Annotated in this window: 50 protein-coding genes, 1 tRNA gene and 1 pseudogene (1 of these 52 running past the window's edge); 23 read left to right on the top strand and 29 right to left on the bottom strand. The window is 60.6% G+C overall.

Translation table 11 applies throughout. From position 1 onward, the window contains the following. The 4 genes from LAN70_17220 to LAN70_17205 form a co-directional block, all read right to left on the bottom strand. A protein-coding gene (locus tag LAN70_17220; protein ID MBZ5512890.1) for an Ldh family oxidoreductase crosses the window boundary here: on the bottom strand, positions 1-994 show its 5' portion. The gene continues 53 nt to the left of window position 1, outside the view; 994 of the gene's 1,047 nt are visible here — the first part of the coding sequence; the start codon lies at positions 992-994; the stop codon falls past the left edge of the window. 413 nt (positions 995-1,407) lie between these two features. Then, complete coding sequence (locus tag LAN70_17215; GenBank protein MBZ5512889.1) at positions 1,408-2,511, bottom strand: PmoA family protein; 1,104 nt, start codon at positions 2,509-2,511, stop codon at positions 1,408-1,410. 48 nt (positions 2,512-2,559) lie between these two features. Beyond that, the gene (locus tag LAN70_17210; GenBank protein MBZ5512888.1) at positions 2,560-4,086 is read right to left on the bottom strand and encodes a heavy metal sensor histidine kinase; all 1,527 of its coding nucleotides are present in this window, start codon (positions 4,084-4,086) and stop codon (positions 2,560-2,562) included. Then, positions 4,064-4,738: a heavy metal response regulator transcription factor gene (locus LAN70_17205; protein MBZ5512887.1), complete on the bottom strand. Its 675-nt coding sequence runs from the start codon at positions 4,736-4,738 to the stop codon at positions 4,064-4,066. Before LAN70_17205 ends, LAN70_17210 begins: the two co-directional genes overlap by 23 nt. A gap of 534 nt (positions 4,739-5,272) precedes the next feature. On the opposite strand from LAN70_17205, the gene LAN70_17200 reads away from it, so the two are divergent. Further along, positions 5,273-6,994 (top strand): putative porin, encoded by a 1,722-nt coding sequence (locus LAN70_17200; protein ID MBZ5512886.1) that lies wholly within the window; start codon positions 5,273-5,275, stop codon positions 6,992-6,994. Positions 6,995-7,102: 108 nt separating this feature from the next. On the opposite strand, the gene LAN70_17195 is transcribed toward LAN70_17200, so the two are convergent. From LAN70_17195 to LAN70_17185, 3 genes are all read right to left on the bottom strand, one after another. After that, positions 7,103-8,476: a hypothetical protein gene (locus tag LAN70_17195; GenBank protein ID MBZ5512885.1), complete on the bottom strand. Its 1,374-nt coding sequence runs from the start codon at positions 8,474-8,476 to the stop codon at positions 7,103-7,105. 207 nt (positions 8,477-8,683) lie between these two features. Then, on the bottom strand, positions 8,684-11,617 hold the full coding sequence (locus LAN70_17190; protein MBZ5512884.1) for a TonB-dependent receptor: 2,934 nt from the start codon (positions 11,615-11,617) through the stop codon (positions 8,684-8,686). A gap of 116 nt (positions 11,618-11,733) precedes the next feature. Then, positions 11,734-12,120, bottom strand: a complete 387-nt coding sequence (locus LAN70_17185; GenBank protein ID MBZ5512883.1) for a PepSY domain-containing protein — start codon at positions 12,118-12,120, stop codon at positions 11,734-11,736. Positions 12,121-12,620: 500 nt separating this feature from the next. On the opposite strand from LAN70_17185, the gene LAN70_17180 reads away from it, so the two are divergent. The 12 genes from LAN70_17180 (at position 12,621) to LAN70_17125 (ending at position 25,522) form a co-directional block, all read left to right on the top strand. Next, positions 12,621-13,184, top strand: a complete 564-nt coding sequence (locus tag LAN70_17180) for an RNA polymerase sigma factor (GenBank protein MBZ5512882.1) — start codon at positions 12,621-12,623, stop codon at positions 13,182-13,184. Beyond that, entirely contained in the window at positions 13,181-13,552 is a 372-nt protein-coding gene (locus LAN70_17175; GenBank protein ID MBZ5512881.1) for a hypothetical protein, read from the top strand. The genes LAN70_17180 and LAN70_17175 overlap by 4 nt, the downstream gene beginning before the upstream one ends. Continuing rightward, positions 13,549-14,604 (top strand): zinc ribbon domain-containing protein, encoded by a 1,056-nt coding sequence (locus tag LAN70_17170; GenBank protein ID MBZ5512880.1) that lies wholly within the window; start codon positions 13,549-13,551, stop codon positions 14,602-14,604. Before LAN70_17175 ends, LAN70_17170 begins: the two co-directional genes overlap by 4 nt. Positions 14,605-14,803: 199 nt before the next feature. Beyond that, positions 14,804-15,295: a hypothetical protein gene (locus tag LAN70_17165; protein MBZ5512879.1), complete on the top strand. Its 492-nt coding sequence runs from the start codon at positions 14,804-14,806 to the stop codon at positions 15,293-15,295. Between the two features lie 231 nt (positions 15,296-15,526). Continuing rightward, complete coding sequence (locus LAN70_17160) at positions 15,527-16,525, top strand: YncE family protein (GenBank protein ID MBZ5512878.1); 999 nt, start codon at positions 15,527-15,529, stop codon at positions 16,523-16,525. Between the two features lie 472 nt (positions 16,526-16,997). Next, the gene (locus tag LAN70_17155) at positions 16,998-18,416 is read left to right on the top strand and encodes a TolC family protein (protein MBZ5512877.1); all 1,419 of its coding nucleotides are present in this window, start codon (positions 16,998-17,000) and stop codon (positions 18,414-18,416) included. Between the two features lies 1 nt (position 18,417). Next, positions 18,418-19,458 (top strand): hypothetical protein, encoded by a 1,041-nt coding sequence (locus tag LAN70_17150; GenBank protein MBZ5512876.1) that lies wholly within the window; start codon positions 18,418-18,420, stop codon positions 19,456-19,458. 13 nt (positions 19,459-19,471) lie between these two features. Continuing rightward, positions 19,472-22,567, top strand: coding sequence for an efflux RND transporter permease subunit (locus LAN70_17145; protein ID MBZ5512875.1), 3,096 nt, complete (start codon positions 19,472-19,474; stop codon positions 22,565-22,567). Positions 22,568-22,657: 90 nt separating this feature from the next. Further along, positions 22,658-23,977, top strand: a complete 1,320-nt coding sequence (locus LAN70_17140) for an MFS transporter (GenBank protein MBZ5512874.1) — start codon at positions 22,658-22,660, stop codon at positions 23,975-23,977. 309 nt (positions 23,978-24,286) lie between these two features. Further along, positions 24,287-24,958, top strand: coding sequence for a hypothetical protein (locus LAN70_17135; GenBank protein MBZ5512873.1), 672 nt, complete (start codon positions 24,287-24,289; stop codon positions 24,956-24,958). Then, positions 24,858-25,163, top strand: a complete 306-nt coding sequence (locus tag LAN70_17130) for a transposase (protein MBZ5512872.1) — start codon at positions 24,858-24,860, stop codon at positions 25,161-25,163. Before LAN70_17135 ends, LAN70_17130 begins: the two co-directional genes overlap by 101 nt. 14 nt (positions 25,164-25,177) lie before the next feature. Further along, a complete protein-coding gene (locus tag LAN70_17125; protein ID MBZ5512871.1) occupies positions 25,178-25,522 on the top strand; it encodes a type IV toxin-antitoxin system AbiEi family antitoxin in 345 nt (114 codons plus the stop codon). Here LAN70_17125 and LAN70_17120 read toward each other — a convergent pair. Beyond that, positions 25,519-25,716, bottom strand: coding sequence for an RHS repeat protein (locus tag LAN70_17120; protein ID MBZ5512870.1), 198 nt, complete (start codon positions 25,714-25,716; stop codon positions 25,519-25,521). The two genes, LAN70_17125 and LAN70_17120, sit on opposite strands and share 4 nt — an antisense overlap. Before the next feature lie 479 nt (positions 25,717-26,195). Here LAN70_17120 and LAN70_17115 point away from each other — a divergent pair, with 479 nt between their 5' ends. Then, positions 26,196-26,702, top strand: a complete 507-nt coding sequence (locus tag LAN70_17115) for a hypothetical protein (protein MBZ5512869.1) — start codon at positions 26,196-26,198, stop codon at positions 26,700-26,702. A 516-nt stretch (positions 26,703-27,218) separates the two neighbouring features. Here LAN70_17115 and LAN70_17110 read toward each other — a convergent pair. From LAN70_17110 to fabZ, 5 genes are all read right to left on the bottom strand, one after another. Continuing rightward, positions 27,219-27,425, bottom strand: a complete 207-nt coding sequence (locus tag LAN70_17110) for a hypothetical protein (GenBank protein MBZ5512868.1) — start codon at positions 27,423-27,425, stop codon at positions 27,219-27,221. Beyond that, on the bottom strand, positions 27,409-28,287 hold the full coding sequence (locus tag LAN70_17105; protein MBZ5512867.1) for a transposase: 879 nt from the start codon (positions 28,285-28,287) through the stop codon (positions 27,409-27,411). The genes LAN70_17110 and LAN70_17105 overlap by 17 nt, the downstream gene beginning before the upstream one ends. Positions 28,288-28,537: 250 nt before the next feature. Continuing rightward, a tRNA-Pro gene (locus tag LAN70_17100) sits at positions 28,538-28,614 on the bottom strand. Between the two features lie 241 nt (positions 28,615-28,855). After that, positions 28,856-29,629 (bottom strand): acyl-ACP--UDP-N-acetylglucosamine O-acyltransferase, encoded by a 774-nt coding sequence (lpxA, locus tag LAN70_17095; GenBank protein ID MBZ5512866.1) that lies wholly within the window; start codon positions 29,627-29,629, stop codon positions 28,856-28,858. Positions 29,630-29,726: 97 nt separating this feature from the next. Then, the gene (fabZ, locus tag LAN70_17090; GenBank protein ID MBZ5512865.1) at positions 29,727-30,236 is read right to left on the bottom strand and encodes a 3-hydroxyacyl-ACP dehydratase FabZ; all 510 of its coding nucleotides are present in this window, start codon (positions 30,234-30,236) and stop codon (positions 29,727-29,729) included. A gap of 97 nt (positions 30,237-30,333) precedes the next feature. On the opposite strand from fabZ, the gene LAN70_17085 reads away from it, so the two are divergent. After that, positions 30,334-31,428: a M20 family metallopeptidase gene (locus LAN70_17085; protein ID MBZ5512864.1), complete on the top strand. Its 1,095-nt coding sequence runs from the start codon at positions 30,334-30,336 to the stop codon at positions 31,426-31,428. Positions 31,429-31,539: 111 nt separating this feature from the next. On the opposite strand, the gene LAN70_17080 is transcribed toward LAN70_17085, so the two are convergent. The 3 genes from LAN70_17080 to LAN70_17070 are packed head-to-tail and all read right to left on the bottom strand — an operon-like array spanning position 31,540 to position 33,885. Beyond that, positions 31,540-32,343, bottom strand: a complete 804-nt coding sequence (locus tag LAN70_17080; protein MBZ5512863.1) for an ABC transporter permease — start codon at positions 32,341-32,343, stop codon at positions 31,540-31,542. Between the two features lie 2 nt (positions 32,344-32,345). Further along, complete coding sequence (locus LAN70_17075) at positions 32,346-33,089, bottom strand: ABC transporter ATP-binding protein (protein MBZ5512862.1); 744 nt, start codon at positions 33,087-33,089, stop codon at positions 32,346-32,348. A gap of 7 nt (positions 33,090-33,096) precedes the next feature. Beyond that, positions 33,097-33,885: an RNA methyltransferase gene (locus tag LAN70_17070; protein MBZ5512861.1), complete on the bottom strand. Its 789-nt coding sequence runs from the start codon at positions 33,883-33,885 to the stop codon at positions 33,097-33,099. 262 nt (positions 33,886-34,147) lie between these two features. Here LAN70_17070 and LAN70_17065 point away from each other — a divergent pair, with 262 nt between their 5' ends. Together LAN70_17065 and tatA are read left to right on the top strand one after the other, a co-directional pair. Then, positions 34,148-35,863 carry a TonB family protein gene (locus LAN70_17065; GenBank protein ID MBZ5512860.1) on the top strand — a complete coding sequence of 572 codons (1,716 nt, stop codon included), beginning with the start codon at positions 34,148-34,150 and terminating at the stop codon, positions 35,861-35,863. Between the two features lie 161 nt (positions 35,864-36,024). Continuing rightward, positions 36,025-36,189: a twin-arginine translocase TatA/TatE family subunit gene (tatA, locus tag LAN70_17060; GenBank protein ID MBZ5512859.1), complete on the top strand. Its 165-nt coding sequence runs from the start codon at positions 36,025-36,027 to the stop codon at positions 36,187-36,189. A 158-nt stretch (positions 36,190-36,347) separates the two neighbouring features. Here the strand turns inward: tatA and LAN70_17055 are convergent, their stop codons facing one another. After that, positions 36,348-36,911, bottom strand: a complete 564-nt coding sequence (locus LAN70_17055; protein MBZ5512858.1) for a Maf family protein — start codon at positions 36,909-36,911, stop codon at positions 36,348-36,350. A gap of 45 nt (positions 36,912-36,956) precedes the next feature. Here LAN70_17055 and LAN70_17050 point away from each other — a divergent pair. Together LAN70_17050 and LAN70_17045 are read left to right on the top strand one after the other, a co-directional pair. After that, positions 36,957-37,205 (top strand): annotated as a pseudogene (locus tag LAN70_17050) (hypothetical protein). An 11-nt stretch (positions 37,206-37,216) separates the two neighbouring features. Continuing rightward, positions 37,217-37,777 (top strand): Zn-ribbon domain-containing OB-fold protein, encoded by a 561-nt coding sequence (locus LAN70_17045; GenBank protein MBZ5512857.1) that lies wholly within the window; start codon positions 37,217-37,219, stop codon positions 37,775-37,777. A gap of 60 nt (positions 37,778-37,837) precedes the next feature. Here LAN70_17045 and LAN70_17040 read toward each other — a convergent pair whose 3' ends face one another. Continuing rightward, a complete protein-coding gene (locus LAN70_17040) occupies positions 37,838-39,313 on the bottom strand; it encodes an amidohydrolase family protein (GenBank protein MBZ5512856.1) in 1,476 nt (491 codons plus the stop codon). 342 nt (positions 39,314-39,655) lie between these two features. On the opposite strand from LAN70_17040, the gene lepA reads away from it, so the two are divergent. After that, positions 39,656-41,464, top strand: a complete 1,809-nt coding sequence (gene lepA, locus LAN70_17035) for a translation elongation factor 4 (protein MBZ5512855.1) — start codon at positions 39,656-39,658, stop codon at positions 41,462-41,464. A gap of 471 nt (positions 41,465-41,935) precedes the next feature. On the opposite strand, the gene LAN70_17030 is transcribed toward lepA, so the two are convergent. The 11 genes from LAN70_17030 to rplM all read right to left on the bottom strand — a co-directional run bounded on the left by LAN70_17030 (position 41,936) and on the right by rplM (position 55,046). Then, entirely contained in the window at positions 41,936-42,598 is a 663-nt protein-coding gene (locus tag LAN70_17030) for an OmpH family outer membrane protein (GenBank protein ID MBZ5512854.1), read from the bottom strand. A 241-nt stretch (positions 42,599-42,839) separates the two neighbouring features. Next, complete coding sequence (gene bamA, locus LAN70_17025; protein ID MBZ5512853.1) at positions 42,840-45,626, bottom strand: outer membrane protein assembly factor BamA; 2,787 nt, start codon at positions 45,624-45,626, stop codon at positions 42,840-42,842. Positions 45,627-45,925: 299 nt separating this feature from the next. Continuing rightward, the gene (locus tag LAN70_17020; GenBank protein MBZ5512852.1) at positions 45,926-48,097 is read right to left on the bottom strand and encodes a molybdopterin-dependent oxidoreductase; all 2,172 of its coding nucleotides are present in this window, start codon (positions 48,095-48,097) and stop codon (positions 45,926-45,928) included. 86 nt (positions 48,098-48,183) lie between these two features. Next, entirely contained in the window at positions 48,184-48,381 is a 198-nt protein-coding gene (locus LAN70_17015) for a hypothetical protein (GenBank protein ID MBZ5512851.1), read from the bottom strand. Positions 48,382-48,556: 175 nt separating this feature from the next. Continuing rightward, positions 48,557-49,144, bottom strand: coding sequence for a ribosome recycling factor (gene frr, locus LAN70_17010; GenBank protein ID MBZ5512850.1), 588 nt, complete (start codon positions 49,142-49,144; stop codon positions 48,557-48,559). A gap of 151 nt (positions 49,145-49,295) precedes the next feature. Continuing rightward, entirely contained in the window at positions 49,296-51,008 is a 1,713-nt protein-coding gene (locus tag LAN70_17005; protein ID MBZ5512849.1) for an alpha-amylase, read from the bottom strand. Positions 51,009-51,175: 167 nt separating this feature from the next. Continuing rightward, positions 51,176-51,892: a UMP kinase gene (gene pyrH, locus LAN70_17000; GenBank protein MBZ5512848.1), complete on the bottom strand. Its 717-nt coding sequence runs from the start codon at positions 51,890-51,892 to the stop codon at positions 51,176-51,178. Between the two features lie 220 nt (positions 51,893-52,112). Next, positions 52,113-52,781, bottom strand: a complete 669-nt coding sequence (tsf, locus tag LAN70_16995) for a translation elongation factor Ts (GenBank protein ID MBZ5512847.1) — start codon at positions 52,779-52,781, stop codon at positions 52,113-52,115. 111 nt (positions 52,782-52,892) lie between these two features. Next, on the bottom strand, positions 52,893-53,789 hold the full coding sequence (rpsB, locus tag LAN70_16990; protein ID MBZ5512846.1) for a 30S ribosomal protein S2: 897 nt from the start codon (positions 53,787-53,789) through the stop codon (positions 52,893-52,895). A gap of 297 nt (positions 53,790-54,086) precedes the next feature. After that, positions 54,087-54,482: a 30S ribosomal protein S9 gene (rpsI, locus tag LAN70_16985; GenBank protein MBZ5512845.1), complete on the bottom strand. Its 396-nt coding sequence runs from the start codon at positions 54,480-54,482 to the stop codon at positions 54,087-54,089. Between the two features lie 123 nt (positions 54,483-54,605). Further along, on the bottom strand, positions 54,606-55,046 hold the full coding sequence (rplM, locus tag LAN70_16980; GenBank protein ID MBZ5512844.1) for a 50S ribosomal protein L13: 441 nt from the start codon (positions 55,044-55,046) through the stop codon (positions 54,606-54,608). Positions 55,047-55,581: 535 nt separating this feature from the next. Here rplM and LAN70_16975 point away from each other — a divergent pair. The 3 genes from LAN70_16975 to LAN70_16965 form a co-directional block, all read left to right on the top strand. Then, positions 55,582-56,685 (top strand): ABC transporter permease, encoded by a 1,104-nt coding sequence (locus tag LAN70_16975; GenBank protein MBZ5512843.1) that lies wholly within the window; start codon positions 55,582-55,584, stop codon positions 56,683-56,685. A gap of 122 nt (positions 56,686-56,807) precedes the next feature. Next, complete coding sequence (locus LAN70_16970) at positions 56,808-57,167, top strand: four helix bundle protein (protein MBZ5512842.1); 360 nt, start codon at positions 56,808-56,810, stop codon at positions 57,165-57,167. Between the two features lie 27 nt (positions 57,168-57,194). Further along, positions 57,195-57,671: hypothetical protein (locus LAN70_16965; protein ID MBZ5512841.1), on the top strand; the 477-nt coding region annotated here is incomplete at its 3' end.

The following is a 57,671-nucleotide window of genomic DNA, read 5'->3' as shown; positions in this document are numbered from 1 at the left end:
CCAAGGCGGAGGAAAGCGGGATGCCGCGCGCCCGGCGTTCTTTTTCTATCTCCACCTCGATTTCTCCCGGCACGTAGATTCGTTCGACACCCGCGACCCGCGGACAGGAGTGCATCTGGTCAATCAGCCCATCCACGTGGCTGCGGAACTCAGCTTCCGGCAGGAAGTGGTCCACACGGAGTGCCGCGCAAGTGTGCGCGGTCCCGGTCGGAATGCCTACGTCGCCATACATCTTGCCGACCAGCATCCCGAAATTGCCGCCCATCAGTACCCCACTCAGGATGTCCATGAGCAGGCTGAGCCCATACCCCTTGTACCCGGCCATCGGCTGGATCAGGCCGCGCGCGGCCGCCGCCGGGTCGTCGGTGGGGACGCCATTTTCGTCGAGCGCCCAGGTGAGAGGAATCTTCTTGCCTTCCTGCTGCGCCACATAGATCTTGCCCTTGGCCACGGCGCCTGTGGCCATGTCCAACACGAGTGGCGGATGATGGCCGGCGGGCACGGCGACGGCGAACGGATTGTTGCCCACGCGGGCTTGACGGCCTCCACTCGGGGCCATGATCGGCGTGCCGTTGCTCAAGGTCAGGCCGATCATGCCGTGTTCAAGGGCCATCATGGCGAAGTAGGCGGCGGCGCCAAAGTGGTTGCTGTTGCGCACGCCGCCCACGGCCAAGCCGGAGTCGCGCGCCTTGGCGATTACCCGGCGCATGGCTTCGGCAGTGGCTACCTGGCCCACGCCATCTCCGCCATCGAGCAGCACATGGACAGCGCTCTCGCTCAGCACACGGGGGCGGGCACGGGGGTCAGTGCCGCGGGCGCGCATGCGATCCGCGTAGATCTTCATGCGCATCACCCCGTGGGAGTCGACGCCGCGCAAGCTGGCGAAGACGAGGTTGTCCGCGGTCAACGCGGCGTCCTCGGATGGCATCCCCAACTTGACGAAGCAGGCGCTGCAGAAACGAAGTAGAACATCGTGCGATGCGGTCCCTTGCATGATCAGGTCTCCAGTCTCTCTCTCAGCAGAAGTCCGCGGGAGAATACACGCTCACGAAGCGCTGCTCCCCTTCGGCCACTAGCCGGGCCGCTTCGGAAATGCCGGCCGCGATCTCCCGGGGCGTGCGGAGGATGCTGTGCTGGTCGTCGAGGAGCAAACCGCCGGGCCCTGACTGTCCAGTCGCCCATGCGCACCGGCGTGCCGAATTCCACCACGTGCATGCAGACGTGCGAGACACAGGGCCCGGCGGCGAAATAGTGGAAGCCGATAGTGCGCACACCGTCCACGTCGCGCACACAGCCATTGCACGGCTGCAGCCACAGGCCCTGCAACGCAACCGGAAAAGCCGGCGCCCCAGCAGTAACATGGAGCGCTGGCAAACGGGCAACCCGGTCAATGCTTCGTCCCCTCGCCTACTTCTGAGTTCTCCACTGGTTGAAGCAGTCGTACACCCTCTGGTCCACCAATGGCCGGTAGGTAAGATCCAGCAGCTTCTCCATGTCAGAAAGGAGGTCACCGGCTGCCGGCCCCTCTGCCGGATGGATCAGAATTCGGTACTTCAAATTGAGCTTTTCCCCGCGCTTGAGCGTCAATGTCCAATCGTCCCGATAAACCTTGTTGTCCGAGGAGGCGTACTCCTGGAAAACCTTGCCTCCAAAAGGACCCACATTAATCTGTGCGAAGTCCCTGATGTGCCAGCGATTGGGGTAGTTCCGGTTGGAAGGATGGTCGAACACTGCCACACCGATCTTCTCGCCTTGCACATCGCCAACCCAATCGACCCACGGTGCGCGTTGTCCGCGAGCGCCTGCCTCGTTGATGCCACCGATCGCGTTGACCAGCCGCCCATCGTAGTGCGTGTCGAAGGGCAGGCCCAGGCGAATCCCCAGGATGGCATCTTTGTCATCCAGGAATGTAACGTCCTCATTGGCCGCTTCCAATTGGAGGTCAATGTCGAACATCCGGCTGTCAGCCGGCTTGGTGTAGAAAGTCATCGTTCGCCGCTCGATAATCCACAACTGTCCCTGCTTGCTGAACCAGTGTGCCACCATCGAGAGCGTCCCATGATCGGCGCCATCGGCGGTGTTGACCTCTTGGAGCACGATGTTGCCCTTGATACGCTTCCTATAAAAAGGGGCGGGATCGTTTTCCCAGAAATCCTGCACGCCACCGGAGGGAGCGCTCAGCTTTTCGACACCAACGATCACTCCACGCAGGTGGGGACGGTCGACGGAATCCCCAGGTAGCGGATCGTGGGGAAATCCACGCGTGACAGCCTTTCCCGAGGCACTGATCAGTGGATGTAGATATGGCTTGCCCACGTCCTTTCCGTAATGAAGGGTCGTGAACGGCTTTCCGTTGATCTGGACGTCGACCCGATCAGGCTTGCGCTCGAAGTGCACCTGCGCGACCAGCGGAGCTGAAAGGAACGTCAGAAGAAATAGCAGCGTTGTCCAGGACCTCATGGACCTGAACGACGAAACAGGATGGTGAGCTGCTGCGATGTTGGTTTTCATGACGACGAACTGTACAGCGGACCGGTTTGCAAAACCCCGTCGCCGACATTACTTTTTCGTCATGTTAGGGATCGGGACAACCCGCCCATGATCCATCATGTCGCTGGGGCCGGCGCGGCGCGATTCTCGATCCTGAGGTCGGGCTGACATGGGGAATGTGAGTGTGACTCTAGTGCCCTTGCCCACTTCACTCTCGATCGCGGTTTGGCCTCCATGGAGCGTAACGATTCCTTTGACGATTGCCAACCCCAGACCCATGTTACCAGGCTGCGAGGAACGAGACCGGTCGGCTCGATAGAAGCGGTCAAACACTCGCGGCAAATCCTGAGTGGGAATGCCGGTGCCAGTGTCGCATACCTCGATCCGAGCATGGCCGTCGTCCACTTGCGCCGCCAGCGTTATGCTGCCGCCGGGCGGGGTATGGGTGAGGGAATTCGCGACGAGGTTTGCGATCGCCCCTCGTAGGAGGCCCCGGTCAACGGCGACCACGACGTCGCCACCTGCGGCGGTGGAAAGCGCAACTCCCGCTTCGGAGGCGGCATTCGCATAGTATTCGCGCACGGCGGCAAGTTCCTCGGTGAGGTTTACTTGTTCTCGCTCCAGCTGCGTTCCTGGATTTTCGGCTCGGGCCAGAAACAACAATCTCCCAATGAGATCTGATAGCCGAACCGTCTCTTCAAGACATGACGTCAACGCCTCCTTGTATTCGTCGATCGATCGGGCTCGGCTCAGGGTAACTTCGGCTTCACCGCGCAGGTTGTGGATGGGCGTGCGAAGTTCATGCGCGATGTCGGCGGAAAACTGAGAGATCCTGCGGAAGGAATCTTCGAGACGGTCGAGCATGGCATTGAAGGTATCGGCCAGGGTGCCCAACTCGACAGGATACCCAGCGGCTTCGATGCGCGCAGAGAGGGTCGCGGACCCGATGTGTCGCGCCGTATCACTGATCTCGCGCACCGGTTGAAGACCACGTCGTGCCAGGAAATATGCGACCAGAGGGCAAGCGATGACCGTGATCGCCAGCATCATCAGCAGCCCCCGCCGATAGTTCGCCAGAAGCAACTTGTGATGCTCTCTGTCCCTGGCCGCTTGCACTAACCAGGTCTTCTCTCCGGATCCTCCCACCGAGGCCCGTGCCGCGAGCGCTCGATAGGATGTGCCTTCGAGTGACTGGACGTCAGTAACATGGCTGGGCTGGGAGTCTACCGGGACAACAAGTGTGAAAGCCCGAGGTGGGAGCAAAGCATCCATTCCCTCCGTGGTCAGGCTTGGCTGTCCGTGTTCGTCCAGCAACCGCACGTAGACCTGTACATCATCGCGGCGGTGGATTGGCGAATTCAAGTCCACTTCTTGTCTTAACTCGAGGATCGCTTGCGGCCGGTCACGCAAGATGGCTCGCAAGACCTGGACCCTTTCGATCAGCACCCGGTCCTCTCTTTGGGTGAGGTAGGCAGCGAGCCACCAGTAGAGGCTCCCCATCGTGAACACGGCGAGAAGCAAGGAAGCCACCGTGTACCAGGTGGTCAGACGCGTGGCCAGGGACCACGAGCGGCTACTGACCTTCTTCGAGGACATACCCTACGCCTCGCACGGTGCGGATCAACTTGCTCTCGAACGGGTCGTCTACCTTGGCGCGAAGGCGGCGCATGTGCACCTCGACTACGTTGGTGTGACTGTCGAAATTCATGTCCCAAACTTGCCCGGCAATGAGCGTCCGGGTCAGTACTTCCCCTTTGCGGCGCGCCAGGAGTGACAACAGCGCGAACTCCTTCGGCGTTAGATCGAGACGTTTGCCGGCACGCGTGGCTCGGTGTCGGGAAGAGTCTATTTCGAGATCGCCAATGCGCAGCGTTTCGGGTTGACGGACGGGACTGCGGCGCAACAGGGTTCGCACGCGCTCCAGCAGCTCGGCAAACGCAAACGGTTTTACCAGGTAATCATCCGCTCCCTCATGCAATCCTCTGACTCGGTCCTCGACGGCATCACGCGCCGTCAGGAACAAGACGGGAGTTTCTTTGCCGCTGCGGCGCAACTCGGCAAGCACCGACCACCCGTCTTTGCCAGGGAGCATGATGTCGAGGACAATCAGATCGTAATCGCTGGCTCGGGCAAACTCGAGGCCAGCCGTGCCGTCTTCGGCGACGTCCACGACAAAACCGCTCTCGGTGAGGCCTTTCCGGACATAAGCGGCCGTCTTGTTCTCATCCTCTACTACCAAGATTCTCACGAAGCTATTATTCCTTTCTCGCCAAGCACTATTTTGTGCTTCGAATCCTGCCCCGCGCAAGGCCTTCTCTCTTGGCGAAATTGATGGCCACTTCGTTATGGGAATCTCCAGGGCAAAACTTGCTTTCAAGTCCTGCCCGAAATCCCCAGTCGCCGAATTGTTCCGGCCAGAGGACCGAATGCCAATTTCGGTCTGTGGCACGACCGCATAATGCGGATTTGTGTGTGCCATTGTAAAGCTGCCGGACGCTCGAATTCTCCACATGACAGAATCGTAATCCACGCGCAAGCTTCTTTTCCGCGTTCGTGTCGTAAGCTACGGAAACTCTGAATGAGATCTCGGATTTTCACCGATGTTCAGGCTCGAGAGATGGGTATGCGCCGGGAAACTTTCACATCGTGAACTCATTCCGAGTTCATTCGTCTTTACCGAATAAGGGGCTGAGATGCCTTTCGTTGTGCGGTGCATCGCCGCCTCAAGAGGCATCGACAGCGTGCGACTCTGTACAACCAGACCGCGAACGTCGGAGGCACCATGAAACGAGCAAAACACCTGCTGCTCCTGTTGCTTTTGCTACCGATCAGCCTGGCTGCGACTGAGAATCCGGCCGATCCGCAAGCGACGCCGCCGAAAAAACCCGCGCGGCGCTTGTCCACTGCTTCGTCACGAACGAAAAGCGCGCCGGTTACGATTACGGCCGAACAACTCAAGGTTCTCCAGGACGCCTTAGCCGCCCAGGACCAAAGAATTCAACACCTCGAACAGCAACTTCAGCAGCGCGATCAGGCGTGGCAGCAGGTCCAATCGCAGCTGCAAAGGACCGAGGCGACCGCCACGGAGGCGGAGACCAAGCTCTCGGAAGTCCGGTCCTCATCGAGCCTGCAGCAGGAAAGTTACAGGAAGCTGCAGGGCGATATCGCCGACTTCAAAAATAATGTGACTGCCCTCACCGCCAACGCGAAGGAGGAGCAAAAGCGCGCGGCTTTGCTGCAGAACCTGCTTGGCAGGGCACGCCTGTTTGGCGACCTCCGCGTGCAGAATGTGGACTACTTCCTTGCCGGCCAGAATCCGCGAGTGCGGGAGCGCATCCGCGTCCACTTCGGAATGGAAGGCCAACTGGGCCAGGATTTCACTGCCGGCGTATCCATCGCCACCGGCAAGCTCACCGACGCGACCAGTGGCAACTCCGATCTGTCCCCTTTCTTTGAGCGGAAAACGGTGGGCTGGCATCTTGGGTATCTTACTTACAATCCCCAGGACCATAAGTGGCTCACTCTTACCGGCGGCAAATTCGCCTTCAATTGGCAGAAAACATCTCAGACCTTCGACAACGACATCAGCCCCGAAGGCTTCAGTGAAAAGTTTTCCTTCGATCTCAAGGACAAATACCTAAAGAACGTGACCTTCAACGGTATCCAGTTGTTCTTCTACGAAAATTCCGCCGTCAGCTTCGGCACTAGCGGGGTCGACTCATACGCCACCGGCGGACAAGTGCTGCTCAAGCTGCAGCCGCATAAGCGCTGGACCATTACTCCCTCCTACATGGCACTGAATTGGCACAACCAGGGCATCCTGCTGAACGCGCCGGCGTATTCCGGCGCAGAACCGGTTAGCGGCACAACCAGCATCGTCTGCAACCCGGTAACGGCGCTCAACACCAACCCTAGCTGCTCATTTGCCACCGTGCCGTACGCCCCCAGCGGGATGACAAATGCCTACAAAGTGGTCAGCGTCGCCGCCAACGGCAATGTGACACGAGCCTTTTTGTCGAAGTTCTTGTATAGCGACCTGATCCTGGACAACACCATTGACACGGGCCTGAAACGCTGGCCGTGGCGGGTGATGCTGGAATACGAGGACAACATCCGCGCCGCCAGCAACAACTCTCATATTTATCAGGTGGAGACAAGCTTCGGCCAGACGAAGAACCAGAACGATGTCCAGATCGGGTACACGTTCTTGCGCCAGGAGCAGGATTCCGCACTCGCGGCCTTCGTGGAAGACGACCAGCGCCTTCCGACAAACATTCTCGAGCACTCGTTGTATGCGCGGTGGGTGGTGCGGCCCAAGGTCTTGCTGAACTACAGGCTGTATGTCGGCCGTGTTCTCAACAGCTCCCTCTTTGCCCCGGTTGCAATGCCCGGCAGCGCCAAGACCGACGCATTGCAGCCCGGATTACTTGCACCGGGAGTGGCTCCGGGCCAATTGGACCACTACCGCAAGCGGATGCAGTTTGACGTTATTTACACCTTCTAGGCACTGGCTGCTGAGCCTGGGCTTCGGTGCTCCACCTCTCTCTGCCGAAGCCCTTTTTTATTGATTCAGCGTTTATCGTGCTGGCGGTTCGCGCGGTTCACGATCCCCTCAGAACACAATTCCCCACGTGACCTGGAGCCGGCTGTTAACGGCGTCGTCGTTGTACGACAAATGGTTCTTCTGCTGGAAATCGATGCCGAGGCGCGAGTTGGCGGGGAGTTCGCGGAGATAGCCCCAATTGACGGCCCGAATATTCAGTCCGTTCACGAGATCGCGGTTCAGCTGGTCGTAGCGGACATAAACGTTGTCTTTGTCGGTGAGCTGGTAAGTGGCAAAGACGGCGCCGCCGACGGCGTGCCGACCGGGACGAAACATAGGCGCGAACGCCGGCACTATCGAGAGAAGCGTCGAGGGCATATCACCCGCGACGACTTCCGCTCTCAGGCCGAACCTATGAAGCGCCCACTGAACATCGACTCCGATTACGTCTTGCCGATCGCTGCCGCGGCTCCCAGGCGGCAGGATCTGGCGCCCAATCTGCCCGGAGACTCCGGCTGCCAGATGAAGTGACTCGGAACGCTTGCGAAGGCGAAAAACGTAATTCAACTGCCGGTTATTGTCGGCCCAGAACCGATTGCCGTTGAAGACTCCGGCGAAAAAGTCGACGCCCGTGAGCGCCGGGATTTTCCAGGAATCAAGATTGCCTTGCACCATGACGCCCCGGTCGCGCTGTCCGGGGAAGAAGTAGCCGGCGAACATGGCGCGCTCCGGCGATTCCCGATGGGCACTGGATTGCTGGATGTCAAACCCGAACGGCACCACGAACTGGCCGCCGGTGATCGTGAGGTGATCGGTCAGGTAGTACTGAAGGAAAGCGTCGTTGATGATTTGCGTCGGATCGCCGTCGTTCGCGGGGTGATACTGCAGCTCGAAGCCGACCCCCAGCCGAGAGTTGATCCGACCGGACCAGCGCATCTCGGTGCGGGAGAGGCGGAAGTTGGAGGCAAAATCGTTGACGGTGGCGTGATCGAAGGGCAAGGTGGAATATCGGGACTGCACGAAGAGATGCGGCCTCGGGGTTAGTTCGTTCTGGCGCTCGTCAGCGCTCACGCCGAAATCGACGATGCGGTCAATAAACTCCGCCTCGGGCGTCGGCCGGAGCTCAGGGGTAACGACGGGCACGGTGCCCTTGTTCGGCGCGGCCGGGTTGGATTGCGCAGGCGCCGCGGCCGACGGTAGCGCAGCGTTGGCGCCGACCCGTTGTGCTTGTCCTCTAAGCATCTGGACCTCGGCCGCCAGGGACTGCACCTGGGCGCGAGTATCTTCAAGTTGATGCAGGGCGCTGTTCAACTTGTCTTCCAGTTCCGCCAAACGGGAAGCGGAAGGTGATTCGGCTGAAGCAGGATTGTTCTGAGCCAGCGAGTTCCAGGTAACAACCAGCAGAAGCAGCACCAGCCAGGGCCCCCTCACCGCGCGCATCATAAGCTCTCCTTTAGGACGCAAGGCTGTGATTTGGCCCGCACGTAGGGCGAGGCCTGAAGATCAGCCTGTCATTGACCGCTCAAACGGATTGGGAATTGAACAGCGACTGCGTTTCACGGCGACGCGGGGCGCATGTCTTCCTCATGCCAAACCGCGCTTGTGACTTCTGCCACCAGCCCAAGTTCGGGGGTACTGGCGAAGCACGCTTCAGAACTCCCATTCCACCGCGAACTGGTTTTCCCGTGGTCTTTGAGGTCCGAGTGCACCGCCGAATCCGGCAAGTGCAGTCGCACCGGAGCCGAAGATGGGATTGAGTTGATAAACATTTCTCCGGTTCAACATGTTGAAGAAGTCCACCATAACGCTCACATGCCCATGCTCCGGGACCATAATGTCCCTTTTGATTCGGAAATCGAGGTTCGCCACGGCAGGAGTCAATAGAGAATTCCGAGCAAAACCCAAGGGGCGAGCCGAAAGCGGCCAGGCGCCGCTACGGTTGGAATCCAGACCGGTCAGTGCATCCACAGGCCGGCCGCTCCCGATCGTAAGGATGGGTGCAACCGCTACGTGTTTTAACACCTTCACCCATCCCTTCGCCTCACTGGGGGCCTCCCATAGCGCGCTCAATGTAAAGCGATGCTCCTGGTAGTTGCGTGAAGGCGCTTTCTCGGCGCGGGTCGCGAATGGATTCTGCGGCTGTTCATCGAAATCCGACGCATCGTCGAGCGTTTTTGAAAACGTGTAGCTGGCAGAGAAGTTTAGTTCCGTAAGCTTCCGATTGAACGACACCGTAAGGCCGTGATACGTCGAACCAGCGGCGTCTTCCAGTTGATAGATGTTGTTCAACGATGGATCGAGCCGGCCGGTAGGGAATACCAGTTGGCCGATCTGCTGGGGAGTGGGATTAGGAATGCCAAGACTCGCCGCGTTCAGCAGGGTCAGTTGTACAGGTGGCAAGAGATTGACGTTGCGGGTTCGGGAAAGCTTGACCCCGCGTATGAACAGGTAGTTGGCGTCAACCGAGGCGTACTTTGAGATTTCGTGTTGGACGCCGAGACTCGACTGCTGGCTGTAGCTGGTCGGCATGTGGGGATCAGCGCGAAAGATGGACGGCGCTATTCCCGCCGCCGGGCCTAGCAGGCTCCCGCCTGACGCACCTTGAAAGAGGTTGGCCGCCACGTTGCCGTACGCCACCTGGTCATAGGCGGTTCGGCCGTCTTTGTCGATGGCGCGGCCGAGATAGGCCAGCACGTATCGGTCGAAAAAGATTCCATATCCGGCGCGGAAGACCCAGTGCGGGACAGGGCTGTAAGCCACGCCGATTCTGGGGCTGAAATTATGCGTGCTCTGATTGAAGGACTGGGGTAGGTGCTCAAAATCGTAACGAACGCCAAAGTCCGCGGTGAATCCATGGCTCAACGCCAAATGGTCCTGCACGAATGTTCCGACGCTGGTGACGGCGATGTCGAATCGCGGATTGCCGAAGGCCTGCCGAAACGAATCGGGGCGGCCGGCGAAAAAGTCGTTCAACGTGTCGAACAGGTAGACGCCGCCGAATCCGTCCGGCACCGTCGCCTGCAGGCTCACGCGGTTGATGGTAGCGCCAACCTTAAGAAGGTGCTGCCCGCGCGTAGTGCTGAAGGAGTAACTTCCTTGATAGTGGTTTTCGCGTCGATCGCCGTTGCCTTCGTATGTCCGTCCAAACTGAACGAGGCCGGCGAGGTCGATTTCCGGCCCGGTGACGGTGGCGGTCCGCAGAACGGCCCTGCGCGTCGACAACTGGAAACGCAGATCGCTGACTGAACGCGTCCCCAGCGTGCTGACGAGCGAGCCGGCCACATCGTGATCGGCAACAAAGCTGCTGCCCCAGGAACTGGGGTCCGCCAACCCCCCGGCGTTAAAGCTGTTGCTCGCCTCGCGCCGGTTGCGAAACGCGTAGCGCAACCAGAGCGAATTGTGCGCGTTGATCAGGTGGTCTACCTTGCCGGAAGCTTCGGTCTCCCCACCGCTGGTCGGCACGTACCCGGGGTTGATGTTGCGGACCGGCAGGCGGGGGAAGGCGCCGGTTTTTAGCAACGTGTTCAGCGATGCCGCGAGAGTAGGATCGACGGTATTGTTCATCTGAATATTGCTCGACTCCAACTCGAACGCAGTCGAGAAGAAGGTGCGGTCCTTCACGATCGGCCCGCCGACGGACATCCCGCCGCGGTATCGGCCTGAATCGGGCTTTATGCTTCCAACGAATGGCGCCGCGTTGAAAACCCCGTTTTGCGCGAACATGAAAACGTCGCCGTGTACGAAGTTGGTGCCGGACTTGGAGACGATGTTGATGGCGCCGCCCGCTGCCCCGCCAAACTCGGCCGACATACCGTTGTTGACCACCTGGAACTCACTAACAACCTCAATCGAAAGCGCGGTTCGGCTGGCGCCCGCGTACTCGTCATTGTTATCGAGTCCGTCGATGGAAAGCGTGTTGCTGCGGGCGCGCAACCCGCCGAACGTGAACCCGCTGTCGCCAAGCGGCGTATGCGCGACGGTGAGGCGCGACTCATTGGAACTGGAGACTCCCGCCGAGAGCAAAGTAAAGTCCAGGTAGTCGCGCGTTCGTAACGGAGTCTCTTCCACACCCTCATAATCCATGTTATAGGACACGGACGTCTGCGAAGCGCCGACCATGGGAGGCTGTTCGGAAACCGTCACCTGCGAGATCGCTGACGCGGGTCGGAGAACGATGTCGAGAGTAGCCGTCGCTCCCAGGTCCAGGACGACGCCCACATGCACGTACGGCGCGAAGCCTTCATGCGTGCAGCGCACCTCGTAGGTGCCGATTCGAAGGTCGGGTGCAAAGAAGACCCCTTTTTCATTGGTTACCAGGTTGCGCACCTGGTTCGTGTCACCCCCTCGCAACTCGACCTCGGCGCCGACGATTCGCGCGCCGGAAACGTCACTCACCGTCCCGTTAATCGCCCCTCCGATCCGAGAGTTCTGTGCCCCAACTGCCACAGCAAGGAGCAACACCACAAAGGACGTAAGACCCATCTCCAGCAGGCCCCTGCCAATCATGCGCATGTTGACCTCCTTCGCAGTCTTTCTGGCGATCTCGTCTGAACCGCCGGACATTAACCGCGGCGGAGCATCCATCGCCGTCTCGCTGTTACCGTTGGAGTAGACGAAGAGATGCACCCGCGTATCGCCAGGGCAGGGCCCAACGAATACGCCCGAGCGGTAAGCCACTCCTCACGGTCGACAGCGAGGAATTACTTCTTCTTTTTTGCCGGGTTATTCATGAGCTCCCCGGTGCCGGCATCGAAGAAGAACTCTTTCTCGTCCTTGAATTCGACCTCATAGATCAAGTTGCCTTTGACGTTCTTGAGTTGGATGTATCTGATCTTCCATCCCGGGTGCACCTTGATCGCGGCATTCTTGATCTCCTCGGCATTGACCTTGGCCGCAGCCTGGAGTTTATCGGGGTTGTTTTCCGCTGGCGGAACCTGGACACTGGAGTGGAAGGAACCTTGCCATTCCGGCGGTGGAGGAGCAGCCTTTGGTTTCTCCACCTGCGCGCCGGCCCTGGGTGCCGCTCCGCACCATAGCAGGGCAAGCGCCAGGGCAGCGGCAACCTTCAGATAGTGTTTTGTTGCCATTTTTCACCTCTCCTTGCAAAAAGAAATTGCCAACCACTCAGATGAATTTCGTTCAGCGCAGGACCGCGCAGGTTATTGCTGTCCCCTCATCCGGGTGCCATGTCACCTCGCTGCCAGGTAAAGACGAACGAGCCCGAAAAGAGTTCACGTAACAAATTCTTCCTCCATTTGGCCGCCCTGTTCTGCACCCAGACTCACATCAGAGGCCTTGCCGACGCCCGATCAAGGGGCAGGGTACAAAATTGCTGGGGACAGGAAGATTGCGCGGAGATTACGTTTCCGTCATGTCGACAACAGAGTTTAGGAAAGCACTCAGTCATCGCTAATAATTCTGGGAGGTGCGCAAGGAGTTCGGAGTCGAGGCTGCGGAGCACCGGAAACCCGGCGGCAGAGATGGGCAGGCGCTGCGGGAAGGGTCCACGTTGTGTGAACCCTTTCCGGGCTCGTTCGTCTTTACCTGATAGCGAGCTGACATGCAGTGTCCGGATACGGACCAGGAGTTGCTCGAACGGTGGCAGCGAGACGGAAATGCCGCGGACGCTCATGTCCTGGTTCAGCGGCACTATTCACGCATGCTTAATTTGTTTTATCGCCTGACCGGTACCCGCTCCCAAGCCGAGGAGTTGACCCAGGATCTATTCCTGCGCCTGACGGAACAAGTGGCACGCGGGCGCGCAATCCAACAGCTCGGGGCCTGGCTCAATGCGACGGCGCTCAATCTCTGGCGCGATCGCATCCGGCGCGAGCTGCGCGCCCGCGCCAAGGGAATTACATACTCCGGTGGAGACGAAGAGATCCAGAACCTCATGGTATCGGCGTCCCCCGTGAACCTGGAAGCAGAGGTCCACGCTTCCCTGGAGCAGCAGGCGGTACGCGATGCGGTGCTTCGTCTGGCGCCTAAACACAGAGAGGTAGTCGTGCTGCATCACTACCAAGGACTTCAATACGAAGAAATCGCGCGCGCGCTGGGTATCCCGGTCGGCACCGTGCGCTCCCGGCTTCACTATGCCGTCGATGAGCTTCGTGCCCGCCTGTTTCCGGTGCAGGAAGGAAGCCACCAATGACGCAGCTCAATGGTGATCTCAACCGGCGTCTCAAAAGCTGGCCTGAGCTGGCTCCGGACACGTTGGCTATGCAACGAATCGCGCTGCGCATGAACCACCAATTGGCAGCATGGCGCGCCGCGTCCGCGGAAAGCCTCGGTGAACCGCAGTTCCGCTTGCTGTTGACCGCGGGTGCGGCCTTGGCCGTCTTGGTCTACCTGGCGTGGGCGTATATCTCCGACTTCCTCGCCGAAAATCCCTGGTGCGAGTTTGCGCTGCTCTGCGTGGTCGTCTTCTCCCTGATCGCGCCGCTGATCCTGTTGCCGCTACTCCGTGCTGGCAACGGGGAAGCCATTCTGTCTCAACCGCAGGAAGGACACTCGTCATGATGAATCGCCTACTTCCCGAAGATCGCCATTTGCGGCGTGCTCTGGCCGGTTTGCTGGCCTTTGTCATCCTTTCACTCTTGGCCGGTGGCCTCGCCGGGTGGGAAGCCTTCCGCCAGGGGGAGCTTGGACGTGAGCAGGAAGGCCTTGCGCAGATCGTTTGGCAGTACGGCCTAGAAAGCCCCGAGGCTGCCACCGCCATCAAGCAGATAGGCGAAAGTCCGCGCCCCAAGGAACTCGTGGCCCTCTTGGATCCCACCACGGGCAAGGCCACAGCGGCCTGGCCGGCCAAGCACGCAGGCAAAGCCCCTGAAGAAATGGTGCTGGATAGCGGGGTGAAGCTGCCCAGCCTGCAAATGGTTCGAGGTTTCGAGTCCTTTCGGCTGCGCCGTTTTCCCCGGGGCCAATCTGGCGTACCGACAGACCCCCTAGGACGAATACGAGCACGCATAAACCGCACGGACTGGGTAAGGGTACGCCTTTCGCCGCTGTATCCTTGGCGCAAAGAGGGCTCGCGAATTCGCAAAAGCCGTCTCATGATGACGCTCCCGCTTACCGCCGCAACGCCAACCGTTGCCGGCCTGTCGCCTGAGCCAATAGCCGAACACGAAGGTGGTTGGGAGGAGGAGCATGGCCGGCACGGTCGATTCATTGCTTCCGTCCCGCCGATTGGTTACCTGCTGCAAGTCAGCTCTCCTCGTTTGATTACGCCCTTGGGCGTTTCCGCCCGCCTAGTTGGCGCCGTGGCGGCCCTGGGATTGTTGTTGTACTGGCTCTCGGTGGCGTGGTGGGTGTACCTCGATGCTCGTCGCCGGGAAAACAATCCGTTCGCCTGGGGCATGTTGGCGCTTCTGACCAACCTGGTGGGGGTTGCGATTTACCTGATCGCACGACGGCAATGGCTGCAATGCCCGAATTGTGGCGGCGGGGTGGAGAAAAAGTTCCGCAATTGCCCATGGTGTGGCCATGCGCTGGTTAGAGTGTGCACGCAGTGCAGCCAGCCGTTGCAGCGTGGGTGGACCCATTGTGCGAGTTGCGGCACTGCCGCGAAATGACGCACTGACTTCGTCATCGCCTTTAGCGACTTCCTCGCAGCCGTTCTGGGCGAGTTCTTTGACTCTATGACATTACGATAACGTAATCTCACCGGCGTTTTTCTGTCAGCCGCCCCGTGTTAGGTTGCGACGTCCGAAAACGGTTGCGGCGGCGGGCCAGCATGGGCGCTGGCGCATCTGAAGTATCGAGGAGGGAGAGATGAGGATGACAACGATTTGCAGGCTGCTGCTGGTGGGCATTTTCATGACCGTAATGGCGCTGACGGTGAGCGCCCAAAACCTGCCCGGTGTGAAGACCAAAGCTGAACTGGAACAGTTGGCCAAGGGCCTGCGTTCTGGCGAGATAACCAAATCGCAGATCCTCTTTAACGGAGGTGATCACTACGTGGTCGACACCTCCTACTTCCATGCAAAACACAAGGCAGAAGCGCAAGCCCATGCCGAGACCGATGAGATCTTGTTGGTGCTGGCCGGGGAGGCCCAACTGACGCTTGGCGGGAAAATCATAGACGAGCATCTAAAGGATGGAAGCAAGGTCGAATTCCGCGGCACCGGAATCAAGGGCGGTAAAGTGTTCAAGGTGAAACCAGGAGATGTCGTGAGCGTGCCGCGGGGAACTCCGCACCATGTCGAACCAGGGGAAGGGTACATCGTCTACATGGTGATCAAGATTCCCGGCCTTCACGCTTAATGGACGCAGGGGGACGCCGCATCAATTCGATCCCGGCGAGGGCTAGATCGTCCACGCGGTGATCGAGATTCACAGCAAGCCGTGACGCAATAGGTCAGCAGAAGGCTACCGCTGGCGCTGATAGCTCCAAGCTGAAGGTAGTAGTGTTTGGCGCCGGAATCTCAAGCATGGTTGACGCGGGTCGCAGCTTGTAAGTGGAGTTGATGTGCACTCCTGAACAGGGAGACACGGATGAGAACAATCGCGCGAATCGGAATCATTCTGGTGATGGTTGGTCTATGCACAGCCGCAGAAGTGCCCGGCTTTAAACTAACGAAGAAGTACCCCATTCCTGGCAACGGCGGCTTTGACTACATCGTTTTCGACAGTTCCTCGAATCGCCTCTACATTTCGCATGGAGACGCCGTGGAAGTCCTCGACGCCGATTCCGGCAAGCGGCTCGGTAGAGTTGAAGGTACGCCGCACGTCCACGGCGTCGCCATTGTTCCGGGCCAGCACCGCGGATTCACCAGCAATGAGGGGGACTCGAGCGTGTCGGTTTTTGACACAAACACTCTCAAGACGATTAAGAAACTCTCCGTCCCTAAAGGCCCGGACTTTATCTTCTATGAACCGTTAACGAAACGAGTACTGATCTGCCACGAAGGCGCGGAGGCAATTACGGCGATTGATCCTGAGAAAGGCGCCATCATCGGGAGAATCGACCTGGGCGGAGGCCCGGAAGCCGCTGTCGTGAGCCGGAAAGGCATAGGGTTCGTGAACATGGAAGCGGCGGCTATGGTGGTGAGTTTTGATCCACGGGGCCTGACCGTCAAACAGAAATGGCCGATTCCCGGGTGTGAGGCTCCCGTCCCCCTGGCCATGGACGATGCGAACTCGCGCTTATTCATTGGCTGCCGGAGCAAGGTGTTGGCAGTTATGGACGCCGACAGCGGCAAGGTAATTACTACTCTTCCCATCGGCGACACGGTTGATGCGGTTGTCTTCGATCCGGACAACAAGATGATATTCGCCTCCAATGGTGACGGCACAATATCGGTGATCCGGCAAAAAAACGCGAATGTGTACGAGTCAATCGGTACCATCGCAACGCAAGAAACTGCCAAGACTATGGCTTTCGACCCCAAGACGAAACGCCTGTTCCTTTCGGCGGCAGAGAAGGCGCCCCCAGGCGCCCAGACGAGATTCAAACCGGGAACGTTCCGCGTTCTGGTTGTCGAACGGCAGTAAGCGGATACCCGCCGACCAGGGATGCACGTGACAAATGATGGATTGGAGCCCCTTTAGTCGACGACGTATAATCACCGTCATGCGGCGTGTCTTCCTACGCTGGGTGATCGTCTTGGCGGTGGCCGTAATGCTATGCGGCCATGTGACGGAATTGTTCGATCGCTGGGATCACACGCTGACAACCGGCACGGACGCAGACTACTCGATCGTATTCGTGGCTGCATGCGCTGGCTCCGTGTTCATGGCTGCAAACTATGTGAGCTCTCTGCTCGGTAGATGTCACGCAAATGAGAGCTGGCCGATACTGCAGTTCCTCTTGGCGTTTCGGGCATTTGTTTCGGACACACACGATTCAGGGTTATCTCCCCCAACTAACCTCTCTCCGCTTCGAATCTAGATTCTCCCTCTGTGATCAGAACTGCTGAGGTCCTATGGGCCCCGGCTTGTCTCCTTTCACATTGCGGAGAGCAACATGCCGACATCCAGGATCACCGTTGTATTTGCCTTAGCGGTCACGCTGACGGGCTGCGCGGTCCGGAAGTATCGCCCGGCGCCTATTTCGCCGTCGGCAAGCGCCGCCTCCTTGCGGGCGCGCACGCTTAACGACGAGGGCCTGCGCAAATACCTCACCGAAGTGCTGCACCCATCGCCCGCCCAGTGGCCCCTGCAGCGGTGGAGTCTGCCCGAGCTTACTCTGGCGGCTTTCTACTACAACCCGAACTTGCAGCTTGCCCGCGCCCGCATGGCGGAAGCTGATGCGGCGGTGATTACGGCAGGGGCACGGCCCAATCCGGTTGTCGGCGGCTCGATCGGCGGCTCCACCTCGCCTGATAGTCCCTGGTTGGGTGCCTTGCACTTCGACCTGCCCTTGGAGATCGCCGGCAAACGCGGCCACCGCGTCACGCGCGCGCAGCGACTCGCCGAAGCCGCGCGCTGGGATCTGGCAAGTGCGGCGTGGACGGTGCGGTCAAGGGTACGCAGCGCTCTCCTGCAGTACGTCACGGTTACGCAACGCCTGCAAGCCCTTCAACAGGAGGAACGGGTCCGCGCTGAACAGGTGCGATTGCTTGAACAACGGCTTACGGTGGGCTTGATTCCGCAGCCCGAGGTGGATGCCGCGCGCATCCTGCACTCGCAGGTATTGCTGGCCCTGGAACAGTCGCAGGAACAGTTCGCCACTGGCAAGGCGGCACTGGCTGCGGCGGTTGGCGTACCCGTGTCGGCCCTGCAGGACCTTGCGCTCTCATGGACGGATTTCGACCATCCAACCAGAGCCGAGTCTCTCCCGCAGTCCGCCATACAGGACGATGTTGTTCTCAATCGCTTAGACATCCGACGTGCGCTGGTCGATTACGCCGCCGCCGAAGCCGATCTCCAACTGGAAATCGCCAAGCAGTATCCCGACATCAATCTTGGCCCGGGCTACAACTTTGAGGAGGCCCATCACAAATTCTCGCTGGGATTCTCCGTTGTTCTACCGGTCCTGAACCAAAACCAGGGCCCGATCGCGCAAGCTGAAGCGCGACGCGAACAGGCCGCGGCCCGGTTCCTGGCGACCCAGGCGGCCGGCATCAGCGCGAGCGAGGAGGCATTGGCCCGCTATCGTGCTTCTTTGAAAGAACTCGACCAAGCGCGAAGTCTTCAGCAGCAATCGGCGTCCCTGGAGCAAGCCACGCAGCGCGCGCTCGCCGCCGGTGAGTCCGACCGCGTCGCGCTCAATGGCGCGCAGTTGCAGGTTGCGATAGCGGCCGGGGCAACGCTGGATGCGCTCTCTCGCGTGCATCAGGCGATGGGCGACTTGGAAGATGCAGTCCAGCGGCCCCTGCTCCCCGGAGACATTCAACCATTGTCCTCGCAATCGCCGGAGCTAAAGCCGGCACCAAGGAAGTGATATGAGCAAATCGGTGAAGTGGCTGATTGCAGCGCTGGTCGCCATCACGGCTGCGTCGGTTGTCGCAATGGTCTTCATGATCGCACGTCGTCCCGATACGGATGATGAAGACGAGGTTGTGAAGGCGCCCTCCCGTGTAGCGGTGAAGAATGGGCGCAGGGTGATCAACCTGGATCAGCAGACACAAACGGAAGAACACATCGCCGTGACAGAGCCGGCACCAACGTCGATGCGGGCAGAATTGCGCGGCACTGCGATGGTGCTTCCGGTCAGTGACCTCGCAACCTTGCGCAACAACTATGTTGCGGCACGCGCAAAGGTGGAACGTGCAGGCGTGGACATCGCTCTCTCCAAAAGCTCTTACGAGCGCATTAAGACGCTGTACGAGCAAAACCAAAACATGTCATTGAAGGCGAAGCAGGATGCCGAGGCAACTTATCGCAGCAACCAGGCGCAGGCACGGGCTGCTGAACTGGATGCCAAGCTCCAGGTGGACACGGTGCGTCAACGCTGGGGAGGAGTGGTTGCCGATTGGATCGCAGGCGACAAACCGGTGCTGGAGCCTGTTCTCGAACAGCGTGATTTTCTGGTTCAAGTGATCTTCCCACCGGGAGAGGTGGGCAAGCCGCCAGCAGGTTTATCGCTGGCCATGCCCGGAAAGCAGCTCGTCCAAGCGCGGTTCGTATCGCCGTTTCCACAGGTGAGTCCGCAAATCCAGGGCATCAGTTTTCTTTACCTCGTGTCCAGCCGGCCGGGACTCGCGGTGGGAATGAACCTGGTCGCTCTCGTGCCGGTTGGCGAATCGCTGCGCGGCATCGTTGTTCCGCAGAGCGCAATCGTCTGGTGGCAAGGAAAGGCGTGGGCGTATGAACAGGTTTCGCCGACCACGTTTGCCCGTCGGGAGGTGCCGACGGACACTCCCGTCAGCGGCGGCTACTTCGTGCCTGCTGCCAGTCTCGCTCTGAAAACGAAACTTGTGATCGTTGGCACGCAGGCGCTGCTCTCCGAAGAATTTCGCAGCGAGATTCAGCAACAGGACTAGCCGGAGGCGAACAATGTTGACTGCAATTGTCCAGTGGTCGTTGAGACACCGCAGTGTAGTCGTGGTCCTCGCCTGCGTCCTGCTTGGTTATGGCGTGTATTCACTGGAGCAGGCGAAGTACGACGTTTTTCCCGAGTTTTCGCCTCCCCAGGTCGTCATTCAAACGGAAGCCTCCGGCCTCGCACCCGAGCAGGTGGAACTGCTCGTGACTCAGCCGATCGAAAATGCCGTCAACGGCGTATCAGGCGTTCAGGCAATACGGTCGGCTTCCGTTCAGGGCCTATCAGTCGTAACCGTTCTATTCGACGGGAACACCAACATTTATCGTGATCGGCAGGTGGTGACCGAGCGCCTATCCACCGTCACCGGCTCGCTTCCAGCGGGCATCAGTCCCACGATTGCTCCGCTTACAACATCAACGAGCATCGTCATGGCGATTGGCCTGACCTCACCCAACCAATCGCTGATGCGCTTGCGCACGGAAGCCGACTGGACAATGAAGTTACGCCTGCTCGCTGTTCCAGGCGTTTCCAAAGTCGCGGTTTTCGGTGGCGATGAAAAGCAATACCAGGTCCAAATTGACCCGCAGCAACTGACGAAACACGACATCGGAGTGGATCAGGTGCTTGCTGCTGCGAAGCAGGCCAGCGGCATCCGTGGTGCGGGGTTTATTACCACTCCCAACCAGCAGCTCATCGTGCAGTCCGAAGGGCAGGCGATCACCTCCAGCGAGTTGGCAAAATCCGTTGTTCTGCAACGCCAAGGTGCGAACCTCACGCTCGGGGATGTCGCACATGTAACCGAGGGAGCAGCGCCACGCCTCGGTGCTGCGTCCGTAATGCGCCGTCCGGCGGTGATCCTGATGGTTTCCGCCCAGTATGGAGCAAACACGCTCGAAGTAACTCGCCACCTGGACAGAGCAATCGACGAGCTCCGCCCCGTGCTGGCGGCACAAAATATCCAAATAAATTCCAGCATTTTCCGCCCGGCGCGATTCATTGATAGCGCGCTGCACAACCTGCGGACATCGCTGATCGTGGGTGGAATTCTGGTTGTAGTCGTTCTCTTTCTGTTCCTGTTCAATTTTCGTACTGCTGCCATTTCCTGCACCGCCATTCCTCTTTCCTTGCTGGCCGCCACGATCGTCATCGAGCGATTCGGGAACACCTTGAACACGATGACACTCGGTGGTCTCGCCATTGCCATAGGCGAAGTGGTGGACGACGCCGTCATCGACGTGGAAAACATTTATCGACGACTGCGGGAAAACCGAACGTTGCCGCAGCCGCAGTCCGCCTTTCGGGTCGTCCTGGAGGCGTCGCTCGAAGTGCGCAGCGCAGTGGTCTACGCCACCTTGTCCGTGATCCTGGTGTTTGTACCGGTATTGACCATGAGCGGTGTGGCGGGAAGCATCTTTTCCCCGCTCGCCATGACGTACATCTGGTCAATCCTCGCGTCGTTGGTGGTGGCACTGACGGTTACGCCCGCATTGTGCCTGATTCTGTTGCCTCGCGGCGAACTGCGTGCTGCCGAGCCACCTCTCGTAGAGTGGCTCAAGGCCAAGTACGAGCGGGTCCTCTCAGGCGTTGAGCAATACCCGACGGCGGTGATGGCCACAGTCGGCGTTATGGTCTTTGCCGCCGTTCTAACCATCCCGTTTCTCGGGGGCGAGTTCCTGCCAAGCCTTCGGGAGGGACATTTCATCGTCCACATGACCGCGGTGCCCGGTACGTCGCTCGACGAATCCATGCGCCTGGGCGACAGCATTACCGAGGCGCTGCAAAAGATCCCGCAGGTACGGGAGATAGCTCAACACGCCGGCAGGGCGGAAATGTCCGACGATTACGCCGGCACACACAGTAGCGAAATTGAAGTCGACTTACGAGAGCTTAGCGGGGCTCAGACGGACAAGGCGCTGAACGATATCCGGCACGCCCTGGTGACATTTTCGGGCGCTGCATTTTCGGTCAACACGTTTTTGACCGAACGAATTAACGAGATCCTTTCGGGCTATACCGGCGCCGTGGTTGTCAACATCTTCGGTCCTCGTTTAGACGAGCTTGACCAGCAAGCGGGACGCATCGTTGGGGTCCTCGGCAAGGTTCCGGGAGCAAGAGAAGTCCAAATTCAATCTCCGCCCGGAATGCCGCAGGTGATCGTCCGACTGCGTCCATCAGATGTCGCACGATGGGGGTTTAGTTCAGTTCAGGTCTTGGATGTCGTCCGAACCGCATTCAGCGGTGACGTGGTTGGCCAGATCTACGAGGGGAATCAGGTCTTTCCGGTCTCGGTGATCTTGACTCCCGCGGAACGGCAGTCTATCTCGGCGATCGCCGCTCTCCCCATTCGGAATCCGGAAGGAAACTACGTACCTCTTCGACAACTCGCGGATGTATACGAGAGTTCAGGCCGTTATTTGATCTCCCACGTTGGCGCACGCCGCGTGCAGTCCGTCACTTGCAATGTTGCCGGCGGCGACGTGGCAACTTTCGTTGCTACCGCACGCCAGCGCATCTCTCAACTGAAGCTTCCACCCGGTGTTTACGTTGAGTTCAGCGGCACCGCGGAGGAGCAGGCCCGGTCGCAGCGCGATCTGCTGGTGCACGCGATTCTTGCCGGACTGGGCATCATCATCCTGCTGTCGATTGTGATGCAGAACTATCGCAACCTGCTCCTGGTTCTGGCGAACCTTCCTTTCGCGCTGGTCGGCGGCATTTTCATCGCGCTCGCCACCGGCGGCAACCTCTCGCTAGGATCGCTCGTGGGCTTCGTTACGCTGTTCGGCATTACGCTCCGTAATTCCATCATGCTGATTTCCCACTATGAGCATCTCGTCCAAATTGAGGGCCTGGATTGGAATTGGGGTACTGCGTTGCGCGGCGCATCCGAACGGCTGTCGCCGATCCTGATGACGGCGCTTGTCACCGGCCTCGGTTTGCTTCCCTTGGCAATTGGCAGCGGCGCTCCAGGCCGCGAGGTCGAAGGTCCCATGGCAACGATCATCCTCGGAGGATTGGCTACGTCAACCGCTTTGAATTTGCTCGTGCTGCCGACACTGGCTCTGCGATACGGCCGGTTCGAGAAGGTCGCGGAGGCAGTCGAGAAGTAATGCGCCTGGGAACATCCGAAGGCGCTTGCGCCGGATAACGAAAGGTAAAGACCTATTCCTCTTGTCCTCCGTGTCCTCTAATCTCTTGGTGTGAAGCGCGACGCTGACCAATCCCGCAACCTCGCCGTCTTCAGCGCCACCTCGTTCCTCAACGACACCGCCAGCGAAATGGCCTACTGGGTCTTGCCTGCGTTTCTCACCGCCATCGGCGCAGGCCCAGCGAAGCTCGGCCTGATCGAGGGCATCGCCGAAAGCGTGGCCTCGTTCGGCAAGCTGTTTTCCGGCTATCTCACCGACCGCGTTCGCCGCCGCAAGCCGATTATCGTTTTCGGCTACTCGGTCGCCAACCTGCTTAAGCCGCTGCTCGCCATCGCACAATCTTGGTGGCAGGTGTTGTTGATCCGCTTCGGCGACCGTCTGGCGAAAGGACTTCGCGGCGCGCCGCGCGACGTCATGCTTGCCGAATCCGTGCCGCGGTCGCGCCTCGGCGCCGCTTACGGACTGCTTCAGGCGATGGACTCCGCCGGCGCCATTGTCGGCCCGCTGATCGCGCTTGCGCTGATGGCTCATTACGGACTGCGTGCCGTCTTCTGGGCCGCCGCGATTCCGGGACTGGCCTGCATCGTGGTCGTCGTGCTCGGCGCACGCGAAACCGGCGACACGCAACCTCGAACTGGTGTGATCTCGAGCGAAGGTGAGGCACTTAACGGGCGCGAAGCCGAGCGCAGCGAGGCCGCGACCCCACTTCTGAAATCCGGCGGCGAAGCCGGTGGAACTCTTGACGCACACGCCGCGTCCGATTCGAGTGACCCGCATTTGGGCATGCGGCCAACTCTTTCTGCGCGTTATTACTACACCCTCTTTGCCGTAGGTCTGTTCTCGCTGGGGAATTCCAGCGACATGTTCCTCGTGCTCCGCGCGCAAAGTACGGGCATTGCGGCTGCGCATGCGCCGCTGCTCGGGCTGGTGTTCAACGTGACCTACACTGCGTTCTCCTGGCCCGCGGGCAAGCTCGCCGACCGAATTTCAAAGGTTGCCCTTGTGGCCAGTGGTTACACGGTGTTCGCGATTGTGTACACGGTGTTCGCGTTCGCGCCCTCGCGCGGCGCGCTGTGGGCCATGATGGGGTTCTACGGCCTGTTCTACGCCTTCACCACGCCGGTGCTGAAGAGAGTGGTAGTGGAGAATGCGCCGCCGGAAGCGCGCGGCCGGGCCTTCGGCATCTTCTATTTCGTCACCAGCATCGCCGCGCTACTCTCCAGCATTCTCACCGGCGAACTCTGGAAGCATTATGGCGCCGAGCTTCCGTTCCTGCTCTCCGCTGCGCTGGCCGCAGTTTCCGCCGTGCTGGTGCTGATCGCACCGAAACTGCGGAACTCACCAATGATCGATGAGCAAATTAGCATGTAGCCGATCGCGATTTACCAAGAACTCGATAGCCGACGACCGACTACGAGCTAACGTGGGGCAATTATGAATGGGCATTCGCTCTTGGCGAAAAGGTGACAGTTATTCCAGTACTCGCGAGGCGAGTGCAAATCCCGGGACCCCTAGCCAATTTACAATACACTGATTTCACTCAAGGCGGTAAGCCGTGGGTGCACTGACCTGCCTGTGCTCCGCAAAAACCTCGTCCGTCAGAAATCCTGTCGTGCGCCAAAAGTAGATCGTCCAGACGTCATTGACTTTTCAGCAGCCTAGAAGGAAGAATCGGGCGACATGCTCGCCTTCCTACTGGGTCTATTTCGATTGATTTGGCTGTTCGGAAAAGGCCATCACGTAGTCCTGCTGGAAAATCTCGCCCTCCGCCAGCAGCTTGCCATCTATAAACGGAAGCAGATACGTCCCCGATTAGTCGGACAGGACCGCTGGTTCTGGATCGCGCTGTCCGTGGTGTGGAAGGACTGGCGACGAGCCTTGTGCGTCGTTCATCCCGACACGGTGGTGCGTTGGCAGAGGGAGCGTTTCCGCCGGTACTGGGCGAACCTGTCGAAGAGGTCCGGAAGACTGGGTCGACCGCCCGTCAGCCTTCAGGTCCGCACGTTGATTCGAAGTTTGGCACAAGCAAATCCCTTGTGGCGTGCGCCGCGCATTCGCGGCGAGTTGCGGAAGCTCGGAATCGAGGTTTCAGAACGGACCGTGTCGCGCGTCTTGCGGACCGTCAAGCGGCCGCCGTCGCAGACCTGGAAGACCTTCCTCCAGAATCACATCGGGGAGATCGTCGCCATTGACTTCTTTACCGTGCCAACGATCCGCCTGCGGGTACTGTTCGTGTTCCTTGTGATCGAACATCAGCGGAGAAAGGTCCTTCACTTCGGGGTCACCGAACATCCGACCGAGTCCTTGGCAAAATGCATTCGTGGAAAGGCTGATCGGCTCGATTCGGCGTGAGTGTTTGGACCATGTGGTGGTCCTCAGTCAACGGCACCTCCGCCATCTACTGAAGAATTATCTAACGTACTACCACCGGTTGCGGACACACCTGGCGCTGGCGAGGGACGCTCCCGAGCCACGCGCAATCATGCGACGAGGCGACATCATTGCGATTTCGCAAGTGGGCGGGTTGCACCACCGTTATGAACGCCGCGCCGCGTGAGAGCGGAGGACGACATGGTCACGCTGAACCGGTCAGCCATCGTGGTCAAACCCAAACAACCTTTTCTGGAATGGCTCCACGCAGCCGATCCCACCAGCCTTGAACTTACATTGCTCGACCTGGTTCGGGAGCCGACGATCTACCTCATCCCAGAATGTGATACCAACGAGGAAGTAGCCGAGATTCTGCGCGAATTATGCGAGGAGATCTTCGAGGAGCAGCTGGCGGGTTGGTACACGGACACATCAACTTGGCCGCGAGACCGGAGTTTCGATGTCTTCTGCCGCTGGTTCGATTATCAGCACCATTCCATGTTGGTTGATCTTTGCGATGAACCACTGATCCGCGACTTCGACTAAAAAGGTCGCTGGCGAATGCGGCCTCGACAGAGGCGCGATCTAGTTTTGGCGAACCACAGGTTCGTTATGCCCGCCGGCCCGCTCTTCTGAATTCTCCTGCCAAACGGATCGTACTTGAACGTAACCGTTCCGCCACTCCCTGGCAAGGTGACCGAAGTGAGGCGGTTCTCGTAATCCCAGGTGTAGCCGGCCACACCACTGTTGCAGATTCGCGAGCGGTAAAGCGAGATTGAAGATCCACATCTGCCAACTGCCGGCAGATGTGGGGCACCGTCGAAACGAAAGCGGAGACCTGGGCCACCAACCCGTCACAATTTCGACTACAGCGACGGCGCGCGCCACGCATCGCACTGGCGAGCCGCGAGAATTTGCTGCAACTCCCTGTGACTTGAAATCCGTCATTCCCACCGTTCGAGAACCGCGAACGGTGGGCCACCCACATTTGCGTAAGATCGAGAGTCGAGAAAGGTGGGCCACCGAGAGTCGAGAAAGGTGGGCACCAGCCTATGGACGCAAACAGGAGATAATGGAACGACTTGGAAGCGGAATTGTGGAGCGGGATCGGCGGCCTCCTTTCGATCGGCCCTACCGTCGGATCCTTTTTCCGGGTACCCAACTTGGACTCACACTGTGTTGAACGGTCCTCAATGCCCCTGACACTCCAGGAGGAGAAATGGAAATATGGCGTAGGTTTTTCTTGAGTGCCATGATTCTAGTGCCCACTATGGCGCTAGCTCAATCACAACAGCCGGGCCCGCAAGCAGCCTTTTCGATTGCGATCAGTGCGCCCCAAACAGTCGTGAAGTCCGGTTCTGACGTCACAGTAAACATCGCTCTTACGAACGCATCTGGCGAAAAAATCAATGTCGGACAGGATGTATCTCGCAAAGGGGAGTTCCATTACCAATTCGATATCCGCGACGGCAAACGTAACCATGCTACCAAAACAAAATACTTTCGGTCGTTGAGGGGCGACGAGGTCGGTCGGGGTGCTGTGATCATGCGTGGCACAATTATTCGGACTCTGCAGCCTGGACAAACCTTGCTCGACGAAGTCAACCTTACGAAATTGTTCGATCTAAACCAGCCAGGAAAGTACACCATCCAGGTGGAACGACGTGATGAAGATAGCAAGATTGTGGTGAAATCGAACGTGATCGAGGTCACCGTGACTGAGTAGTAATCGCGAGAATCCCTCAAGGTCGCCGCGGCCGAAGTGTAGTTGGGCGCTGGCCCTCGATAAGAGCGAAGGCGTTGTCAAGAGACACGTAACCGGTTCGGTGGCGGGTTCTATAAAAGGGGATGTCAAGAAATAGTTTCTTCCCTTGCCGGATGAGTGCGCTGCTTGCTCGACATCCAGCCCCTTTCCTACCCTTCGCAGGAAGGTTTTTCGTTGGCGCGCACGAGAATGTAGGAGATCATCCGAGTTCATGACGCGGTACTGCCGCCGTGGTTCCTGAGGCCATCAAGCAAGCGGTGGCGGAGCGCCAACCATGGTTCTATCTGAGACTCGCGGGACTCGCGGCCTATAGCTTTGTTGGGTTGTCCGAGGGGGCATACGGTGGCCCGTGAGACTCGGTGCCGCAGCACGCGAGGCCTAAACCCGCCCAGGATACTCACCCTCGAACCCGAGCGCTCAGGAGGTCTGGCGATCCTCGGCATGGACCTGGGGATCGGCTTCGGACTCCGTGCGCGCTCAAGCTGCTTGTGGCTTCAGTTGTTCGGCGTCGAAGGCTTCTCCTTTCTTCCAGATCCTCAGCGTGATGGCGGCGATCTTGCGCGCCAGCGTGAGCCGTGCCATCTCCGGCCGCATGCCCTTGGCCAGCAGCCCGAGGTAGACGTCGCGAAACACTCCCTGACAGGCGCTGGAGGTGGTGGCGGCAGCTTTAAACAGGTTCTTCAACTCGTGGTTGTGGTTCCAGTTCAGGCCCCGCACCAGCGTCGGCTTGCGCCGCCGTTCCACCTGCCCGTTGACGACCCGATACTGGGCGCTGTCGCGCGTCTCCAGCGCCAGTCCGCAGTAGGCCCAGAACTGGCGCTTGCTGGCGGAAGCGATGCGGCGTCTGCACGCGGCCGATCAGCAGCGCGGCGCGAATCGGCCCCAGGAACGGCACCGACTGCAGCCATTGCGCCGCCGCGTGCTTACGGCACTCCGCGATCAGCTCGCGCTTGGCCTGACGGCGCAGCGGCTGTAACGCATCCAGCTCCTGGTACAGACACTCGCCGCGCCGCCGCAAACTGCCCGTGCCCAACTGCGCCAGGTAGTGCTCGCGATGCCGCTTCGCGTACAGCTTCTTGCCGGCGCAGCTCACCGCCTGGCTGCGCAACACCGCCTTTAACCGCGCCATCACCCGCGTGGTGTCTTCGGTCAGCATGGTGTAGCTGCGCGCCAAATGCTGGACCTCGAGCCCGCTGCTCTCGCCGTGATAAACCGGCGACAGCAGTCCGGCGCGCAGCAACTCGGCCAGCTTGCGCGCATCGATGGCGTCGCCCTTGCTCCCCGACTTCAGCAGAGCGTTCTTGCGTGGGTTGCACACCACCAGCTTCGCCACCCGGCGCGCCAGCAGATCGTAGAGCCAGGCCGAATGCGTCCCTTCTTCCAAGGTGACGTAGAGGGTTCCCTTGATTCCATGAAGGAAATCCAGAATCGCAGCCGCGTGTGTCGCCAGCACCGACTGCATCAACAGCTTGCCCTCGCCATCCAACACGGCGGCTGAGATCGTGTCGCGGTGGACATCGAGGCCGATGTATCTCACACTATTCATCAGGGTGTTCCTTTCGTCAGGCGTGGTTGACTGCTCATCACACCAACCACAGCCTACTTCGAAAGGGGCGCCCTTTTATAATGCGTGGCCCACCTTCCGTGTTGATGGCATGCGCGAAGTATAGCTCCACTCTATCGCTACTCGCAGTAATCAGGAACGCGGGTGCCCCATCCTTTGGCGCGCCGCTTTTGCGCGACAAAGGGTGGGCATTGCAGATTCAGATTGGTAATTTCCGAGCCCATCTCAGAATTGGTCGGGGAGAGAGGATTTGAACCTCCGACCCCCTGGTCCCGAACCAGGTGCTCTACCAGGCTGAGCCACTCCCCGACGCTTTACGGACACGGATTGTCTGCGGTCTCCAGGAACGCGGGCGCGCTCCTTACCGCATCTTCTTTATTATAACAAACGCCCCCGGGTCATTCGGCGGGGCGCCCATGCAATCCCCGCCGCCCGCTCCTTGGCCGAAGTGGCCGACCCGCTTGCCCGATGTCAACCGGCTAAACACGCACGCGCGCTTCGGAGCGTCGCAGAACTGAAACCGAAACTGAGGCTGAAACTGTTGCCTGCCTCACTTGATCACTCCGCGCTCCGACGACTCCACGAACCGGATCAGCATCTCGACGTCCGGCCCAACCTCGCCCTCGGCCTTTAATCTCTCCAGCGCCTGCGACGTGTTCAGCTTCGAGGCCAGCAGCACCTTGTACGCGTGGTGCAGTTTCCGCAACCGCTCCTCGCTGAAGCCGCGGCGTTTTAGTCCCACCGAATTCAGGCCGTAAGCGCGATTTTCGCGGGCCGCGCTGGTTTTGGAAAACGGCAGCACGTCCTGCGTGATGGTTGTCCCCCCGCCGATGTAGCTGTGCGCGCCGATGCGCACGAACTGGTGCACCGGGCAGAGCGCGCCCACCACCGCCCACTCCTCCACCGTCACGTGTCCCGCCAGCGTCGCGGCGTTCACCAACATGACGTGGTCGCCGATCACGCAATCGTGCCCGATGTGGGTGTACGCCATGATCAGGATGCCGTTCCCGATGCGCGTCACCCCGCCGCCCTTCACCGTCCCGCGATTGATGGTGACGTACTCGCGAATCGTGTTGTCATTTCCCATCTCCAGCCGCGTCGGCTCGCCCCGGTAGCTGATGTCCTGCGGATCGATGCCGACCGCCGCAAACGGGTAAATCCGATTGCTGTGGCCCATCCGCGTCGGCCCGTGCAGCACCACGTGCGCCACCAGTTCGCATTCCTCGCCCATCTCCACCTGCGGCCCAATCACGCAGTACGGCCCGATGCGGCAGGACTCCGGAATCCTGGCGCTGGAATCGACGATGGCAGTGGGGTGAATCAAAGAAGTTTCGGTTTCGAGTTTCAGTTTCAGTTCGTGAGGTACAGGTCGCCGAATTCTCGAGGAATCTCGGTTTCGTTGTGGCCGAAGCACCAGCCTGCTAGGAACCGGCTTCGTTCTTTGAACTCTCGCCAGCAGCGCCCGCCGCGCGCGGTACTAGGCGGCAGCTCACGATGGCTTCGCAAACGCGTTTGTCGCCGACAAAAATCCGCCCTTCCATGCGCACCGCGTTCTTCCGCCACGCCAGCACCGTCACTTCGATCCGCAACTGGTCGCCCGGCACCACCGGCCGCCGGAAGCGCGCGCGCTCGATGCCGGAAAACACCATCAGGTTCTGCTCGCGGTCGGCGATTTCAGTCAGCAGCAGCGCGCCGCCGGCCTGCGCAATCGCTTCCACCATCAGCACGCCCGGCATGATGGGAAAGCCGGGGAAGTGCCCCTGGAAGTAGGGCTCGTTGACGGTGACGTTCTTGAGCGCGACAATGCGCTCCCGGCGCGTCAACTCCACCACCCGGTCAATCAGCAGAAACGGATACCGGTGCGGCAGGATGCGCTGGATTTCCGTGATGTCCAGTGTCGTTTTCTGTTCCGTCGTCGCTTCTGGTTCCATGATTGCAGCGTGAATCAGGCATTATAGCGAAAGCATGAAAGACGCCAACAAACTTCCGTCGCCACTGCTCACCGCCCTCACCCGGCGCCGCGGGGAAATGGTCAGCCTCCTCCGTCAACTGGTCGAGCAGGAATCGCCCAGCTTCAACAAGCCCGCGGTGGATTCGTTCGCGCAGTCCCTCGCCAAAACATTCGCCGGCATCGGCGCGCGGGTTCAACTGCATCCCGCGCGGGATTTCGGCACTCATCTCCAGGCGGATTTCGCCGCCGACCACCGCGCCCCTCCCGTCCTGCTGCTCGGCCACATGGACACGGTCTGGGATGTCGGCACATTAAAGACGATGCCGGTGCGCGAGAAAAACGGACGCCTCTTCGGCCCCGGCGCTTACGACATGAAGGCCGGCATCGCCCAGATGATCTTCGCGGTGGACGCGCTTCGCGAGCTGCGCGGCGCTGTTCCCCGCCCCGTCACCATCCTCCTGGTCAGCGACGAAGAGGTCAAGAGCGCCTCCTCGCGCGCCATCCTGACCAGGCTCGCCAAACAATCGTCGGCGGTGTTCGTGCTGGAACCTTCCGCGGGATTGAAGGGCGCGCTCAAGACGGCGCGCAAAGGCGTCGGCGAATATAGGGTCAAGGTCACAGGACGACCCTCGCACGCCGGCCTCGATCCGCAAAACGGCCACAGCGCCATCATCGAACTGGCGCGCCAGATCGGGCGCATCGCCGCGTTCAACGATCGCAGTCGCGGCACCACCGTGAACCCAGGCATCATCCGCGGCGGCACGCGCACCAACGTGGTCGCCGCCGAGGCCGAGGTCGAAGTGGACGCGCGCATCGCGCGCCTCGCCGACGGGCCTCGTCTCGACCGCAAATTCCGCAGCCTGCGCCCCTTCGACAAAGTCTGTCGCCTGGAGATCAGCGGCGGCATCAACCGCCCACCCCTGGAGCGCACCCCGGCTGTGGTCGGCTTGTTTCGCAAAGCGCAGGCCGCGGCGCGTGAACTCGGTTTTGAAGTTGACGAGGCCGCGGTCGGCGGCGGCTCCGACGGCAACTTCACCGCCGCCCTCGGCATTCCCACGCTCGACGGCCTGGGCGCGGTCGGCGAAGGCGCCCACGCGCTGAATGAATCCGTCGTGATCTCCGAAATCCCCCGCCGCACGGCGTTGTTGGCGCGGTTGATCGAAATCGTATAAGGTCGCAACCCATATAAACCTTTTTGCGATGATGAGCGGGAGTCTTCAATCGGCAATCATCAATCGACAAGCGGCAATGGTTTTTTCAGCGAGAATCGACAACCAAAAACCCTAGCTCACCGTCTCCGCGCTGTACCGTGCGATCAATCCCGTCCGCACCGCATACCGATAAACGCACGCAAAGATCCAGCACGCCGCGAAGACGTACAGGACAGCCAGCCACACGCCTAACAGCAGCAGCATCGGCGGGGCCGCGTGCCCGGCAAGGATCGCCCGCATGCCTTCAAACACGTACGACGGCGGCAGGCCGTGCGCGATCGCGCGCATCCAGTGCGGCAGAACGGCGAGCGGATAGAACACGCCGACAAACGGCGAGATGAGCGCCGGAATCGGCCAGATGAACCACTCCGACGCCGGGCCGAAGCGCAGCACGATCGCGCTGCCCACGATTCCCATCGCGATACCGAACAGAAACAACACCAGCAGGAACGCCACCAACATCGCGCCGTAAGCGAAGAACGACAGCCCGAATGCCAGCATCGCCAGCGCCAGCATGACCGCCAGCCCCACCAGGCTGGTGGCGGTGCTGGAAAGCACCAGCCCGGCAAGATACTCGCCGATGGAAAGCGGCGTAGCGAAAATGTTCAGGAAATTGCGCGACCACACGTCTTCGAAGAACGTCATGGTCACGCCGTGCATCACCCGGCTGAAAAAATCCCACAGCAGTACCGCGCCCAGCAGTACCGGGACAAAATTGAAGCCCGAGCCGGTGACGGAATTCAGGTAGCGCGTAATGAATCCCCAGAGGATGATGTCCACCGCCACCCACGCGAACAGCGGCACCACCCGTGACGCGCTCCCGCGCACCAGGTAGTACTGCCGTAGCACGATGGCGGCGACGCGGCTGAAACGCATGCTTACGCCCGCTCCAGGGCCAGCGGCTCGCGGGCCACCGCGATGAACAAGTCTTCCAGCGATTCCCTGCCGTGCTCGTGCGGCAGCGTCTTGGGGTCGCCCTCCAGCAGGATCTTGCCGTGCGAAAGAAACAGCACGCGGTCGCAGACTCCCTCGACCTCGTACATGTTGTGCGACGTCCACAGCACGCCGCACGCGCCCCGGGCGGCGAACTCGCGAATGATGCCGCGAATGTCTTGCGCGATGGCCGGGTCCAGCGACGCCGTGGGTTCGTCGAGCAGGAGCAGGTGCGGACGGTTGAGCATCGCCTTGGCGAGCGACGCGCGCGTTTGCTCCCCCGACGACAGCAGCCCGCACTTCACGTCGCGGAATCGCTCCAGGTTGAATTCCTTCAGCAGCTCCTCGATGCGCGGCGTCAGGTTCTCGACCGCGTAGATCATGCCGAAGACGCGCAGGTTCTGCGCCACTGTCAGGTTGCCGGGAAGCGGCGCATACACGGCGGCGAAATTGGTCCGCGCCAGCGCCTGCGTCCGCCGCCGCGCGATGTCCACCCCCTCAATCAGAATGACTCCCGCAGTTGGCTCCAGGACGCCCAGGACCATGCTGATCGTCGTGGTTTTGCCGGCGCCGTTGGGCCCCAGCAAGCCGACGATCTCGTTGCGTCGCACTGCGAACGAAATGCCGTCCACGGCGAGCGTACTGCCGTATGTCTTGCGCAAGCCGGTGACCATGAGCACGTCGGACATTGTAATTTCAGATGCCGGTTGACCCGACAGACGTAAGCTTCCATAAAATCTGCCGCAGCATCCCCAGCCAGATCTCGGCGTCACCCGCTTCCAGTTCGAAGCGGCGAAGCAGTCGCCGCACCTTCGCTTCGGTTGCCGCCGTGGAACGTGGCTTCAGGTAGCCGCTGGCGCGCAGCGCTTCCAGCAGTACGCCGGTGATCCGCTCCACCTCGCCTGCGGTTGCCAGGGCTGGTTTCGCGGATCGATGGGTGGCCCGCCCTTTCGCCCGGTGGAACCTGCCCTGAGCGGAGTCCACGGGGCGAAGGGTGGGGGCATCACGCGCCAGTTCGTACAGGCACACCGCAACGGCCTGCCCGAGATTCATGGAGATGTGCTCGGCACGCGTGGGAATGCGCATCAGCCAGTGACAATGGCTGAGGTCCAGGTTGGAAAGGCCGACCTTCTCCGAACCGAACAAAATCGCCACCCTGCCGCGGCCCAGTGCCTTGCGGATGAGTCGCGCCCCGTCTTCCAGGCGCTTGAGCGGGTGCTGCAATTCCCGATGCCGGATCGCCGTGGTTCCCACCACCAGCGCGCAGTCGGCGACGGCTTCACCCACGCTCTTATACTCTTCGGCGCTCGCCAGCACTTGCGAGGCGCCCACCGCGGAACGTGCCTCGCGAAATGCGGCTTCGTATGGCTTTACCACTCGCAGGCGAAGAAACCCGAAATTGCTCATGGCGCGAGCGGCCGCGCCCACATTCAGCGGGTTGCGCGTGCCCACCAGCACGACACGGAGACGGTCGAATTCGGCCACGAGAGGCAACGTCGCTCATTGTACGACCGCCCCCAAACTCGCCCGTTTGCCCCCTGAATCGACAATCAGCAATCGACAGTCGGTAATGGTTTTGCGGAACCGGCCACCGACCACGGACTTCCCACAACCGTGGTTACTAAAGGCCCTCTCCCCACCTGGCCGCTTGTGATATTTCGCAGGTTACCCGCTTGGGATAAAACCATTGGAGCGGATCATCCGAGGCGCCATCGCCGACCTTGGGCGTATCTCCGCGGAGGAAGTTATGGCTAGCAGTCCAGCCGCCGATCTCCACCCGTCCAGCCTGCCCGTCGAGGGCATCCTGCTGGCGGAAGAATTGCTCGACCTTGCTGAACGCGCGCAGGCCTACACCAACGCCGCCGGCGTTGCCATCGCACTGCGCCGTGGCCAGGAGCTGCTGGTCCGTACCAGCACCGGCGCCGCTCCCGAGGTCGGCAGCACCATTCCCATGTCCGATGGCTTCATTACCGATTGCCTCAAGAGCCGCCGCCCGCTGTGCTGCCGCGACACCGAATCCGACAGCCGCGTCGGGCCATCGTTCCGCGCCATGAGGACGCGATCGCTGATTGCTATTCCCATCTGCGAGCACCGCGACGCCAAGGGCGTCATGATGGTCATCGCGCCGCTGCCCAACGCCTTTCAGCCGACCCATACCGCCATCCTGATGACGCTGAGCGACATCATCGCCTCCAAGCTGGCGGCGCGCAATGCCATCCCCGAGATGGAAGTCGAAATCGTGGACCTACCCGCGCCGGCGCCCGTGGTTGCCGCTGAGCCGGTTGTCCAGCCCGAGGTTACTGCTGCCCCGGTCGCCAAGCCGGCGCCGGTTGAAACCGCTGCTGCCGCGCCTGCCTCCGTGACTCCCGCACCCAAACCGATTGCGCCTGTATCGCCATTCCGCGCAGCGAAGCCGTTGGCGACTGAGCCGGCGACTACGCCTGCTCCCGCAGCCAGCCCCGCGGTTCCAGCGGCGCTGTTGCGCACTGCCGCGCTGCCGCTGCCCGAGGAGCAGGTTGAAACCAAGCCCGATCCCGGCCTTCTGAGCCCCTCGGAGGACCCCACCCGCTTCAAGCCGGTGCCTTCGATTGCCCCGAGCCCGACTGCTTCCTCGCGTCCCGAACCCGTGGTTATCAACCACAAGCCGGTCGCGCCCGTACTCAAAGCCGCCGCGCCCATCGCGGCCAGTGCGGCGCATCCAGCCGTCGTCAATGATGTATTACCGACCATCGCCGCTTGGGAGTCACCCGAGGCGCAGACCAGCAAGCGCCCGATGCTGCTGGGCGCCGCCGCCGTCGCCGCTGCCTTGCTGGTAGCGGCCGGGTTATGGGTATATCGCTCGACTAGCAACGAGGTTCCTCCGCCCACTGTTTCCGTACCCGCGCCGGTCGCCGCGGCTCTGCCGCCGACGGTTGCTGCTGCCACGCCGGTACCCGTGCCCAGGAAGGCTGAAGCGCCTGCGAAGCCGGCCGTGGCGCAGCCGGAGCAGCCCAAGATTTCTCAACCGGCCGAGTCGGTCGCGGTGGAGCCGAAGCATCGGACTGCGACGCCGGTTATCGAGATTGCGGCTGCGCAGCCGAAACCGAAGCGGGAACCGGAAGCGGAAATGGCGGCGCCGAAGCTGGCGCTCGCCTCGAATGATGCCGCCGTAAGCTCGATCAGCAAGCTCCCGGTCGCCCTTCCGGCCAGGCCGAAGTCAGAACTGGTTCCGGCGACCCTGATCTCCCGCACCGCGCCGGTGTTTCCATCGATCGCCAGGCAAATGGGGATATATGGCGCTGTGTTGATGAACGTGACCATCTCGCCGAAGGGAACTGTCACCGCCGTGCAGGTCATTAGCGGCGCTCCCCAGCTTCGCCAGGCAGCGGTCAGCGCGGTTCGGCAGTGGCGTTACAAACCGGCGATGTTGAACGGTCAGCCGGCCGAGAGCGCCGCCGAAGTTCAGATCAATTTCCTGCGCTAGTCGGCGGCGGCCGGCGACGCACCCTTCCCTGTTGCCGCTGTTTCTTTGACTATCCCTCCGCAGTGGCCTAGAATCTGGACAGGCTCAATTTCCATGAGCGTTGTGCCCGGGCGCCCGTAAACCGGGGTTCCTGGCGACCACCTTGGCGCGGGAGGCCACTTATGATCGGCAAATTGGGTTTGCCCGAAATCCTTGTCATCCTGGCGATTGCCCTGCTTATCTTCGGGCCGGGCCGGCTGTCGGAGTTGGGCAAAGGACTCGGCGAAGGCATTCGCAACTTCAGGTCGTCCGTGAAGGACGGCGAGCAGCCCGCGGAAAAGAAGTAGAGCGCGCGCGGCGCGGCCAGCTTTGGCACAGGCGTGAACGCCTGTGCCTTTTCATTTTTGTGGCCGCGTTTGTGAGAGTTGTCATTGCACGCGCGCCGTTAGCCATGAGCGAGGTCGAAGGGGAGGAAGCCAGGTCTTCTAAAACAGAATCTTCCCCACTAGCCACCGATTCCGTGCTCCCGCAGCATGCGGCACACCAGCGGCACCGGTAATCCCACGACGTTGAAGTAACAGCCGTCCAGCCGGCAGATCCAGCGCGAGGCGATCCCCTGGATGGCATACGCGCCCGCCTTGTCCATCGGCTCGCCGTGCGCCACGTACATTGCGATCTCTTCCTCCGTGAGGCGTTCGAAGGTGACCGCGGTGGTCTCCGCGCGCACGTCTTCAAAGCCTGCCCCGATGAGGCATACACCCGTGGTGACCTGGTGCGTGCGTCCGGACAACAGGCGCAGCATGCGGGCGGCGTCGGCGGCATCGGCCGGCTTCTCCAGGATGTGCTGGTCAACCACGACAATGGTGTCGGCGCCCAGGACCAGGTCACTGTCGGTGAGTTGCCGGCGGACGGCGCGGGCCTTGTCGCGGGCCAGGCGCTGGGCGTAGTCGAGCGGCCCTTCGCCGGGGCGGAGCAGCTCCGCAACCTCGGCCGGCCGCGCGGCGAACGCGATGCCCGCGTTGCGCAGCAGTTCCTGGCGTCGCGGCGATGATGAGGCGAGCACAAGCATGCCCGAGTTGTAATTGACCTGCGGGTAATTTGCAATTTGAGACGCGGCGGGCTGCTGGCCTGCGGGCACCCGGTGGGCGCCACCGGCCTGATGCAGGCGGTGTTCGCCTTCTGGCAATTGCAGGGCAACATCGCAAGGCACAACGATGGCGACGGCAGCTTCCAAGTGAAGCAGAAACGCGGAATGGATCGTCGCCCGATGCGGGGCGCCATCCACAGCCACGCCGGCACGGGCACCTACGTCACCGTTAGCATCCTCGAAAGCACGCGCAGTCCCATGACGTTCGGGGCGTGATCGGAGGTTTTATGACAAGCAAAGCTGCTGCTGCAAAGAAGCCCGCTACGGCGGGCCGCGCCAAGGTGGCCGGACCGAAGCCGGCGTACGGCAAGGTGCGCCTGCCCGAAACCGATCAGGGGGCGGTCGTATTCCGCACCGATCCGCTCATCATCAAGGACCATTACGAGATCGACTACATCCACAGCTACGGCGAGGACTCCCCGTTTTTCACGGGATTGGCCCAGGGCAAGCTGATGGGCAGCGAATGCACAGGATGTGGCTACCGCTTCGCCACGCCGCGCGCCTACTGCATGGCATGCGGTGGTCCCACGCGATGGATTGAACTGCCTCTTGAGGGCCGCGTGCACACCTGGACCACCTGCCACTTCGGTTCGGAGGCCTTCCTCAAGGAGACTCCGTTCAACCTGGCGTTGGTCGAGTTTGATGGCGTGAACACATTATTGCTGGCGCGCTTGCTGGGAGTCACTGAGAAGGAGATCCGTGTCGGCCTGCCCGTCAAGGCCAAATTCCGAAGGCTTGCCCAATTCAAACCGACGGATGTGTATTTCATCCCGGCGGAGAAAGCTTGAACTCAAGCAAGTTGTCGTTCCGAAAGCAGATGAGAGTTTTGGCGAGCGACAGCCACACGTTTAGTGGAGGCCCACCCGGCCGCGGGTGGATTCGACGAGCTTGGCGGAGTCATAGCCCACGCCGTCCTTGAAGACGGTCTCGACGTTCTCAATGTCGGAGATGTTTTTTGACGGATCACCATTGATCACGACGAGGTCGGCCTGCTTGCCGAGGGCGATGCTGCCGATCTTGTCGGCGACGCCGAGCCACTGGGCGCCGTTGAGGGTGGCGATCTTGATGGCTTCGATGGGGGTGAAGCCGGCCTCGACCAGGAGCTCGACTTCGCGCTGGTCGCCGAAGCCGGCGACCACGCCGCCGTAGCCCGTCGGGTCGAGTCCGGCGAGCAGCAGCCCGCCCGCCTTGGCGAAGGCGTACTCAAACTGCATTTCTTTCTTCAACAGTTCGGGCCAGGGCGAATCCTTGGCGCCGGCGATGCGAGCGCGGGTGGTGAGGTAGTCGTTGCGCGATTCCGGCAGCATGCTGTCGAGGACGCGCGTCATGTATGGCGACGGTTTCGGCGGCGCGGCCGGAGATGCCGGCGGCAGCGACATCGCGGGGCGATTGGGGACGAAGGTTTCAAATACCGGGAGGGTTGAGGTCACGGCCGTGTGGTGCGTGACCAGATCCTTGATGATCTGCTGGATCTCCGGCCCGCTGACATCGAGCTTGAGCAGGGAGTCGCGGATGGCGGTCTGCTCGGGACACTTATCGGTCTGCTTGCCAGGCGCGACCTCTCCATCAACAACCAGGCCGTGCTCGAGGTCGTCAATGCCGAGCGCGGCGGCCTCGCGCAACCCGATGGAGCACAGGTGGCCGGTGACTTTGAGCCCGCGCTTGTGGGCTTCATCAATCGCGGCGCTCAACTCGGCGCGAGTGATGTGCATGTACGCCTTGAAATCATGCGCGCCTTCTTCGGCCCAGTAGGCGACGGTGCGGCGCGCGTCGTCGGCATCCTTGAGCTCGTGCATCTGCGCAGTGTAGGCGCCCGCGCCTTCCAGATAAGGCCCGGTGGGGAAAATGTGCGGCCCGGGTGCACGGCCGGCATCAATGTCGCGCTTGATGGAAAGGTCGGTATAAGCATCCAGCGAGCCGGTGGTGCGAATGGTGGTGACGCCGCCGGCGAGATACAGGCGCGGGGCGCTGAAATCGAGCTCGCTGTAATGAATGGGATTCAAGGCGCCGGGATAAACCAGGTGATCGTGCATGCCGACCAGGCCGGGAATGACGGTGTGGCCGGAGAGATCGAGAACCTTGATATCGCCGACGAGAAATTGGTCGTACGGTGCGTCCTGGACGGCTTCGATCCGCCCCTTGCGGATGAGGATCGTCTGGTTCTCGCGCGCGGGGGCGCCGGTTCCGTCAATGACGCGCACGTGAGTGAGGGCGACGGCGGGGGCGTCAACGGTGACGAAAGCTCTGACCGCGGGAGAGAGGGTTTGCGTCTGAGCTGAAGCAAAAGTGGCAAACAGAAATAGGGACGCGAGCAGACGTTTCATCGTGCACTCCGAAAGCAGATTAGAGTAACGCATGGCACGCTGCACACGCGAGGTCTCGATTCACAATGCCTGCAGCACACAATCAGGAACACCCCCACCCTGTCGCTCCAAACCCGGGAGCGACAAGGGTGGGGCAACCCCAAGGTCCCTCGACTCGGACACCTTTCAACTTCGCTCAAGGCAGGCTCCACGTCGGCGTGTCCTCGCTCGGGATGACATTCGCTTCGATTTGCGCGAACACACGCGGTTCGCGTGTGCCACATGACAGAATTCGGCGGATGCTAGAATCAAGTGTTCAACGCCACTGGCCGAAGCGGCTAGCGAAGCCCGTCTTGAAATTCCATGGATCGCCAGCACATCCGCAATTTCGCCATCATTGCCCACATCGATCACGGGAAAAGCACGCTCTCGGACCGGCTGCTGGAGCTGACGGGAGCGCTGTCGGCGCGCGAAATGGAGGGACACGAGCAAGTGCTGGACGCGATGGACCTGGAGCGCGAGCGCGGGATCACCATCAAGGCGCACTGCGTGCGCATGAATTACACCGCGCACGACGGCGCAACCTACCAGCTCAACCTGATTGATACCCCCGGGCACGTGGATTTTAGCTACGAAGTTTCGCGGGCGCTGGCCTCGTGCGAGGGCGCACTGCTGGTGGTGGACGCCACGCAGGGAGTGGAAGCGCAGACGCTGGCCAATTCCTACCTGGCGATCAATCACGGGCTGGAGATCATCTGCGTCATCAACAAGATTGATTTGCCGAGCGCCGACGTGGAACGCACCAAGGAGATGATCGAGGGCGCGGTGGGGCTGGACGCGTCGGAGGCGCTGCTGATCTCGGCCAAAACCGGGCAGGGCGTGCCGGCGGTGCTGGAGGAGATCGTCAAGAAAATCCCGCCGCCGAAGGGCTCGCCGGAGGCGCAGCTGCAAGCGCTGATCTTCGATTCGTGGTTCGATCCCTACCGCGGGGTCGGGGTGCTGATGCGGGTTTTCCAGGGCACGCTGCGCAAGAAACAAAAGATCCGCTTGTGGTGGAACGGGAAGGTGTTCGAGGTGGAGGCGCTGGGCGTGCAGTCGCCCAAGCCGGTGGAGGTGGAGGAACTGGTGGCGGGCGAGGTGGGGTTCCTGTTCGCCAACTTGAAGAACGTGGCGGACACCAAGATCGGGGACACGATCACCGACGACGACCGCCCCGCGATCGAGCCGCTGCCGGGCTTTGAAGAGCTGAAGCCGATGGTGTTCGCCGGGATGTACACGGTGGACGCGCACGAGCACACGATGTTGCGCGAGGCGCTGGAGAAGCTGCGGCTGAACGACTCGTCCTTCTTCTTCGAGCCGGAAAGTTCGGTGGCGCTGGGCTTCGGATTCCGCTGCGGATTTCTCGGGCTGCTGCACATGGAGATCATCCAGGAGCGGCTGGAGCGGGAATTCAACCTCGACCTGATTACCACCGCGCCGGGCGTGCGCTTCCGGGTGACCAAGACCGACGGCGAGGTGATGGAGGTTGACAATCCGTCGAAGTGGCCGCCGCAGGGCGAGATCGAGAAGATCGAGGAGCCGATTATCCTGGCGACCATCATCTCGCGCGAGGAATATGTGGGCGCAATCTTCAAGTTGGTGGAAGAGAAGCGCGGCAAGCAGAAAAATTTCGAGTACCTCACCGGCGGGCGGGTGATGCTCAGCTACGAGCTGCCGCTGAACGAGATCGTGCTCGATTTTTACGACAAGCTGAAGAGCGTGTCGCGCGGGTACGCGTCGCTGGATTACCACCTCGCCGGCTACTGGGAATCGGACATGATCAAGCTGGACATCCTGGTGGCGGGCGACTCGGTGGACGCGCTGTCGATCATCGTGCATCGCGATTTCGCGTACGAGCGCGGGCGCGCGCTGGTGTCGAAGATGCGGGAACTGATTCCGCGGCAGATGTTCGAGGTGGCAATCCAGGCGGCGATCGGCGCCAAGGTGATCGCGCGCGAAACCGTGGGCGCGATTCGCAAGAACGTGCTCGCCAAATGCTACGGCGGCGACATCACACGCAAGCGGAAGCTGCTGGAAAAGCAAAAAGCGGGCAAGCGGCGGATGAAGCGAATCGGCAAAGTCGACATTCCCCAAGAGGCCTTTCTGGCGGTCTTGCGCGTGGGCGAAGACTAGGCGAAGAAAAATTGGCGGCTAACTTTCATTTCCCGTCTTAAGACCGCGTCAAATAAAGAAAATCCGGCTGGCCCATCCCCGCCGATAGTTGCCGATTGCCAAATTTTAATCTGATTGAAATGTGCAAAACTGCAGTTGGCAAGACCACCTAAGTGGAACCCGATTAGGGAATATTGAGGCGGAATCCTGAGGCGGCTAAGGTGTTGATTCCTGAAGAAATTGGCCGCTGCCACAGTAACCATGCAGACTGTGTAAGTAGCTGTTTTCGTGGTGGGTTGTTACAAGCACAGCGAGGAATTGCACAGAGATTTGCACAGATTTGCGGAAAACGGAAGCACGGGCTCGAATGCATTATCGGTTTCGAGATGGGAAACCGAAACGATTCCGGCCCAACGACCGAGAGCAGCGGTATAGGCGAGCAAAAAGAAACAGGCCGCCAGGGATGGCGGCCGTTGAATTTTCAGCCATCGGCTACGGCTTTGGCGCCGGCGGTTTGGGCGCGGGAGGCCGCGTCGCAGTGCCGGCCGGTTTGGCAGCACCGCCCGGCGCGGAGACCGGAGCGGCAACACTGGACTGGGAGTTATAGGTGTTGACAATATCCTGGGTGACGTCGGAGGTCTGGGCGGCCCAGAGCACCGGGCTCTGCTGGCCGGAGACGTCAAGGATCACCGAGTAGCCGCCCTGCTTGGCATACTTATCGAGCACCTCGAGCAGCTTGCCGCCGATCCGATTGGCGATTTCATTCTGCTGGGCCTGGAAATCGGCTTGCGCGTCCTCGGCCTGGCGCTGCAGACTCTTCTGCTTGGTCTCGATGTTCTTGACCATGTCAGCGCGCGACTGTTCATTCAGCTTGTCGCCCTGGGTCTGGAGCTGCTTCTTCAGGTTTTCGATTTCCTGGTTCAGATTATTGAGCGTGGACTGGGTCGGCTCGAACTTTTTCTGCAACGCCTCAAAGTCGCGGCGGCCCTCATTGGTCATCACGATCGCATTCTGGATGTTAATGATGCCGATGCGGGCGGAGGCGGAGGTGGAGGGAGCAGCGGGGTTCGCGGCAGCAGGAGTGCCAGCCTGAGCCAGTGCGGTGACGGTCAACAGCGCTGCCGGCAAGATGAAGCGGAAAAGCTTACGTGTCATGAGTTGGTTTTGGACTCCTTGGAGCGACGCTCTCGGACTTCCTCAGAAACACCTCAAAACGGGCACATCCGTGCAGAAGGTTTCACGGGAATCTCGATTATAGGGCGAGCACGGGCCAGCGTCAAACCGGGAACTGGCGCGGGGCGGGGATCAGCGGCGCGAATCGTAAAGACCCACATCTGCCAAAAGCGGCGCAGATGTGGGGCACCGACGCCCGCAAAACGGTTTTCTGAAACCGACTTTAAAAAGTGGTGGCCACGGTGAAACGGAAAGTGGTCTTGGGTTCCTTCAGCTTCCAGTGCGGAGCGTAGGAACTGACCGCCTGCAGAAAACTGAAATCGCCAGCGCCGCCCGCCGGGAACATGGTGCGGGTGATCAGGCTGGGCGTGTCGGTGGGGGTATCGAGCCGCAACGGATTATAGGCCCAGTAGATGCGGAACGGCGCGTTGACCACCGGCATGATGACCTGCAACTCCAGGCCGGTGGAGGCGCGCGGTCTCCAGTTCGAGGCGCCGACGATCTTCAGGCCCTTGTTGAACGACTGGAAGACACCACCCACGCAATTGAAGGAGGCATCGAGCGCGGGACAGCCGAACGCGGTGGTATTGAGAAGATTCAACTGGGTGGCGTTGACCTGCAACTGGCCGGGACGGGCGATACCGTCGAATCCGATGTCGAAAAACGGCGCCAGCGTAACCGGGCCGACGATGGGAATGCGGTATTCCAAGTTGGTGACCACGCTGGTGTCGCCGCCGGGGAAGATGATGCGCTGCACCGGAAGAGGAACGGTCACGGTGCCCTGGCGGGGATTGTTGGGATCCTTGGGTACAGCGGTGCCATCCGGATTGGTGAGCGGGAAATCCACGCGCTCGACAAAGAAGGCGACCGGCGAAATGGCACGGATGTCAAAGCCGCGAATGTCGGTATCGCCGCCCATGAAGAAGCGCTCAAAGGGCGGTGACACGTGGCCGCCGTAGCCGCTGATGAAGGAACCCTGCACGCGGATGCCGAAGGTGTTGCGGCCGTCGCCATTGGGCTTGAGGCCCTTCATGGGCGTCCAGCGGGTGAACGACATGACCGGGCGGACGAAGGCGACGTTGCCGCCCATGCCGGCGATGTCGCCGCCGATGAAGATGTTGCGTCCGCGGTGCGGGTGAACCGGGCTGTCCACCGTGTTCCAGGTGAAACTGGGAATCAGCTTGCTGGTGACGATGCCGGTCAGCGAATTGGGCCCGGAGATATTGCGGAAGTTCAGTTCCTGAAAATAGAGCTGCGAGAACGTACTGAACACGCTGATGGAGGAGACGTCAAAGGAATACCCCAAGCTGACGCGCTTGAAGGAGCGCCGGATGGGATAACTCAAGCTGGTGGTGAAACCGGTGCGCGACTGGCTGAAGTTCTGCAGCGATTGCAGGACGTTGTCGGGAAGATTCAGCTGCTGGCCGGCGATCAGGTTGGCCTGCTGCGCCTGGTTGAAGTTGAATTTCTGGTTGAACACGGTGAAGCCGAACTGCAAGGGGCGGTCGAACACGTAGGGCTCGGTGAAGCCGAAGGAAAGATTGCGCTGGCGGCTGCCGACGCTGGCCTGCAGAGTGAGGGTTTCACCGAGGCCGAGAAAGTTGTTGGTCTCGTAGGTGAGGCCGATGAAAGAGCCGGCCAGGCCGCTGACGCCGCCGCTGAGGCCAATGCTGTTCTTGCCCTTCTCCTTGACCTTGAGGGTGATGTCAACCGTGCCTTCCTGGTTGTTCTGCTTGACCTCGGAATCCTGCTCCGGCTTGAGGACGTCGAAATAGCCGAGCTGGTTGAGCCGCAAAATGCTGAGCTCCCACAGCCGGCTGTTGTAAACCCCGCCTTCCTCGATGGCGAGTTCGCGGCGGATCACCTTGTCGCGGGTGGTGGTGTTGCCCTTGAACTCGATGCGGCGCACGGAGAATGGCTTGCCTTCGTCGAGGTCAATGGTGAGGCTGATCAGCTTCTTCTCATCGTCAAACTGGGTGTCGGGGACAGGGGTGAAGTTGATGAAGCCGAGCGAACCATAGGCGTCGCGGAGGTTCTTGAGGCCCTTGCGCACCAGTTCGATGTTGAAGATGTCGCCGTCTTTCATGGGGATCGAGCGGCGGAGCGCCGCGGCGTTGGTGATCGCCTTGTTGCCGGTGAACTTAATCTCCTTGAGGTGGTAGCGGTCCCCTTCCTCGACGGGAATGGTGATGTCCACCACTTTACCGGGGCCGTGCATGATGAGCGGAATGTGGAGGCCGCTGCTGCCCACGTCGCGGACCTGGGTTTTGGGATCCTGGACGACGGCCTTGAAGTAACCCTGGCGCTGAAAGGCGTCGCGCACCATCTCGGTATCTTCACTGAGCTTGGCGGCGTTGTAGGTGCGGCTGAAAATGTTTTCCAGAATGATGGAGTGCGGGATGCCGATGGGGCGCATGTTGCGCATGGCATAGCGCAGGGTGCGGCTGTTGATGTGCTTGTTGCCCTCGAACTTGATTTTGCCGACCTTGATCTTGGGGCCTTCCTTGACCACGAAGGTGATGCCCACGGCGGCCGGAGGAATGGGACGGACCTCGGTGCGGATGGCGGCAAACTGGCGGCCGTGCTCGGCCAGAAGCTCCTTGATGACAACTTCGGCGCGCTTCACGCGAGTGGGATCGTACTGGCTTTCCTGGGTGAGCGATACCTTCCGTTCCTTGAAGCGGTCGAGCACATCGCTTTGCGAAACCGAACTGAGTCCCACGTACTTGATTTCACGAATCGTGGGTTTTTCTTTGACGTAGATGTGGATGACCCACCCTTTGGGGGTCTGCTCGCGCTCGAAGCGGATATCGTCGAAATAGCCGGTATTCCACAGCGAGTTGAAGTCGCGTTCCAGGGCGGCCTGGTCGTAAACGTCTCCCGGCTTGGTGAAAATGCGGGCCCGGATTGTCTCAGCAGGGATACGGCGGTTGCCATGCGGGATGGTGTCCACAATCAGGTCCTGCTGGGCCAGGGCGGGAACGGAACACCAGAAAAACGAGGCAACCAGGACGAGCAGTGACAGCAGGCGCCGCGCCACCGCCGCCCGCTGAAGGCGCGTAAGTGGAGCCTTTCCATCGCGTACGACGGCCAGAGCATGGTCCAGAGGATAAAGAATAGTCCGACCCTCAATCGCAAGTAGAAGCGGAATTGGCCATTATACAAGGCAACGCGAGTTTCACGCCAAAGAGCGTCGCGCGGCCGGCGATCATCCCACGTAGTTCCCAACCCGCATCACGGGAGAATCTCTCGGCGGTGCGATGTGGGAGATGAGGCGGTGCGATCGGCTGAGCGCCACACCGGCCGGGATCAGGCGGGCAGGGCGGGTTGGACTTCCACCAGGACGGAATAAAACGTGCCGCCGCCGCCCATGTCGGTGAGCCGCGCGGAGGTCAGGACGTTGATGTTGCGGGCCTGCCCGGTGAGCTTGGCCCAGTTCAGCCGCGCCGCCACCACCCCCGGGCGAGTGGCGCCGTTGACCCGCGCGGTCAGGAGAATTTCGCCGCGGGAATTGAACACGCGCACGCGATCGCCATCCGCAATGCCGCGCGCCTCGGCGTCGGCGGCGCTGATCTCCAGCAGATCGGGATTTTCCATTTTCTGCTGCGGCGGAAGATTGGCGAAGGTGGAGTTGAGATAGTTGTCGCACTTGCGAGCCAGCAGTTCGAGCGGGTAGCGCGCATCGCCGCTGTGACGCGACTCCTTGGGCGGCGTGAACGAGACCACCGGATCGAGTCCTTGCGCGGCGAGTTCCTGGTTGAAGAGCAGCGCTTTGCCGGTGCGTGTCGGGAAACCGTGGGCGAAGGGGAGATAGAAGCGGTTGGGTACCGCGCCTCCGGCGCTCGCCGTCATCTGCTTAACTGACCCACCGCTGCCGCGGTGGGCTAACGAATCCCGCGACTCCGTCGCTGAATTGTCCTGCCGAGGCAGATTCAGGCGGACGAAGTGCTCGCGTTGCAGGCGCGCGCGATCGATGCCCGCCAGGTGCGGATGCGGCGACGACAGCGCCAGATCGATCATGTCGTCCACGGATTCGCGGAAGCACGCATCGCCGAATCCCATGCGCAGCGCCAGCGCGCGAAACAGTTCCACATTGGAGCGGCACTCGCCGAGCGGCTCGATGGCCGGGTTGGAAATCTGGATGTAGTAATGGCCGTAGCCGGTCTGCAGGTCCTTGTGCTCGAAAAAGGTGGTCGCGGGCAGGATGATGTCGGCGTAATCGGTGGTGTCGGTGAAAAACTGCTCGTGCACCACGGTGAACAGGTCAGTCCGCAGCAGGCCGCGCACCACGGAATTGTGGTCAGGATTGACGGCCGCGGGATTGGAGTTGTATACGAACAACGCTTGCACCGGCGGATCGCTCACCACATTCAGGGCGCGTCCCAGCTCGACCATGTTGATGACGCGCGTGGGGCGCGGCATCAGTTCCTCTCCCTTGAGCGCGTTCTTGTTCAGGTTGTGACCTTCGCTGGTGGAGAGCTGCAGTCCGCCGCCGACTTGTTTCCAGGCCCCGACGAGGCACGGCAGCATGCAGACGGCGCGCACCGCCATGCCGCCGTTTTCGCTGCGCTGGACGCCGTAGTTAAGGCGAATGGCGGCGGGAGGCGTGGTGGCATACTCGCGCGCCACCTTGACGATGTCATGGGCGGGAATGCCCGTCCAGAGCGCCACTCGGTCGGGCGGATACTCCTGCACGCGGGCGCGAAGCTGGTCGAATCCGAAGGTGTGCTGCGCGACGTACTCGGCATCGCAGAGGTTCTGGTTAATGATGACGTGCATCATGCCGAGGGCGAGCGCGACATCGGTGCCGGGATTGATGGGCAGATACCAGTCGGCGCAGGCGGCGGTGCGGGTGCGGTAAGGATCAATGACCACCAGCTTGGCGCCGTTGCGACGCGCTTCCTCGATGAAGGGCCAGAGGTGGACGTTGTTGCCGTGGATGTTCGCGCCCCAGGCGATGATGTAGCGGGAGTGCGCGAACTGCTCCGGCTCGGTGCCGAGCTTGGCGCCGTACACCGACTTGATGCCGACTTCCCCGGCGATGGAACAGATGGTGCGGTCCAGTTGCGACGCGCCCAGGCGATGGAAAAAGCGCCGGTCCATGGACGCGCCGTTGAGCACGCCAAGGGTGCCGCCGTAGGAATACGGAAGGATCGCTTCGGCGCCGTGCTGGCGCGCGATCTGCTGGAAGCGGGTGGCGATTTCATCGAGCGCTTCGTCCCAGGAAATGCGTTTGAAATCCTGCTGATTGCAAACGCGTGAGCCCTTGGGGCCGATGCGGCGATAGGGACAGAGGACGCGGTCGGGCGAGTAGACGCGATCCAGATACTGGGCGACTTTGGCGCAGAGAAACCCGCGCGTGACCGGATGGCCGGGATCGCCCTGAATGCGAATCGCGCGTCCGTCCTGAACGGTGATCAGAACGCCGCAAGCGTCGGGACAGTCATGAGGACAAGCGGCGTGGACGACCTTGGTTGTCATAGGCCGGTGTGACAACCAGCATACCAGCACCCCAGCACGCGCAAAAATAGCGCGCGATTGGGCCCCCGCAACCCGCAGGGATAAAACTAGCGATAGCGGTAGTCACAAACCGGACAGTGGAGCGCGAAGGGGTCGCTGTCGAACTCCACCAACTCGGCACTGCACACCGGGCAGAATTCCTGATCTTCAGCGGCAAGGAGGTCGAGTTCGTCGTCCACGGCAACCTCCCCGGAGGAGTCGTTGATGGAGTAGACGGCGAGCGCGGAATCAACATCGTGACGCATGGCGCACCTCCGAATTGGCCTATTGTCCGCTCAAGGCAAGCCTTGCGCTGTAATTTTCGTGCGCCAACTTGAAACGTGAGTTTTATTTTGGGAAAAGGTCGATCGGTCGTTCGGCCTTTCGGTCACTCGGTTCTTCGGTCTATCGGCCTTTGATGGACTGATAGACCGAGAGACCCTACACCGTCATGACTTCTTTTTCCTTGGACTTGCTGAGCTCTTCCATCTTCTTGATTTCGTCGTCGGTGAGGCGCTGGATTTCGTCGAGGGCGCGGCGCTCGTCGTCCTCGGTGATCTTCTTGTCCTTGAGAGTTTTCTTGATTCCGTCGTTGCCGTCGCGGCGGATGTTGCGGACGGCGGTGCGGTGCTCCTCGAGCATCTTGTGCAGGTGCTTGACCATGTCGCGGCGGCGCTCTTCGGTGAGGGCAGGCACCGGGACGCGGATGAGCTTGCCGTCGTTCATCGGGTTAAGTCCGAGATCAGCGGAGCGGATGGCCTTCTCGATGCCGCCGAGCGAACTGGGATCGAAGGGCTGCACGGTGATGAGCTGCGATTCCGGAGCGTGCACCTGCGCGATCTGGTTGAGCGGCATCACGGAGCCGTAGTACTCCACCTGGACGCCGTCCAGCATGTGCACCGAGGCGCGGCCGGTGCGCACCGCAGCCATTTCCTGGCGGAAGTCCTCGACCGCCTTGTCCATGCGGGTCTTGAGCTGGACGAACTGGTCCTTGAGCGCGGGATTCGCGGCCATGGTGGGCTGAGCCATATCGTCTCCGATCAGAACCGGGAATTATAAACGAAGGCTGCGCCGCCGGCTCCAGGCGTCAGGCAACGACCCCCATCCGCCAACGGCGGGCAGATGTGGGGCACCCTAGAACAGTGAAACTGAATCCGTGAGTGCCCAGAGCGGTGTGGAATCAGGCGAGAATTACGAACGCATACGCCGATAAGTTCAATTGAACGAAACGTGCACCGTCGGCCCCGGTTTGAACCGCGACATTGCCCGCGCCCCCGTACAGGAATCTCATGGTTGACCCGTCCGCGTGAAAGCTGGAGTCCACGATGACGCAATCGTTTCGCGGCTGGCCGGAGACATTGTAGGCGACCAGCACTTCCTGCCCGTAGAGCAGGCGCGAAAAGGCCAGCGTGTACGTGGTTCCAAACGGAAAACCGAAGTGCCGGCCATCCCCGGAGATCTGCCGGTAGTACATGCGGCCAAAACGCAGCGGCTCAAGGGTGCGCATGACTTCGGCGATCTTGGCGATCTCCTGGTAGAGGCGGCAGCCGGTATTGAGCAGATTTCGACCCGGCTTGGTTTTGTCGAACATGGCCTCGCGCATCTGATTGTCGCCGCCCTGTCCGGAAAAGCCCTGCTCGTCGCCGTAATAGATGCAAGCGGTGCCGAGGGCGCACAGCAAAAAACCGACGGCGGCGATCACTTGCTCATCGGGAGCGCCGTTAGCGAAGCGTCCAGAAGGTTGCCAAAAGGAATCGTGGTTATCAACGAACCTCACCAGATAGCGACCGATTTCGCCGCGGTTCAGGGCCCGCTGTTGCTGTGCCTGCAAGCGATTGAAGAGCGTCTGCGGTCCCTTGAAGCCCTTGAGCACGTCGCGCAGGGGCGCGTTATTGTCGTCACCGTAGACGCCTTCCGCCAGACGAAAGTCGAGGACGGAATCGAGCCCGAAAAAGACCGTATCGTTGCCCTCCGTCACCGAAGTGTTCTGCCCGATGTAGCGATTGTAGATGTCGTCGTCGGGAGAGGCGACCTCGCCAAACAGGAAAAATCCATGTTTGCCGAGAGCGTAGGCATACTCGCGGAGATTGGAACAGAAGCGTGAACAGGCGACCGCACTCATGTGCTTGACCGCGTCCACGCGAAATCCGTCCACATCGGCTTCGCGGATCCAGTAGCAGTGAGCCTTGATGAGGGCGTTAATGACGGCGGACCCGATCGCATCATCGTCGTGGGCGAAGTCCTTCAAGGTGTCGATGTCGCCGTGTTGCACCTCGGGATCGGCGTCATAATTCCGAATGCGGCCGCGACGGTGATACCAAGTTGGATCGCGCAGCTCGGATGGGATCGGGCGGTCGTTGCGCCTCCAGAAGCCGAAGGGAAACTGCTGGTCGTTGAAATAAAAGTAAGGGTCGTCCCCGGGGTAGGCCCAATTGTCCCCCGAGTGATTGATTACCACGTCCAGGATGATGCGCATCGGCCAGGGCTGCCCGTTTCTGCGGCAGCGGTGGGCAGCGTCGACCAGGTCAATGAGGTCCTGCTTGGCACCGAAATTGGGATCGATATCGAGATAGTTGTTGATGTTGTACCCGTGGTACGCACCGGGATTGTTCTCAAATACCGGAGAAAGCCAGATAGCGGTGCAGCCGAGGCCGGCGATGTAGTCCAGATGAGCGGTTATGCCTTTGATTTTGCCACCGTAAAATCCATCGGGTGTTGGGATTCCGGCCGAGCGATTGGGCTGCAGAACGGGGGTTCGGCTCTGGTCGTCGTGAAAGCGATCGACCATGAGGAAGTAGATGAACTCTTCCCGCCATTCGCGTTCAATGCTGAAGTACTGCTTGCCAGGAACCGGACGGAGATCAATTTGCGAGATCGACGTGGGGGCAGGCATGGGATAACTCCTCCTCGGCCTGTGGAATTCGGATGGTCACCGCTGGATGGGGCCAGGCTGTGGCGATGGCTGCATCAAGCGGAGCCTTCGTACCACAAAATCGCCCAAGCCTGACCAACGACTCTGAATTGTTACGAAATTGGAACAACCAGCGGCTGCCGCGGCATTCAGGCACTCACCAGGGAGCCGATTTTTTCGCCGGTGACGACGCGGCGGATGTTGCCGTGGTGATTGAGGTTGAAGATGATGATGGGAAGGTTGTTGTCCTTGCACAGGCTGATGGCGGTGGCGTCCATCACCTTGAGGCCTTTTTTCAGGACTTCCATGTAACTGATCTGGTCGAACCTCTTGGCGTCTTTGACGACGACCGGATCCGCGTCGTAGATGCCGTCGACCTTGGTGGCCTTGAGAATGACCTCGGCCTTGATTTCCATGGCGCGGAGGGAGGCGGCGGTGTCGGTGGAGAAATAAGGACTGCCGGTGCCGGCGCCGAAAATAACGACGCGCTCTTTCTCCAGGTGACGAATGGCGCGGCGGCGGATGAAGGGTTCGGCGACCTCGTGCATCTCGATGGCGGACATGACGCGGCTGTAGACGCCGCGTTTTTCGAGCGCGTCCTGCAGGGCGAGGGCGTTGATCATGGTGGCCAGCATGCCCATGTGGTCGGCGGTGACGCGGTCCATTTCGCGGGCCTGGTCGGCGAGGCCGCGGAAAAAATTGCCGCCGCCAATGACGATGGCGATCTGTACGCCGAGGGAATGGACGTCCTGGATCTCGGCGGCGATTTCATGCACGCGGATGGGGTCAACGCCGAAGCCCTGACCGGCGGCGAGGGCCTCGCCGGAGAGCTTGAGCAGGATGCGCTTGAAGACTGGTGTAGACATTACAGTTTCAGTTCCGAGTTTCAGTTTCAGGCTGCCAGCTTCTTAGTTTCGCACTACGGCAGGTGCGCTGGAAACTAGAATCTGAAAACCAGTAAGGGCGGCCGCAGCCGCCAGGTCCTTCTCCCTGACGCTTCGTTTCCTCAGCGTCAGGGCCCAGGATTTCGCCTGCGGGCTCCCCGCCTCGGCTGCGCTCGGCGTCACGCCCGCAAAGCGGCTCAAGTTATTTCGCCGGTTCTTCCGGCGAGGCATCCGCCGGTTTGGTGGAGGCGATGGTGGCGCCGGGATCGCCGACCTTGAAGCGGGCGAAGCGGCGGACGGCGATGTTCTCGCCCAGCTTGCCGATCTTGCCGGCAATAAGCTGCGAGACCGTCACCGTCTGGTCCTTGATGAACGGCTGCTCGTAGAGGCAGACCTCCTCGTAGAACTTGCCCATCTTGCCTTCCACGATTTTCTCGACCACGTTGGCGGGCTTACCGGTGGCGGCGGCCTGCGCGCGGTAGATGTCCTTCTCCTTTTCGAATGCTTCGGGAGTGACATCTTCCTTGCGGATGTACTTGGGGTCGCTGGCGGCGATGTGCATGGCGATGTCGTGCACCAACTCCTTGAAATCATCGGTGCGGGCCACGAAGTCGCTCTCGCAGTTGACCTCCACCAGCACGCCGATCTTGCCGCCGGCATGGATGTAGCTGGCGACCGAGCCTTCGCTGGTGGCGCGGGCCGACTTCTTGGCGGCCACAGCCATGCCGCGCTTGCGGAGCACGACGACGGCCTGCTCCATGTCGCCTTTGGCCTCGACCAGGGCGTTCTTGCAATCCATCATGGGAGCGCCGGTCTTGTCGCGCAGCTCCCGAACCTGGGTAGCGGAAATGTTCACCGTACTAGTGCTCATCAGAAGGACCTTTCATGCCAAGCCGAACAAATTTAGACCCGCGCCGGGATAGCGCGCGGGTCGCGAAAACCAGTTTCGAGTTTCAGCTTCAGTTTCAGCGAAACTGACAATCTACTGGGTATGCGCCTCGGCGTGGCGGGCGTCGGGCACGTCGGCCTCGACATCGGCCGGGGCAGGCTGCTTGCGCACGCCGCCTCCCAATACGTCCTCCATGCTGACGTCTTCGCCAGTATCGGCGGCCACTTCGCCGGTGGGTCCGGCGGTGGCGGCGGCAGCGGCTTCGGCCTGCTGCGCGGCCTGGACTTCGGCGACCTGCTTGTCGGTGGCGGCCTGCGAGCCTTCAATCACCGACTCGGCGATCTTGGAAGCGAACAGCCGGATGGCACGCAGCGCGTCATCGTTGCCGGGAATCACGTAATCCACTTCGCTGGGGTCGCAGTTGGTGTCCACGACAGCGACCACCGGAATGCCCAGCTTGCGCGCCTCGCGCACGGCGATCTGCTCCTTGTTGGAGTCGATCACGAAAATGGCGTCGGGCAGGCGCGACAGATCCTTGATTCCGGCAAGGTTTGCCTGCAGGTGCTTGCGCTCGCGCTCGAGCTTGATGACTTCCTTCTTGGGGAGCAGCTCGTAACGGCCGTCGGTGGCCATTTCGTCGAGTTCCTTGAGCCGCTTCACCGATTTCTGAATCGTGATCCAGTTGGTCAGCAGACCGCCCAGCCAGCGCTGGTTGACGTAGTACATATGGCAGCGCTGCGCCTCTTCGGCGATGGCATCCTGCGCCTGGCGCTTGGTGCCGACGAACATCAGGATCTTGCCTTCGGCGGCCATGTCCTGCACGAACTTGGACGCTTCCTTGAACATCTTCAGCGTTTTTTGCAGGTCAATGATGTAAATGCCGTTGCGCTCGCCGAAGATGTACTCCTTCATCTTGGGATTCCAGCGCTTGGTCTGGTGCCCGAAGTGGACGCCCGCTTCGAGCAACTCCTTCATGGTGATGGTAGCCAATCAACCTCCTTATTGGATTGCATCGCGGCGCGGGGCCGCGATTACTCCCGTCCCGCCCAAAGGTGCGAGCGGGGATTTGAAAAACAGTTTCAGTTTCAGTTTCGAGTTTCAGCAAAAGCAACTCGAAACTGATCTCTTGATCTTGAGCCGCATCGTTTCGAGCCGCCAGCCCTTGCGGAAACTGAAACTCGAAACCGAAACTTCTTTAACGCTTCGAGAACTGGAAGCCCCTTCGGCTTCGCTGCGCTCCGCTCAGGGCTTCGGCGCCTGGCGCCTCAGGCCCGGCCAGCGAGCAAATCATCGTTTGCTGAACTGGAAGCGCTTTCTTGCGCCTTTTTGGCCATATTTCTTGCGTTCCTTGGCGCGGGAATCGCGCGTCAGGAAGCCTTCCGCCTTCAGGCGGGCCCTCAGTTCGGGATTGAACACCAGCAGGGCGCGGGCAATACCCATTTTCACGGCGCCCGCCTGCCCGTTGACGCCGCCGCCATTGACGGTGGCGAGGACGTTGAAGCTGCCGGTGGTTTCGGTCAGGACCAGCGGCCGCCGAGCCAATATGCGCTGCGTCTCGGTTACGAAGTAGCGCTCAAACGGCAGGTTGTTGACTTTAAACTCGCCGCTGCCTGGACGAAGAAACACGCGGGCGATGCTCGATTTGCGCCGCCCCGTACCGTAATATTCGACAGTTTCAGCCATGTTAGCTATCAGCTTTCAGCTATCAGCTCTCAGCCAATGCTGTCTGCTCTAAAATCCCTTCGAAAATATTAGCGCCGGTTGCGCTTTGATTCTCACGGGCCAGGGACCCGTGCCACACTACAGTTAAGCCTGCTTGGCGAGCGACAATCCTTCCGGCTTCTGCGCCTGGTGGGGGTGCTTGTCGCCGCGATAAACCTTGAGCTTCTTCGCCATGGAGCGGCCCATCTTGGTCTTGGGCAGCATGCCCTCGACGGCTTCCTGGACCACCAACTCGGGTTTGCGGGCAAAGCGCTTGCGAAAATCCTCTTCGCGGAGGCCGCCCGGATATCCGGTGTAGTGGCGATAGACCTTGGACTCGCTCTTCATGCCGGTCAGGCGAATCTTGTCGGCGTTGATGACGACGACGTGATCGCCGGTGTCAATGAACGGCGTATAGCGCGGGTTTTCCTTGCCGGCGAGGATGCTGGCGACCCGCGTCGCCAGGCGGCCGAGGGTCTGCCCCGCCGCATCCACGACGTACCATTTGCGCGCAATTTCCCCCTGCTTGGGGAAATAGGTAGACATCGGATATCTCCCAGAAAAAAAACGCAAAGAAGACCGCTGGACTATCCTCCGAAACACAGAGGATTCCCTAGGCGGGCAACTGCAGAGTTGCAAACCATAGACTATAGCGGAATCAGGGAGGAACGTCAACGAATCCGGCCCGCAACCACCTCCGGGGCCAGTTCCGCCGGAGGCATGGCACCAGGATGGGAATCGAGCGGCAGATCAAGGCATCCCAAAGGAGCCGTATTGCATTGACAGGCGCGCGGGCGGGCGTAATTTGTCGCTAGAAGATCGTGGGGCCGGAGCGCCGAAGACGGCAAACGAGGAGTTTGCCCTCACCTCTTTCGGGGAAGACCCGGCCCCCACGTAGCTTTTAGCCTTTAGCAATTAGCGGTTAGCTGGTTTCGGCAGGGTTCCAGGTTCTTTTTCCGCTTTGAAGTTTCCTCTCTCCTCCGGTTGGTTGTCTCTCTAGTTTTTTTCTCCTGAATAGCGACGACGGGGAACATGACGATGGGTTGAGGGCATCCGATACAATCAATCGGGGACATACTGAATGAACCGATTGGTGTTTGCCAACCTGGTGCACCGGCCGATCCGGACGCTGATCAGCGTGGTCGCGATCGCGGTGGAGGTCACCCTGATCCTGGTGATCGTCGGGCTGTCCATCGGCATGCTGAACGACGCCAGGGAGCGGCAGGCGGGAATTGGGGCGGACGTGATCGTGCAGCCGCCGGGGTCGTCGTTCCTGGCCGGAGTGACGGGAGCGCCGGTGTCGGTGAAGGTTGCGGGAGTGATTGCCAAGCTGCCGCACGTCGCCGCGGTGAGCCCGGTGGTGATGCAGATGAGCACGTCGGGAACCGTCGAGGTGATCTACGGGATTGATCTGCAGAGCTTCGAGGCGTTGGGCGGCCCGTTCCATTACCTTTCCGGTGGCCCCTTCACCGGGCCTGACACGGTGCTGGTGGACAACTACTTCGCCGAGGCCAACCACGTGACGGCCGGCGACACGATTTCCATACTCAATCACGAGGTGAAGGTCGCGGGCGTTGTGGAGCAGGGCCGGGGCGCGCGCAAAATTCTCCCCATCGAGACACTGCAGACCTGGGTCGGCGCGCAGGGCAAGGCCTCGGTGTTCTACCTGAAGCTCGATGATCCGAAGAATGCGGCGCTGGTGGTGAGCGAAATCAAAAGCGTTCCCGGCATGCAGACCTACAAAGCGCTGACCATGCGCGACTACCTGTCGCTGTTCACCGCCGGGAACCTGCCGGGATTGAAAATCTTCATCGAGGTGGTGATTGGAGTCGCGGTGGTGATCGGTTTCATCGTCATTTTCCAGTCCATGTACACGGCGATCATGGAGCGCACGCGCGAGATCGGGATTTTGAAGTCGCTGGGAGCGTCGAAGCTGTACATCGTGAACACGGTGCTGCGGGAAACCATCCTGCTGGCCATGGCGGGCACGGCCTTGGGCATTGGAGTGAGCTACGCGGTGAGCCACGCGATCCTGGCAAAATTCCCCACGCTGCGGGTGGTGATCCAGAGCAGTTGGGTGGGGTATGCCGCCATGATCGCCATGGCGGGCGCGATCCTGGGCGCGCTGTATCCGTCGTACAAGGCGGCGCAGAAGGACCCGATTGATGCGCTGGCGTATGAATAGGTTTTGGGTTTTGGGTTTTAGGTCTTAGGTTTTGGGTTTTAGGTTTTGGGCCACAGGGTTCGGTGTGAGGCGCGGTTGTGCGGCGGGAGTACAGTGGCCGATTTTCATTTCAGGAGGCCGGTATGAGTGGCACTTATGAGGACCTGAAGGTGTGGCAAAGGGCAATGGAGCTCGTGTACTCCGTATATGAACTCACACAGCGCTTTCCAAAGAATGAACAGTACGGGTTGACGTCGCAAATTCGACGCGCTGCTGTGTCCGTGCCCAGCAATATCGCGGAAGGCAAAGGGCGTCTGACGAATAAAGATACAGTCGTGTTCCTTTGCCATGCGCGCGGGTCGCTGTTTGAAGTGAACACGCAGCTGTTGATAGCAAAACACCTGGGGTACATTGCCGCCGGCGAAGCGGAGAGTACCCAAAGCTTATCGGCCGAGGTTGGGCGCCTCCTAAACGGGCTCATCTCGTTCGCCGCCACAGCCTAAAACCTAATACCCAAAACCGAAAACCTATTGCCGCGGAGCATTTCCGCTGTTGGAGGCGGCGGTGGACGCGTCCTTGTCGAGCTGGACCAGTTGCGAGCCCGGCGGCTGATTGAGGACGAACGCCTCTGGTCAATCGGCGGTCTGGCAGTGACTCACGGCTCCCTGGATGAAGTCGGCATCCCTCACAAGGTCATCTACGGGATGCCCGATGAACCCGGGATTATGGACTCCATCCTCCGTTTCGCCCGCGCCGCGCGTGTGAAGAACCACTTGCGCAGATCTCGTTTCGGCTCGATAGGAGGGCACGGGATGGGGATCTATACCGGGCCGATCGATCCGGCCCAATGGATGAATGAATTTGGCTTGACGGTGGGCTTTTTAGATCAGCAGGAGGTGGTAACCGAAGGAGAGAGCCTCCCACAAGAGTCGATATATGCTTATTATCAAACCTTGCTCCAGGAATATGGCACCGTTCCGGCATACGATCAGGTCACCGAGCGCTCC

Source organism: Terriglobia bacterium (assembly GCA_020072845.1).
Taxonomy (GTDB): domain Bacteria; phylum Acidobacteriota; class Terriglobia; order Terriglobales; family Acidobacteriaceae; genus JAIQGF01.
This window is presented reverse-complemented; position numbering and strand designations above follow the sequence as displayed.

Coding starts and splice junctions, on each gene's coding strand:
- LAN70_17215 (MBZ5512889.1), bottom strand. CDS start 2,511: ATGAAAACCAACATCGCAGCAGCTCACCATCCTGTTTCGTCGTTCAGG.
- LAN70_17210 (MBZ5512888.1), bottom strand. CDS start 4,086: ATGTCCTCGAAGAAGGTCAGTAGCCGCTCGTGGTCCCTGGCCACGCGT.
- LAN70_17200 (MBZ5512886.1), top strand. CDS start 5,273: ATGAAACGAGCAAAACACCTGCTGCTCCTGTTGCTTTTGCTACCGATC.
- LAN70_17195 (MBZ5512885.1), bottom strand. CDS start 8,476: ATGATGCGCGCGGTGAGGGGGCCCTGGCTGGTGCTGCTTCTGCTGGTT.
- LAN70_17190 (MBZ5512884.1), bottom strand. CDS start 11,617: ATGGATGCTCCGCCGCGGTTAATGTCCGGCGGTTCAGACGAGATCGCC.
- LAN70_17185 (MBZ5512883.1), bottom strand. CDS start 12,120: ATGGCAACAAAACACTATCTGAAGGTTGCCGCTGCCCTGGCGCTTGCC.
- LAN70_17175 (MBZ5512881.1), top strand. CDS start 13,181: ATGACGCAGCTCAATGGTGATCTCAACCGGCGTCTCAAAAGCTGGCCT.
- LAN70_17170 (MBZ5512880.1), top strand. CDS start 13,549: ATGATGAATCGCCTACTTCCCGAAGATCGCCATTTGCGGCGTGCTCTG.
- LAN70_17165 (MBZ5512879.1), top strand. CDS start 14,804: ATGAGGATGACAACGATTTGCAGGCTGCTGCTGGTGGGCATTTTCATG.
- LAN70_17160 (MBZ5512878.1), top strand. CDS start 15,527: ATGAGAACAATCGCGCGAATCGGAATCATTCTGGTGATGGTTGGTCTA.
- LAN70_17155 (MBZ5512877.1), top strand. CDS start 16,998: ATGCCGACATCCAGGATCACCGTTGTATTTGCCTTAGCGGTCACGCTG.
- LAN70_17150 (MBZ5512876.1), top strand. CDS start 18,418: ATGAGCAAATCGGTGAAGTGGCTGATTGCAGCGCTGGTCGCCATCACG.
- LAN70_17145 (MBZ5512875.1), top strand. CDS start 19,472: ATGTTGACTGCAATTGTCCAGTGGTCGTTGAGACACCGCAGTGTAGTC.
- LAN70_17135 (MBZ5512873.1), top strand. CDS start 24,287: ATGCTCGCCTTCCTACTGGGTCTATTTCGATTGATTTGGCTGTTCGGA.
- LAN70_17125 (MBZ5512871.1), top strand. CDS start 25,178: ATGGTCACGCTGAACCGGTCAGCCATCGTGGTCAAACCCAAACAACCT.
- LAN70_17115 (MBZ5512869.1), top strand. CDS start 26,196: ATGGAAATATGGCGTAGGTTTTTCTTGAGTGCCATGATTCTAGTGCCC.
- LAN70_17105 (MBZ5512867.1), bottom strand. CDS start 28,287: ATGAATAGTGTGAGATACATCGGCCTCGATGTCCACCGCGACACGATC.
- fabZ (MBZ5512865.1), bottom strand. CDS start 30,236: ATGGAACCAGAAGCGACGACGGAACAGAAAACGACACTGGACATCACG.
- LAN70_17085 (MBZ5512864.1), top strand. CDS start 30,334: ATGGTCAGCCTCCTCCGTCAACTGGTCGAGCAGGAATCGCCCAGCTTC.
- LAN70_17080 (MBZ5512863.1), bottom strand. CDS start 32,343: ATGCGTTTCAGCCGCGTCGCCGCCATCGTGCTACGGCAGTACTACCTG.
- LAN70_17075 (MBZ5512862.1), bottom strand. CDS start 33,089: ATGTCCGACGTGCTCATGGTCACCGGCTTGCGCAAGACATACGGCAGT.
- LAN70_17065 (MBZ5512860.1), top strand. CDS start 34,148: ATGGCTAGCAGTCCAGCCGCCGATCTCCACCCGTCCAGCCTGCCCGTC.
- tatA (MBZ5512859.1), top strand. CDS start 36,025: ATGATCGGCAAATTGGGTTTGCCCGAAATCCTTGTCATCCTGGCGATT.
- LAN70_17055 (MBZ5512858.1), bottom strand. CDS start 36,911: ATGCTTGTGCTCGCCTCATCATCGCCGCGACGCCAGGAACTGCTGCGC.
- LAN70_17045 (MBZ5512857.1), top strand. CDS start 37,217: ATGACAAGCAAAGCTGCTGCTGCAAAGAAGCCCGCTACGGCGGGCCGC.
- LAN70_17040 (MBZ5512856.1), bottom strand. CDS start 39,313: ATGAAACGTCTGCTCGCGTCCCTATTTCTGTTTGCCACTTTTGCTTCA.
- lepA (MBZ5512855.1), top strand. CDS start 39,656: ATGGATCGCCAGCACATCCGCAATTTCGCCATCATTGCCCACATCGAT.
- LAN70_17030 (MBZ5512854.1), bottom strand. CDS start 42,598: ATGACACGTAAGCTTTTCCGCTTCATCTTGCCGGCAGCGCTGTTGACC.
- LAN70_17020 (MBZ5512852.1), bottom strand. CDS start 48,097: ATGACAACCAAGGTCGTCCACGCCGCTTGTCCTCATGACTGTCCCGAC.
- LAN70_17015 (MBZ5512851.1), bottom strand. CDS start 48,381: ATGCGTCACGATGTTGATTCCGCGCTCGCCGTCTACTCCATCAACGAC.
- frr (MBZ5512850.1), bottom strand. CDS start 49,144: ATGGCTCAGCCCACCATGGCCGCGAATCCCGCGCTCAAGGACCAGTTC.
- LAN70_17005 (MBZ5512849.1), bottom strand. CDS start 51,008: ATGCCTGCCCCCACGTCGATCTCGCAAATTGATCTCCGTCCGGTTCCT.
- pyrH (MBZ5512848.1), bottom strand. CDS start 51,892: ATGTCTACACCAGTCTTCAAGCGCATCCTGCTCAAGCTCTCCGGCGAG.
- tsf (MBZ5512847.1), bottom strand. CDS start 52,781: ATGAGCACTAGTACGGTGAACATTTCCGCTACCCAGGTTCGGGAGCTG.
- rpsI (MBZ5512845.1), bottom strand. CDS start 54,482: ATGGCTGAAACTGTCGAATATTACGGTACGGGGCGGCGCAAATCGAGC.
- rplM (MBZ5512844.1), bottom strand. CDS start 55,046: ATGTCTACCTATTTCCCCAAGCAGGGGGAAATTGCGCGCAAATGGTAC.
- LAN70_16975 (MBZ5512843.1), top strand. CDS start 55,582: ATGAACCGATTGGTGTTTGCCAACCTGGTGCACCGGCCGATCCGGACG.
- LAN70_16970 (MBZ5512842.1), top strand. CDS start 56,808: ATGAGTGGCACTTATGAGGACCTGAAGGTGTGGCAAAGGGCAATGGAG.